At 40.0% G+C, this 46,962-nt stretch carries 44 protein-coding genes and 1 tRNA gene; 36 read left to right on the plus strand and 9 right to left on the minus strand.

Annotation, left to right across the window (positions count from 1 at the left end):
• Nucleotides 1-137 precede the first annotated feature (137 nt).
• Genes cps2T through radC form a run of 11 tightly spaced genes read left to right on the plus strand, consistent with a single transcriptional unit; the run spans nt 138 to nt 12,173 of the window.
• Entirely contained in the window at nt 138-1,286 is a 1,149-nt protein-coding gene (gene cps2T, locus HMPREF2877_RS09305; protein ID WP_045768503.1) for a beta 1-4 rhamnosyltransferase Cps2T, read from the plus strand.
• Nucleotides 1,283-2,239, plus strand: coding sequence for a glycosyltransferase family 2 protein (locus HMPREF2877_RS09310; RefSeq protein ID WP_038676534.1), 957 nt, complete (start codon nt 1,283-1,285; stop codon nt 2,237-2,239). The genes cps2T and HMPREF2877_RS09310 overlap by 4 nt, the downstream gene beginning before the upstream one ends.
• Nucleotides 2,223-3,032 (plus strand): ABC transporter permease, encoded by an 810-nt coding sequence (locus HMPREF2877_RS09315; protein ID WP_014634840.1) that lies wholly within the window; start codon nt 2,223-2,225, stop codon nt 3,030-3,032. The genes HMPREF2877_RS09310 and HMPREF2877_RS09315 overlap by 17 nt, the downstream gene beginning before the upstream one ends.
• Complete coding sequence (locus tag HMPREF2877_RS09320; RefSeq protein ID WP_045768504.1) at nt 3,032-4,237, plus strand: ABC transporter ATP-binding protein; 1,206 nt, start codon at nt 3,032-3,034, stop codon at nt 4,235-4,237. The genes HMPREF2877_RS09315 and HMPREF2877_RS09320 overlap by 1 nt, the downstream gene beginning before the upstream one ends.
• A 20-nt stretch (nt 4,238-4,257) precedes the next feature.
• A complete protein-coding gene (locus HMPREF2877_RS09325) occupies nt 4,258-5,292 on the plus strand; it encodes a glycosyltransferase family 2 protein (RefSeq protein ID WP_045768505.1) in 1,035 nt (344 codons plus the stop codon).
• Nucleotides 5,289-7,070 carry a rhamnan synthesis F family protein gene (locus HMPREF2877_RS09330; RefSeq protein WP_045768506.1) on the plus strand — a complete coding sequence of 594 codons (1,782 nt, stop codon included), beginning with the start codon at nt 5,289-5,291 and terminating at the stop codon, nt 7,068-7,070. Before HMPREF2877_RS09325 ends, HMPREF2877_RS09330 begins: the two co-directional genes overlap by 4 nt.
• Nucleotides 7,067-7,993, plus strand: coding sequence for a glycosyltransferase (locus HMPREF2877_RS09335; protein WP_045768507.1), 927 nt, complete (start codon nt 7,067-7,069; stop codon nt 7,991-7,993). Before HMPREF2877_RS09330 ends, HMPREF2877_RS09335 begins: the two co-directional genes overlap by 4 nt.
• Before the next feature lie 10 nt (nt 7,994-8,003).
• Nucleotides 8,004-8,447 carry a hypothetical protein gene (locus HMPREF2877_RS11305; protein ID WP_256262938.1) on the plus strand — a complete coding sequence of 148 codons (444 nt, stop codon included), beginning with the start codon at nt 8,004-8,006 and terminating at the stop codon, nt 8,445-8,447.
• Nucleotides 8,426-9,430, plus strand: coding sequence for a DUF2142 domain-containing protein (locus tag HMPREF2877_RS09340; protein WP_256262939.1), 1,005 nt, complete (start codon nt 8,426-8,428; stop codon nt 9,428-9,430). Before HMPREF2877_RS11305 ends, HMPREF2877_RS09340 begins: the two co-directional genes overlap by 22 nt.
• Nucleotides 9,431-9,447: 17 nt before the next feature.
• Nucleotides 9,448-11,442 carry a DUF7657 domain-containing protein gene (locus tag HMPREF2877_RS09345; protein ID WP_235289457.1) on the plus strand — a complete coding sequence of 665 codons (1,995 nt, stop codon included), beginning with the start codon at nt 9,448-9,450 and terminating at the stop codon, nt 11,440-11,442.
• A gap of 44 nt (nt 11,443-11,486) precedes the next feature.
• The gene (gene radC / locus HMPREF2877_RS09350; RefSeq protein ID WP_045768510.1) at nt 11,487-12,173 is read left to right on the plus strand and encodes a RadC family protein; all 687 of its coding nucleotides are present in this window, start codon (nt 11,487-11,489) and stop codon (nt 12,171-12,173) included.
• 57 nt (nt 12,174-12,230) lie between these two features.
• Here radC and HMPREF2877_RS09355 read toward each other — a convergent pair whose 3' ends face one another.
• The 6 genes from HMPREF2877_RS09355 to HMPREF2877_RS09380 all read right to left on the minus strand — a co-directional run bounded on the left by HMPREF2877_RS09355 (nt 12,231) and on the right by HMPREF2877_RS09380 (nt 17,016).
• Entirely contained in the window at nt 12,231-12,926 is a 696-nt protein-coding gene (locus HMPREF2877_RS09355) for a gamma-glutamyl-gamma-aminobutyrate hydrolase family protein (RefSeq protein WP_070579740.1), read from the minus strand.
• Nucleotides 12,919-13,578 (minus strand): redox-sensing transcriptional repressor Rex, encoded by a 660-nt coding sequence (locus HMPREF2877_RS09360; RefSeq protein WP_002884205.1) that lies wholly within the window; start codon nt 13,576-13,578, stop codon nt 12,919-12,921. Before HMPREF2877_RS09360 ends, HMPREF2877_RS09355 begins: the two co-directional genes overlap by 8 nt.
• Nucleotides 13,579-13,719: 141 nt before the next feature.
• Complete coding sequence (locus tag HMPREF2877_RS09365; RefSeq protein WP_002884733.1) at nt 13,720-14,067, minus strand: DUF1831 domain-containing protein; 348 nt, start codon at nt 14,065-14,067, stop codon at nt 13,720-13,722.
• Nucleotide 14,068: 1 nt separating this feature from the next.
• Nucleotides 14,069-15,181 carry a cysteine desulfurase family protein gene (locus HMPREF2877_RS09370; protein ID WP_070579743.1) on the minus strand — a complete coding sequence of 371 codons (1,113 nt, stop codon included), beginning with the start codon at nt 15,179-15,181 and terminating at the stop codon, nt 14,069-14,071.
• A gap of 3 nt (nt 15,182-15,184) precedes the next feature.
• Nucleotides 15,185-16,156, minus strand: coding sequence for a ribose-phosphate diphosphokinase (locus HMPREF2877_RS09375; protein WP_013990217.1), 972 nt, complete (start codon nt 16,154-16,156; stop codon nt 15,185-15,187).
• A gap of 284 nt (nt 16,157-16,440) precedes the next feature.
• Nucleotides 16,441-17,016: a CYTH domain-containing protein gene (locus HMPREF2877_RS09380; protein WP_022496737.1), complete on the minus strand. Its 576-nt coding sequence runs from the start codon at nt 17,014-17,016 to the stop codon at nt 16,441-16,443.
• Nucleotides 17,017-17,111: 95 nt separating this feature from the next.
• On the opposite strand from HMPREF2877_RS09380, the gene HMPREF2877_RS09385 reads away from it, so the two are divergent.
• The 10 genes from HMPREF2877_RS09385 to HMPREF2877_RS09430 all read left to right on the plus strand — a co-directional run bounded on the left by HMPREF2877_RS09385 (nt 17,112) and on the right by HMPREF2877_RS09430 (nt 29,339).
• Entirely contained in the window at nt 17,112-17,786 is a 675-nt protein-coding gene (locus tag HMPREF2877_RS09385; protein ID WP_070579749.1) for a GTP diphosphokinase, read from the plus strand.
• The gene (locus HMPREF2877_RS09390) at nt 17,758-18,594 is read left to right on the plus strand and encodes an NAD kinase (protein ID WP_002884507.1); all 837 of its coding nucleotides are present in this window, start codon (nt 17,758-17,760) and stop codon (nt 18,592-18,594) included. Before HMPREF2877_RS09385 ends, HMPREF2877_RS09390 begins: the two co-directional genes overlap by 29 nt.
• Nucleotides 18,591-19,487: an RluA family pseudouridine synthase gene (locus tag HMPREF2877_RS09395; protein ID WP_070579752.1), complete on the plus strand. Its 897-nt coding sequence runs from the start codon at nt 18,591-18,593 to the stop codon at nt 19,485-19,487. Before HMPREF2877_RS09390 ends, HMPREF2877_RS09395 begins: the two co-directional genes overlap by 4 nt.
• A gap of 13 nt (nt 19,488-19,500) precedes the next feature.
• Nucleotides 19,501-20,484 carry a phosphate acetyltransferase gene (gene pta, locus HMPREF2877_RS09400; protein WP_070579757.1) on the plus strand — a complete coding sequence of 328 codons (984 nt, stop codon included), beginning with the start codon at nt 19,501-19,503 and terminating at the stop codon, nt 20,482-20,484.
• A 236-nt stretch (nt 20,485-20,720) separates the two neighbouring features.
• Nucleotides 20,721-22,691, plus strand: a complete 1,971-nt coding sequence (locus HMPREF2877_RS09405; RefSeq protein WP_070576840.1) for a peptide ABC transporter substrate-binding protein — start codon at nt 20,721-20,723, stop codon at nt 22,689-22,691.
• Nucleotides 22,692-22,871: 180 nt separating this feature from the next.
• Complete coding sequence (locus HMPREF2877_RS09410) at nt 22,872-24,842, plus strand: peptide ABC transporter substrate-binding protein (RefSeq protein WP_070579760.1); 1,971 nt, start codon at nt 22,872-22,874, stop codon at nt 24,840-24,842.
• 60 nt (nt 24,843-24,902) lie between these two features.
• A complete protein-coding gene (locus HMPREF2877_RS09415; RefSeq protein ID WP_014634823.1) occupies nt 24,903-26,396 on the plus strand; it encodes an ABC transporter permease in 1,494 nt (497 codons plus the stop codon).
• Nucleotides 26,396-27,322 carry an oligopeptide ABC transporter permease OppC gene (gene oppC, locus HMPREF2877_RS09420; protein ID WP_002886846.1) on the plus strand — a complete coding sequence of 309 codons (927 nt, stop codon included), beginning with the start codon at nt 26,396-26,398 and terminating at the stop codon, nt 27,320-27,322. Before HMPREF2877_RS09415 ends, oppC begins: the two co-directional genes overlap by 1 nt.
• Nucleotides 27,323-27,331: 9 nt before the next feature.
• The gene (locus HMPREF2877_RS09425; protein WP_002884363.1) at nt 27,332-28,417 is read left to right on the plus strand and encodes an ABC transporter ATP-binding protein; all 1,086 of its coding nucleotides are present in this window, start codon (nt 27,332-27,334) and stop codon (nt 28,415-28,417) included.
• Entirely contained in the window at nt 28,410-29,339 is a 930-nt protein-coding gene (locus HMPREF2877_RS09430) for an ATP-binding cassette domain-containing protein (RefSeq protein ID WP_070579765.1), read from the plus strand. Before HMPREF2877_RS09425 ends, HMPREF2877_RS09430 begins: the two co-directional genes overlap by 8 nt.
• A gap of 48 nt (nt 29,340-29,387) precedes the next feature.
• Here HMPREF2877_RS09430 and HMPREF2877_RS09435 read toward each other — a convergent pair whose 3' ends face one another.
• The 3 genes from HMPREF2877_RS09435 to HMPREF2877_RS09445 are packed head-to-tail and all read right to left on the minus strand — an operon-like array spanning nt 29,388 to nt 31,265.
• Nucleotides 29,388-30,173 (minus strand): hypothetical protein, encoded by a 786-nt coding sequence (locus tag HMPREF2877_RS09435; protein ID WP_049527672.1) that lies wholly within the window; start codon nt 30,171-30,173, stop codon nt 29,388-29,390.
• Nucleotides 30,174-30,184: 11 nt separating this feature from the next.
• Nucleotides 30,185-30,883, minus strand: coding sequence for an ABC transporter ATP-binding protein (locus HMPREF2877_RS09440; protein ID WP_049527669.1), 699 nt, complete (start codon nt 30,881-30,883; stop codon nt 30,185-30,187).
• A gap of 4 nt (nt 30,884-30,887) precedes the next feature.
• On the minus strand, nt 30,888-31,265 hold the full coding sequence (locus HMPREF2877_RS09445) for a GntR family transcriptional regulator (RefSeq protein ID WP_049527665.1): 378 nt from the start codon (nt 31,263-31,265) through the stop codon (nt 30,888-30,890).
• A 181-nt stretch (nt 31,266-31,446) separates the two neighbouring features.
• On the opposite strand from HMPREF2877_RS09445, the gene HMPREF2877_RS09450 reads away from it, so the two are divergent.
• From HMPREF2877_RS09450 to HMPREF2877_RS09520, 15 genes are all read left to right on the plus strand, one after another.
• Nucleotides 31,447-32,241 (plus strand): HAD-IIB family hydrolase, encoded by a 795-nt coding sequence (locus HMPREF2877_RS09450; protein ID WP_002884689.1) that lies wholly within the window; start codon nt 31,447-31,449, stop codon nt 32,239-32,241.
• Nucleotides 32,234-33,052 (plus strand): Cof-type HAD-IIB family hydrolase, encoded by an 819-nt coding sequence (locus HMPREF2877_RS09455; protein ID WP_070579768.1) that lies wholly within the window; start codon nt 32,234-32,236, stop codon nt 33,050-33,052. Before HMPREF2877_RS09450 ends, HMPREF2877_RS09455 begins: the two co-directional genes overlap by 8 nt.
• A gap of 10 nt (nt 33,053-33,062) precedes the next feature.
• A complete protein-coding gene (gene ftsY, locus HMPREF2877_RS09460) occupies nt 33,063-34,460 on the plus strand; it encodes a signal recognition particle-docking protein FtsY (protein WP_070579770.1) in 1,398 nt (465 codons plus the stop codon).
• Between the two features lie 233 nt (nt 34,461-34,693).
• Nucleotides 34,694-35,323, plus strand: a complete 630-nt coding sequence (gmk, locus tag HMPREF2877_RS09465) for a guanylate kinase (RefSeq protein WP_002884259.1) — start codon at nt 34,694-34,696, stop codon at nt 35,321-35,323.
• Nucleotides 35,324-35,343: 20 nt separating this feature from the next.
• A complete protein-coding gene (gene rpoZ, locus HMPREF2877_RS09470) occupies nt 35,344-35,658 on the plus strand; it encodes a DNA-directed RNA polymerase subunit omega (protein WP_013990232.1) in 315 nt (104 codons plus the stop codon).
• A 143-nt stretch (nt 35,659-35,801) separates the two neighbouring features.
• Nucleotides 35,802-38,198 carry a primosomal protein N' gene (locus HMPREF2877_RS09475; protein ID WP_045772232.1) on the plus strand — a complete coding sequence of 799 codons (2,397 nt, stop codon included), beginning with the start codon at nt 35,802-35,804 and terminating at the stop codon, nt 38,196-38,198.
• Between the two features lie 17 nt (nt 38,199-38,215).
• On the plus strand, nt 38,216-39,151 hold the full coding sequence (fmt, locus tag HMPREF2877_RS09480) for a methionyl-tRNA formyltransferase (protein WP_070579772.1): 936 nt from the start codon (nt 38,216-38,218) through the stop codon (nt 39,149-39,151).
• A complete protein-coding gene (rsmB, locus tag HMPREF2877_RS09485; RefSeq protein ID WP_002886858.1) occupies nt 39,141-40,463 on the plus strand; it encodes a 16S rRNA (cytosine(967)-C(5))-methyltransferase RsmB in 1,323 nt (440 codons plus the stop codon). The genes fmt and rsmB overlap by 11 nt, the downstream gene beginning before the upstream one ends.
• 43 nt (nt 40,464-40,506) lie before the next feature.
• Nucleotides 40,507-41,244, plus strand: a complete 738-nt coding sequence (locus HMPREF2877_RS09490; RefSeq protein WP_002886859.1) for a Stp1/IreP family PP2C-type Ser/Thr phosphatase — start codon at nt 40,507-40,509, stop codon at nt 41,242-41,244.
• On the plus strand, nt 41,244-43,124 hold the full coding sequence (gene pknB / locus HMPREF2877_RS09495; protein ID WP_002886860.1) for a Stk1 family PASTA domain-containing Ser/Thr kinase: 1,881 nt from the start codon (nt 41,244-41,246) through the stop codon (nt 43,122-43,124). The genes HMPREF2877_RS09490 and pknB overlap by 1 nt, the downstream gene beginning before the upstream one ends.
• A gap of 145 nt (nt 43,125-43,269) precedes the next feature.
• A complete protein-coding gene (locus HMPREF2877_RS09500; protein ID WP_002886861.1) occupies nt 43,270-44,028 on the plus strand; it encodes a potassium channel family protein in 759 nt (252 codons plus the stop codon).
• Nucleotides 44,029-44,190: 162 nt separating this feature from the next.
• Nucleotides 44,191-44,889: a cell wall-active antibiotics response protein LiaF gene (liaF, locus tag HMPREF2877_RS09505; RefSeq protein ID WP_002886862.1), complete on the plus strand. Its 699-nt coding sequence runs from the start codon at nt 44,191-44,193 to the stop codon at nt 44,887-44,889.
• The gene (locus HMPREF2877_RS09510) at nt 44,886-45,896 is read left to right on the plus strand and encodes an envelope stress sensor histidine kinase LiaS (protein WP_013990239.1); all 1,011 of its coding nucleotides are present in this window, start codon (nt 44,886-44,888) and stop codon (nt 45,894-45,896) included. The genes liaF and HMPREF2877_RS09510 overlap by 4 nt, the downstream gene beginning before the upstream one ends.
• Nucleotides 45,886-46,530, plus strand: coding sequence for a response regulator transcription factor (locus HMPREF2877_RS09515; RefSeq protein WP_002884791.1), 645 nt, complete (start codon nt 45,886-45,888; stop codon nt 46,528-46,530). The genes HMPREF2877_RS09510 and HMPREF2877_RS09515 overlap by 11 nt, the downstream gene beginning before the upstream one ends.
• A 302-nt stretch (nt 46,531-46,832) precedes the next feature.
• A tRNA-Gln gene (locus HMPREF2877_RS09520) sits at nt 46,833-46,904 on the plus strand.
• The last annotated feature ends 58 nt before the right edge of the window (nt 46,905-46,962 follow it).

The raw sequence follows: 46,962 nt of genomic DNA on the forward strand, positions 1-46,962 counted from the left end.
TGAAGACAAACATCGTTTTTGATGTTTGTCTTCATTCTGAAGGGACCTCTAGAGGTCCCTTTTTCTGTTTGCATTAGGCAAAAGCCTTGTAAAATGGTATAATTGACTAGATTATAGACTTGTTAGAAAGGGGATTTATGCAACACGTATTCATTATCGGAAGTCGTGGACTTCCAGCAAAATACGGTGGTTTTGAGACATTTGTAGATCAATTAGTCTCCAACCAAGTTTCATCCCAAATTAAATACCATGTTGCCTGCCTTTCTGATAAAAAGGCATATAAGCATTTCGAATATAAAGGTGTAGATTGTTTCACGATTAAGGCGCCTAAATTAGGACCGGCTCGCGTTATTGCCTATGATATGATGGCTATTAATTACGCTTTGAAGATAATACATGAGGAAAATATAGAAGAACCGATTTTCTATGTTCTAGGAAATACTATAGGTGCTTTTGTGGCTCCCTTTGCTACTAAGATTCATAAAATTGGTGGTAAATTCTACATTAATCCAGATGGCTTGGAGTGGAAACGAGCTAAGTGGCCCAAGCCAGTACAAGCTTATCTAAAGTACTCTGAGAAAGTAATGACAAGACATGCTGACTTAGTTATCTCGGATAATCCAGGAATTGAAACCTATATTCAAGGAGCCTATCCGTGGTCTAAGACAACTTACATTGCTTATGGAACTGATTTATCTCTGACAACACTGACTCATCAGGATGCCAAAGTTAGAGATATTTACAAGATGTGGAATACTTACGAGAAAAACTATTATTTGATTCTTGGTCGTTTTGTTCCAGAAAATAACTATGAAACGGCTATTCGTGAGTTTATGAGTTCCTCAACAAAACGTGATTTAATTATTATTTGTAATCATGAGGGCAATGCTTATTTTGAGGAATTGCGTTCTAAAACACAGTTTGATACGGATCCACGTGTGAAGTTTGTTGGAACAGTTTATGATCAAGACCTATTAAAATATATTCGCAAAGAAGCCTTTGCTTATATTCATGGTCATGAAGTTGGAGGAACCAACCCTGGCTTACTGGAAGCTATGGCACAAACTGATTTGAATTTAGTATTAGGCGTCTCATTTAACCGGTCAGTAGCTCAAGATACAGCTTGTTATTGGAAAAAAGATGAGGGCAATCTGTCCTATTTGATTGATCAAGTAGATGGTGTTTTAGATTACTCTGAACTAGGTAAGTTAGCTAAGGAGAACATGGAACAGAACTTTACTTGGAAAAAAATTGTAGGTGAGTACGAGGAGTTATTTTTATCATGAAAGTAAATATCTTACTGTCAACCTACAATGGTGAGCAGTATTTAGCAGAACAAGTGAAGAGTATCCAAGAGCAAACCTATCAAGAGTGGAAACTTCTCATACGTGACGATGGTTCATCTGATGGGACAGTTGAAATTATTAAACAACTGGCTGCACGAGATTCACGTATTCACTTTATCAATGAGAATCATGTTGAAAACGTTGGTGTAATCAAAAGTTTCCATGCCCTACTTAAGCATGGGGAGGCAGACCTATACTGTTTCAGTGATCAGGATGATTTTTGGCTTCCTGAAAAAATCTCACTTCAAGTGGCAGAAGCCAAAAAGTATTCTCAGGATAAACCTTTACTCATTTACACAGATTTAAAGGTAGTGGATGAAAATTTATCTGTCCTGCATGAGAGTATGATTCGTACTCAGTCTGACCATGCGAATACTGAGCTGATTCAAGAGTTGACTGAAAATACAGTTACTGGTGGCGTTGCTATGATAAACCATGCTTTAGCAGAACTATGGACTGGTGAGGAAAAGCATGATTTACTGATGCATGACTGGTATCTGGGTTTGCTAGCTTCTGCCTTTGGTAACTTAGTCTATATTGATGAGCCAACCGAGCTTTATCGTCAGCATAGCAGTAATGTCCTTGGTGCCCGAACTTTGCGAAAGCGGATGAAAAATTGGGTTAGACCCCATATCCTTTTTGCCAAATATTGGAGTCTTATCAAAGCTAGTCAAGATCAGGCTAGAAATTTGTTAGAACTCCCGTTAAGTTCACAGAATAAGGAAATCATTGAAAACTTTGTGACAATTATGGATGCTCCATTTAGAGAACGTTTAGCACGTATCCGAAAATACGGTTATCGAAAAAATAGAGCTTTTCACACAACTGTGTTTACGACATTGATTCTTACAAAGTTTGCATATAGAGGAGAGAAAGATGTTAGACTTTTTTAGTCAGAAAAATCGTATTTTGTTACGAGAAATGGTTAAAACCGATTTCAAATTGCGCTATCAAGGTAGTTTAATCGGTCATTTGTGGTCTATTTTGAAACCACTTATGCTCTTTACAATTATGTACCTGGTATTTGTTCGCTTCTTACGTTTTGATGATGGAACACCACACTATGCCATTGGCCTCTTAATCGGTATGGTTACATGGAGTTTCTTTTCGGAAGCGACGAGTATGGGGATGATGTCAATTGTATCAAGGGGTGACTTGTTACGAAAACTAAATTTTTCAAAAGAAATTATTGTTATTTCGTCAGTTGTTGGAGCTTCAATTAACTATGTGATTAACCTCCTTGTTGTCTTTGTTTTTGCCTTGGTAAATGGTGTTAATTTTTCATTAGGCTGGTTGACAGTTATTCCATTGTTTGCTGAACTCTTTCTTTTCTCAGCTGGTATTGCCTTTGTCTTAGCAACGCTCTTTGTTAAGTACCGTGACATTGGTCCGATTTGGGAAGTAGTTATGCAAGCTGGTATGTATGCGACACCCATTATCTATTCATTGACATTTATTTTGCAACGTGGACAAGTTAAGATTGCAAAACTGATGATGTTGAATCCTTTAGCACAAATTATTCAGGACTTGCGACACTTTATTGTCTTCTCAGGTAGCTTACGTGGTTGGGATTTAATTGGTCATAAGGCTATTGCTATTATTCCGTATTTCCTACCACTTGTTATCTTTGCTATTGGTTACTACATTTTCCATCATCAAGCTAAAAAATTCGCGGAGATTCTCTAATGACAGAAAAGAAAATTGCAGTTAAAGTGGACCATGTAAGTAAGTTTTTCAAATTACCGGTTGAGTCTACCCAAAGTCTTAGAACTGCCTTAGTAAATAGATTTAAAGGAATCAAAGGCTATAAAGAACAACATGTCTTGAAAGACATTGACTTCGAAGTTGAGGAAGGTGATTTCTTCGGAATCGTGGGACGAAATGGTTCAGGGAAATCAACATTATTGAAGATTATTTCTCAAATTTATGTTCCTGAACAAGGGACGGTTACCGTAAATGGCAAAATGGTTTCATTTATTGAACTTGGTGTCGGTTTCAACCCTGAATTAACTGGACGTGAGAATGTTTATATGAACGGAGCCATGCTTGGCTTTACGACGGCAGAAGTTGATGCCATGTATGATGAGATTGTTGAGTTCGCAGAGCTTGAAGATTTCATGAACCAAAAACTCAAGAACTACTCGTCTGGTATGCAGGTCCGTTTGGCTTTCTCTGTGGCTATCAAGGCACAGGGTGATGTTCTTATCCTTGACGAGGTTCTTGCAGTAGGTGATGAAGCCTTCCAACGTAAGTGTAATGACTACTTTATGGAACGTAAGAAATCAGGGAAAACAACAATTCTTGTAACCCATGATATGGGGGCTGTTAAGAAGTACTGTAACAAGGCTATTTTGATTGAGGACGGGTACATTAAAGCCAAAGGCGAACCTAGAGACGTTGCCAATCAATATAGTTTTGACAATACAGAACAAGTGATCACTTCAGAACAATCTGGAATTGAAAGAAGTGGTTCGCTTGTGGAAAATCTGAAGTTATCACTATTGTCTTCTAAGAGAGCGACACCAAATGAACCAATTTCATTTGATTTGACGTATACTCTGCTAGAAGATGTGCCTACTTATATTGCTATCTCATTTACAGATATTGATCGTAATATTTGGATTTATAATGACAATACGATGGATAGCTTAACAAGTGGCAAGGGTGATGTTAAAGTAAACTATCAGTGTTCACTAGCAGGGCTAAACGATATTAAGTTAAAACTCGAAATTACTGTAAGGGATGCGAATAACCAAGTTCTAGCCTTTCTTCCGGCTGATGAGATTCCAGTTATTGTTCTAAATAGGGATGATATTGATGATGATGATGAGTCAGCTAAAGATTCTGCAACTGGTATTATTCAAAGAAATGGGAAGTGGAGTTTTTCTTAAGAGAAAAAAGGGAAGTTTGAATGAAAGTATCGATTATTTGTACCAATTATAATAAGGGGGATTGGGTACGAGAAGCTATGGATAGCTTTCTCAATCAGAAAACAAATTTTGATTTCGAGATTATTATCATTGATGATGCTTCAACAGATCATTCGTATGAGATTATTCAAGAGTATCAAAATAAGTTTCCTGAAAAAGTTAGAACTTTTCGTAATGAAGTGAATCTTGGCATTGCTAGAACTTGGAAAAAAGTTTGCCAAGAAGCTAAGGGCCAATACATCGCGAGATGTGATAGTGATGATTTTTGGACGGACCCATTAAAACTTCAAAAGCAGGTTGATTTGCTAGATGCTTCAACAGATTCACTATGGTCAAATACCGAATTTGACATGGTAGACCTAGACGGAAATATTTTCCAAAAAGATGCCTTTGCTAATAAGGCGCTTCCTTTGATTGATTCTTACGAAGAGATGCTTGTCATGAAAGGAATGACAATGGCTTCAACCTGGTTGGTTGATACCGCTCTTATGCAAGATGTATCTGCTCAAATTAGTGATACTGCCACAGATGATACATTTGAGTTACAACTTGAATTATTCAAACGCACTAAAATTTCTTTTTTGAGTGATTCCACTACTGTATATCGTATGAATTTAGGATCTGATTCAAAACCTATGACATTGGAGACTGCTGAAAGGCGGTTCACAGGTATCTTAGATTCTCAAATTAAATATCTCAACAAGTATCCAGATCAGGATATTCAAAGAATTTCACACTTGGCTCTTGTTAAGGATCGTGATTTGGATATCTTAGTTTTTAAAAAAGACCGTCAGATAGAAGATTTAGATTTAAGACTGAATCAGGTGTCACGAATTTCTCATGACCAAAATGAGTATATTGAAGTCTTGAAGAAAGAAAATCAAGATTTTCAAAGTGAGTTGAATCGTATACAGAGTTTATATGATGACTTACAAATCCAATATAACAGTGTTGTTACTTCGAGAAGATGGACAATACCAACTAAAATTATTAATTTCTTTAGGAGAAGTAAATGAAACGTCTATTGCTTTATGTTCATTTCAATAAGTATGATCATATTAGTCGACATGTATTTTATCAACTTGAACATATGAGACCCTTGTTTGATAAATTGGTTTTTATTTCAAATAGTCGTCTTAGTGAAAGTGAAGTACAAAAGCTTCGTGATAAACACTTGATTGATGATTTTATCCAACGTGAGAATAAAGGTTACGATTTTGCTGCTTGGCATGATGGTATGGAATTTGTTGGATTTGACAACTTGAAACAGTATGATTCTGTCACTGTTATGAATGATACCTGTTTTGGTCCTCTATGGGATATGGCACCAATCTATGATAAATATGAATCAAACCCAAATGTAGATTTTTGGGGTATGACTAATCATCAAGGAATCAAGGCTGGTGATATTTATATTCATGAACATTTGCAATCTTACTTTATTTCATTTAAAAAACGTTTAGTTGAATCTAGTGTTTTTCAAAAGTTCTGGAAATCAGTTGAGAGTTTCGAAGATGTTCAAAAGGTAATCGATAATTATGAAACTCTTTATACCAAGAAGTTTATGGATGCCGGATTTAAGTATGAATCGATTCTTAATACGATTCCACTAAATGATAAGTTTTTCCATAGTAATTTTACAATTCATTATCCTCATGTTTTGCTTGATACAGGGGTTCCGTTTATTAAGGTTAAGACATTTGATTTAACCCAGCACCTCGCTCCTTATTTGCTTAAGGAAATCGAGAATAGAACAGACTATCCGGTAGAATTCATTTTGTCTCACATGTCAGATATGAGTTTACCGACTCCACCTTATCTACTTGATCGCAAAGTCATTGAGGAGAGCTCACAGACCTATTCAGACACTAAAAAAATTGCTGTACATCTTCATACCTACTATGTTGACTTACTTGAAGACTTTTTGAAGCAATTTGAGAATTTTCACTTTACTTATGATCTCTTCTTAACAACGGATTCAGAAGAGAAGAAGGAAGAGATTCAGTCTATCCTTGATAAGAATGGAAAAGTAGCTCGAATCTTTATTACTGGGAATCGAGGACGTGATGTTATACCAATGCTTAAGTTGAAAGATGAACTTTCTGCTTATGATTATATTGGACATTTCCATACGAAAAAATCACCAGAATACCCTTATTGGGTTGGAGATTCATGGCGAAATGAACTTTTCTCAATGTTAATTCAACCTGCTGATAATATTATTGCAAACCTAGAACGTGATGATAGGTTAGGGCTTGTAATTGCTGATATTCCGACTTTCTTCCGTTATACTAAAATTGTGGATCCTTGGAATGAGAATCGTTTTGCCGAAGGAATGAATAATTTATGGGAGCGTATGAATCTTGGTCGAGAAATTGACTTTGATAAGATGAATACTTTTATCATGAGTTATGGAACATTCATTTGGTTCAAGTACGATGCTTTGAAACCATTGTTTGACCTTGACTTACAAGATGAAGAGATTCCAGAAGAACCAATTCCTCAACATACCATTTTGCATTCAATTGAGCGTATTCTAGTCTACCTTGCTTGGGCAAGACGTTATGATTATGCCATTGCAAAAAACGATATCTATATTACGCCTTTTGTAGATAATGTTGTGTTAAATATCCGACCTGATACTTTACCAAATACCTATATTAATTTTGATAATATCGGTGGTATAAAAGGTGCTCTCAAATATATTATTGTGGGTCCAGGAACCGCTGTGAAGTATATTTTGAGAAGAATAAAGAGAAAATTTAAATCTAACAATATGAAGGAGAAATTATGACAGAAAAAATTGCGGTGCTTTTACCAGCTTATAATGAAGAAGTGACTATCCAAAAGGTTATTGCTGATTTTCAGAAAGCACTTCCAAATGCGGATATTTATGTTTATGATAATAACTCTAAAGATAAAACTAATGAATTAGCAAGAGAAGCCGGTGCTATTGTGCGTTTTGAGCCTAGACAGGGTAAGGGAAATGTAGTTCGATCTATGTTCCGTGAAATTGATGCTGATTACTATATTATGGTTGATGCTGATGATACTTATCCTGCAGATGAGGTAGAAAAACTTTTAGAGCCGTTACGTTCAGGAATGGCTGATATGACCATTGGTGATAGGTTGTCAAATGGTACTTATGCTGAAGAGAATAAACGAGGTTTTCATGGTTTCGGTAATAATTTAGTCAGACTTCTAGTGAATAAATTATATAAGGGTAATTATCAAGATATTATGACTGGTTACCGTGGCTTTAATCGACTTTTTGTTAAGACCTTTCCAGTTCTTTCACCTGGATTTGAAATTGAGACAGAGCTTTCTATTCACTCATTAGATAAACGTTTTAAATTGGTCGAGGTTCCGATTACCTATCAAGATAGACCAGAAGGTAGTGAATCTAAGTTGAATACTTTTTCAGATGGTTTTAAAGTTTTGAAAATGATTTTTAACCTTTTTAAAGATTATAAACCTCTATTGTTCTTTAGCTTAGTTAGTCTTGTATTATTCATTTTAGGTCTATGTGTAGGGATTCCTGTAGTAACTGAATTTGCTAAAACAGGATTAATTGATAAGATGCCATCAGCTATTTTAGCAACGGGGTTGATGATTCTTGCCGCTTTATCTTTTATTGCTGGTTTTATTCTAGATACACTAGTAAGACAAAATAGAATGCAGTATGAGTTGAAAATCTATGACTTTTATAAGGACTGATAAATCTATTATGGAAACAATAAAAGATAATTTTTTGAGTAGAAAAGGTTATAGTAATGTTGTGCTCACAATCATTCTGATGGTTACTCTACTTACGGGATTAGTGTCGATTACTTTGAGAAGCCCTATGGTGGGATTAGATGAAATGGGGCATTACGCAAGGAGTGTTGAACTTTCAAATGGTAATTTACTTAGTTTACAGGATGGAAATCCTGCACTTGCTGGAGGAAAAATTTCAAATACACAATATGAATTTATAGAAAAAGCTAAGCAAGTTCAATCGGGTAATTCTACTAAGTATAAAGCGACGGATAAAGATTGGTATCATAAATTTTCTTCACTTCCTTATACTAATCAGAAAAGGTTTTATGTGAATACAAATACTGTTCCCTATACACCTTTTCTTACTTACCATATGTTTTTACAGCTTATTTGTCAAAAATTATTGGAATAAAGCCTGTTACAGAATATTTGTTAATGAGACTTATTGGTTTCTTAACCTATTTTCTTTTGTTTATATTAGCTATTAAAATTACACCAGTTGGGAAGTTTACTTTAGCATTTATTTCTACTATTCCGACTGTAATAGTTAGTTGGACGAATATTTCTGCCGATGGTTATATGGTTGCAATCTCAGCTTTATTCTTTGCTGTAATATTGAGAGTGGTTTATTCTTTAAAGCAAGGAAAAAACATTACTTTGAATGATGTACTAGCTGTCTCAATTGTAACGGTATTATTATCAATGGGGAAAATTCCAATATTCCTATATTTATTTTTGCTATTACCGCTTGCATTTTTACTGAGAAAAAGATCAAATTTTGAACATAAGGCATATTTTTATTTATTATTTCTTTTTGGTCTTAGTTTTTTGGTAACTGTATGGTGGGTATTGATTGTTAAGAACATTAATACAGGTGCCTATTTTGGTAGAAATGTAGATACGTTCAAGCAGTTGAGTTTTATCTTATCAGATATCCCAAGTTTTTTAACCTTACTTGCTCGTACATTATTGGGCTATAATTTTTTTGTATATACCATTGGGTATACGAATGATTTAGCTGTTTATGCAATTCCAAAGTTGTTTACATACTTAAGTGCTACAGCACTGGTGTTATCAGTATTTGCTAAATACAATAGTCAAAACTATCTGAAAGCACCAAGAAATATTTATTTTAAGTTGTTTGAGATTTCAAAATATTTAATTTCTTTTGCTTTTATTGTTTCGGTATTTATCATACTTTACTTACAGTTCTCAGAAATTGGTAGTCATACCATTGATGGAGTTCAAGAACGATATTTTATCCCAATTTACTTCATTTTATTAAGCATAATTCCTAAACGAAAAATATCATCTGGATTATATCTGACTATAATTTCGTTATTGGCAATTTTACCAGCGATTTCTTACTGGTTAATTCTTTTTAATCAACTCTAGAAATGGAAAATAATTTTATGAAAAAAGTTCGTAGTTTGGGGATATCTTTTATCAAGTGGCGTTACGTAATCGCTCTATTTGCTTTTTTTTGTTCAGTAAGTCTGAATCTTAATGGTAGTTCAATTGCTAATTGGAATAACTTTGGTGTTAGAGAAACCGTGTCAGGTGTTCAGTCTGAAACAAAGACAGTTGACGATTATCAAGGCTTTCAAAAATTAAAGTTATGGGTTCCATCACTGTATCGTACGGATGATACTATCATAGGTAGTCCTAGACCAATCAGATCTGATGAATGGTTAGTTCAAACACCTTTTTACTTATCTCAGGTAAAAACAGGAAATCATTTTACAAATAAATCCTATCAAGTTTCAGGTCAGAATATGATGCTTGCTTATAACGTTTCATCCTGGCATATTTCAACGATAGGGAAACCATTTAACTGGGGATTTCTTTTCTTAGGAGCTTCTAGAGGGTTATCTTGGTATTGGAGTTTTAAAATTATAGCAATGCTACTATTAGCTTATGAATTTGCTATGATTTTAACCTCTAAGCGTAAGCTATTATCAGCTGTATCAAGTTTTTGGATAACTTTCACACCAACAGTACAATGGTGGTTTATGCAACATCTTGGCGATGTGGTATTCTTTTCATTATTGATAATGGTGTCTATATATCATTATTTTAACTCTGAAAAGAAAGTGTTCAAAATATTAATGGCAATAAATTTGATAGTTGCTCTTATTGGGTTCCCGTTAATTATATATCCAGCATTCCAAGTCCCCTTTGCTTATATTATTCTATTATTTACAGTAATACAGTTTTTCAAGGCATTAAGAAATAAAAAAGTTAAACTATTTGACGTGATTGTTATTGCATTAACTTTATTTGTTTCACTTATGATAGATGCATTAACCATTTATCAAAGTTGGGATGCAATATCAGCAACTCTTCATACAGTATACCCAGGAAAAAGAATTTCCGTTGGTGGGGAATATACTTGGAAAAATTTAAGTGATTTCTTATATAATATTGTTCTGCCATTTAAGGCACCTCAAGTGAGTAACCAAGTTGAACTATCAAGTTCATTTAATTTCTTGCTTTATATACTTCTGATCTTGCCTTTTGTTATTAAGAGGAAAGATATAAATAAAAATATCTTTGGGATTGTCTTAGTAGTTTATTCACTAATGCTGATGCTTTATAGTATAGTTGGTATCCCAACGGTACTATCTAAATTGACATTGTTTAGCTATGTACCATTTTCGAGGTCGTGGCAATCGATGTCAGTAATTGCAGTTTTTGCTTCGATATGGTTTATATCCTTTATATGGGATAAATTAGAGAGAGTAAATTTAACTAAAATTTTACCATCTTTATTCACTGTCACGATACTCTACTTATACAGAGGACTAACAGATGATATCTATAAGAATTATTTAGGAAGGTTTACATCCGTTATTTTAATTGTGATTATGTTAATTGCTTTTATTTGTATTCTTTATAGAAAAAAACGAGTATTCTATCCTATTATGTTAGCCATTATAATTGTGGGTGGATTGACTATTAATCCGGTTACACATGGCATAGGTGCTATTGAAAATAAATTACTATCTCATGAAGTTGAAAGCATTGTAGGAAAAAATCCTAATGCGATTTGGATGTCTGATTCTACAAATCTCTATCACTTTGTTCAAATGTTTGGTGCTAAAAGTATAGATGGTGTTAGATTTTATCCCGATAGACAACTTATGACTAAAATTGATAAGCAAAATCAATATGAAGATGTATGGAATAGATATGCACACTTAAAATATTCATTAACGAACGAGAACACATCTATGACTACACCAGTTCCCGATAATGTAAATATTAACTTAAATATAAATGAGTTAAAAGACTTAAATGTAAAATATATTTTGACAACTAGAGACTTAAATAAAGAATTTGGTTCGTCATTTACAGAGATTTATCAGGATAATGATAATAATAGAATCTTTGAATATTTGAATTAACTTCCCCTCCCACTTACGAATAGGTAAGTAGGAGGTTTTTTCTTATGTATAGTATTGTATCTGAGGAGGCGGGGCTTTTGCCTCGTGAGCGACTCTTACAGAAGGGAGCAGAGGTTTTATCGGATCAGGAGTTGTTGGCGATAGTACTACGAACAGGGACCAAATCTGAGTCGGTCTTATCTATGGCTAATCGTATTTTGAAAGGGATGACGAGTTTGGCGGATTTGTCTCGTTTGTCTTTGAATGAGCTTCAGAAGATTCCTGGTATTGGGCGTGTGAAGTCTATTGAGCTCAAGGCTATGGTGGAGTTGGCTAAGCGGATTGAGAAGGCTGAGTTGGCTCGTTCCGAACAGATTATGTCCAGTCAGCAGGTGGCCCGTCGTATGATGTTGGATATTGGGGACAAGCCTCAGGAGCATCTAGTGGCCATCTATTTGGATACACAGAATCGTGTTATTCAGCAGAAGACGGTCTTTATTGGTGGTGTTCGTCGTTCGATTGCTGAGCCACGTGAGATTTTGCATTATGCTTGTCATCTGATGGCAACGTCCCTGATTGTGGTTCACAATCATCCATCGGGTGAGGCCTATCCGAGTCGAAATGATATTGATTTTACGCAAAAGATTAAGCGGTCTTGCGATGATTTGGGGATTTGTCTGCTTGATCATCTGATTGTTGGCAAATCGACCTATTATTCTTTTCGTGAGGAGAGGGAGGATTTTGAGCTTTAGATTGAGGCGATGTGATAAAGACAAGAGAAAAGCAACTGAGTGCAGTCTCAGTTGCTTTTAAAGTTCGTTAACAACGTATTGAAAGAGTTTGAGGTCTTCTTCACGTTTGTCTAGGAGAAGCTCTGGGTGCCACTGGACACCAAGGAAGCGAAGGTCTGGTGTATTTGACTCAACGGCTTCGACAGTGTTGTCCTCAGGATCACGCGCAATGACACGGAGGTCAGAGGCCAAGTGTTTAATACTTTGATGGTGGAAGGAGTTGATAGAGGTTTCACGTCCGTAAATTTCTGCCAACTTACTGTCCTCTTCAACAATCATCTCATGGTAGAGGTAATCAGAAGGCTTGTCCTGCCAGTGATTCTCGATGTCTTGGTGGAGACTACCACCTAGTGCGACGTTCATGAGTTGAGTTCCACGACAGATTGAAAAGATGGGTTTCTTTTGCTTAGTGGCTTCCTCGATGAGTGCCATTTCAAAGATATCACGTTCGAGGAAGAAGTCATCTTCACTAGCATGGTTCTCTTCGTTGTAGAATTTAGGGTCAACATTTTGCCCACCAATAAGGATGAGCTTGTCAATCATGGAGATATAGGTCTTGGCTTCCGATGGATCGGATACTGGTAGTAGGATTGCTAAGCCTCCGGCTCTTTGAACTCCTTCTACAAAGCCAGTTGGGGCATAGGACCAGTTGATGTCTTCATGGGCTGGATTAGGCCTTACATTGGCAGTGATTCCGATAATTGGTTTAGTCATTGTTTCTCCTTGATTTTTCTTCTTCTTTCATGAAATAGAGTAGGGTTTGTAGTTCGCTAGTCAGGTCTACGTACTGGACCACCACGTGTCGTGGAAGATTGAGATTGACCGGAGAGAAGCAGAGAATGCCTTCAATTCCGGCATCAACCAAAAGATCAGCCACCTCCTGAGCCTTAACTGATGGTACTGTCAGGATGGCTGTTTTGATATCTTCTTGAGCAATTTTGTCCTTAATCTGAGAGATTCCATAGATAGGAATCTTGTCTTCAGTCTGAGTTCCAACCAGTTCGTTATCGTCTGTATCAAAAGCCATGACTAGCTGCATGCGATTACGCTCTTGAAAACGGTAGTGGAGGAGGGCACGCCCGACATTCCCAACACCTACGAGGAGTACCTTGGTAGTCGCATTGTCATTAAGGAGTTCAGCGAAAAATGTCATCAGCTTGTTCACGTCATAACCAAAGCCACGACGACCTAGCTCACCAAAGTAGGAGAAGTCTCGACGAACAGTGGCAGGGTCAATCCCAATCGCTTCAGCAATTTGTTTAGAGCTTGCTTTGTCGATATTTTCACGATGGAATCGTTTGAAAATACGATAGTAGAGAGAGAGACGTTTGGCAGTGGCGTTTGGGATGTTTTTCTCAAATGTCATTGATCGCTTTCCTTTCTTCAATTAGTATGATTCTCTTATATTTTAAGAAAAGTTTGTGAAGATTGCAACAAAATAGTGTAGAAGAGGCGATATAAAAAACCTATCACAAGGATAGGCTCTTTCTATGTAGTAAGAAAAAATTTAGACTTCTTCTTGTTCGAAAACGTTACGGTCAACCAAACTCTGCATCAAGAAATAGAATTTCTCTTGCAAGATGTGATGGTCTTCATTTTTAAAGATATTAACGTTACGGAGGCCAGATTTGTCTGTGATTGACAATTTAAAGCCTGTTAAATCTTTGTTAATAGTAATCTTTAGTGGGAAACCTTCGCCTGAGTTAGGCACTTTTTCGAGAAGACGGTGCAACTCATAGTTTCCAATTTTATTTTGCACAAATGTCGTGTCACGTAGGGTGAATTTTTTGACATTAGGGCTGATAGTGTAACGGTATTTACAGTCAGTCAAATGAATGCTTTTTTCAAATGCCATGTTAGTCTCCTATGATTTGATTGAGTTTTTCTGCTAGAGCTTGGAGTTCTTCAGCGGTATTTTCCTCTGATAAACTAATACGGATGGCCGTTTTTAGCTTGTCAGACTCCTTGCCATAGAGAGCTTGGATGACGTGGCTAGGGTCAACAGTTCCAGCCGTACAAGCGGAACCCGTTGAAACAGCAAAGCCAGCTAGGTCTAACAAGGTTAAGAGAGGGCCATTTTCCTTACCAGGAAAACTGATGTTGATGACGTGAGGTAGACTAGATCCTCCACCATTAATTTCATAAGGAACGGTAAGGGTATCTAGAAAGGCCTGACGAATCTTTTCAACATGCTGGTAATTGGCTTGGTAATTCTCGCTAGCATTCTTATAAGCAGCGGTCATACCTGCAATACCGACCAGATTTTCAGTACTGGCACGACGTTTTTCCTCTTGCTCTCCACCATGGAGTAGGTTGTCAAAATGCAAATCGTTATGATAGAGCAAGCCGACACCTTTAGGTCCATGGAATTTATGGGCACTAATAGAGAGAAAATCGGCTCCAAGTTCCTCTGGATGAATAGGAAGTTTTCCTGCTACCTGAACGGCATCGACGTGGAAGGCAGCTGGGTGATTGGCAAGCAAGTCACCAATTTCTTTGATAGGAAGCAATTGGCCGGTCTCGTTATTGGCATACATAACAGAAACTAGAATAGTATCGTCACGTAAGGCCTCAGCGATTTGTTGGGCAGTAATGACTTGATTTTCTGGTTGAATATAGGTTACTTCAAAACCAAAACGCTCTTCCAAGTAGGCCATGGTGTGAAGGACAGAGTGGTGTTCAATAGCAGTTGTAATCAGGTGCTTACCTTTAGCTTGATTGGCTAGGGCGTAACCTTTGATAGCTGTATTGTTTCCTTCGGTCCCCCCAGAAGTGAAAATGAGCTTACGAGTAGGGACTTCAAATTGTTTGGCCATTTCTTCACGGGCTTCACGAAGTTCCTTGGAAGCTTGACGACCATAAGCATGGAGGCTGGATGGATTTCCAAAGGTTTCAGTCATGACATGTGTCATAGCTGAAATAGCAGCAGTATTTAAAGGAGTTGTTGCTGCATTGTCCAAATAAACCATAGCTTAGTCCTCGTGTGCTGTATATGCAAAGAGTGGACTAAGTGGTTGACGTTCGAAGATACGAGTAGTAGCGTTAGCGATTAGCTCACTTGCTGAAATGTATTTAACGTTTGTAGGCACTTTTTCTTTAGTCGCAACTGAATCTGTTACCAAGATTTCTTTGATTGGAGCAGCGTTGAGGACTTCGGCAGCACCTCCTGCAAAGAGACCGTGACTAGCAACTGCATAGATGTCTTTAACGCCACCACGTTCAAGGATTTTAGCTGCTTCAGCAAATGTTTTACCAGTATTAAGGATATCATCAACCAAAATTGCTGTTTTTCCTTCAACCTCACCGATGATGTAGCCTTCTTCGCGTTCTGAATCATCTTGAGCGTAGTCAATGATAGCGATTGGTGCATCAAGGTATTCCGCCAAGCTACGAGCACGTTTAACACCTGAGTTTTTAGGGCTAACAACGACAACATCACTTCCTGTGAATCCTTTTTCGTTGTAGTATTCAGCAAACAATGGCATTGTGAAGAGGTTATCTACTGGGATATCGAAGAAACCTTGAACTTGGACAGCGTGAAGGTCAAGTGTCAAGACACGATTGACACCAGCTTTAACCAGCATATTGGCAATCAATTTAGCAGTGATTGGTTCACGTGAAGCAGCGATACGGTCTTGACGTGCATAACCAAAGTAAGGCATAACCACGTTGACAGAGTTAGCACTGGCACGTTTGCAGGCATCAATCATGATGAGCAATTCCCAAAGGTGGTCGTTAACAGGGTTGCTAGTAGATTGGATGATATAAATATCGTCCCCACGAACAGACTCTTCGATGTTGATCATGATTTCACCGTCAGAAAATTGACGTGAAGATACTTTACCAAGTGGCAATCCGGTAGCCTCAGCAATCTTTTCAGCAATTTCTGGGTTTGAGCTGAGCGAGAACAATTTCAATTGTGGGTTTGCTTTTTGATGTACCATGACGATGGTGACTCCTTTAAAAAATAAGATGCTAAGCCCAGTTAGGGCTATTGTAATAAAACTACAGATAGTTCTATTTTAGCAAAAAGAAGCAGAAATTTCAGCCATCAAAGTATGATATTGGTGAAAAATACCGAACCTTTGTTAGCTAAAATCCTTTTGTATGCGTTTTTAGAGAAATCTATTCCCCTCTAGAAGTCATTTATGGGATAAAATGCTTGTAGTATTTAACGCTGCATGTGTTTAAACATAAAAAGACAAGGAGCTAACTCCTTGTCTAACTTTTAGTCTTTGTCTCGTTTGAGGGTAGCTACAAAGCGTGCAACCTTACTCTTGGCATACTTAAAGTCAATGTTATTTTCTTTAAGGAAAGCATCAAAGTCGTCTTTACCTTTCTCGGCATCCGAAACTTCTAGTTCAAGCTCGTAATCTTTCTTATCAGCATAGACATTGACATCGAGAGCCATGAGGCCGATATTGGTCTGGTACTCGCGACGGGTAGTGGTCAAATGTCCGAGGATGGTTAGGTCCTCGAGTTTAACCCCACGTTCTAAAAGAATGGATTTGATCTGACAATCAGGAAAGTCCAGCGACTTAGTCAAAGCCTTAGCGTCCGCACAATCCATGGTAAGGTTGTACTCCATGTTCCCGACTTTTTCAGGGATCTTCAAGGTCAGCTCACCATGAGTGGGAAGCGTCCTGATACGCAAGGATAGTTTTTTGTTTCTCATGTCACTCTGAGGAGTGTCGATGTAGTAGTTGGTTTGCGTAACAGGTGTCACGTGGGAGAAAAGCATCGCTAAACGATTGTACTCGTCTTTGGTGAGTAGAGTCTTGTACTCTATCTCTAAATGGTTCATGTGTGTCCTCCCTTGTGCTTTCAAATGTGGTATAATATAACAGATTGTATTTATTTTATAAAAAACTAAAGCTTTTGACAAGGAGGAGTCCTATCTTGACCATGGATTGGGAACAATTTTTAGACCCCTATATTCAGGCCGTAGGTGAGCTCAAAATCAAGCTCCGAGGCATTCGTAAACAATTTCGTAAGCAAAATCGTCACTCGCCTATTGAATTTGTGACGGGACGTGTGAAGTCAGTGGCTTCCATTGAGGAGAAAATCGCCCTTCGTGGCCTTTCGGTTGAAAATTTGGCTCAAGATATGCAGGATATAGCTGGTCTCCGAGTCATGGTCCAATTTGTCGATGATGTGGATGAGGTTTTAGCTTTGCTACGTCATCGTAGTGATATGACCATTGTTTCAGAGCGTGACTACATCAGAAACCGTAAACATTCGGGTTATCGCTCTTATCATGTTATCGTCTCTTATCCTGTTGATACCATTGATGGTCGTAAGGAGATTCTTGCGGAGATTCAGATTAGGACTTTGGCCATGAACTTTTGGGCCACCATTGAACATTCCCTTAATTACAAGTATCAGGGGAACTTTCCAGAGGAGATTAAACTTCGTTTGGAAACTACGGCTCGTATGGCTTATGAACTTGATGAAGAAATGCGTAAGATACGTGATGATATTAGAGAAGCCCAGTTGCTCTTTGATCCAATTAACAGAACTTTGAAGGATAGTGTAGGAAATAGTGATGACACAGATGAAGACCTCTTCGGATGAAATGAAGGTAGCTATTATTGCCAATGGCAAACCCCAAAGTAGGCGTGTTGCCTCGAAACTTTTTAATGCCTTTCGAGATGATCCTGATTTTTATTTGACCAAGAAAAATCCAGATGTGGTCATCTCAATTGGTGGTGATGGCATGTTGCTATCGGCCTTTCATATGTATGAAAAAGAGCTTGCTCGTGTGCGTTTTGTAGGGATTCACACAGGTCACTTAGGCTTTTATACGGATTATTTGGACAGTGAAGTGGATCAATTAATCGAGACGCTTCGAAAAGACAGTGGTGCTAAGATTTCTTACCCTCTTTTGAATGTCAAATTGACCCTGGCTGACGGGCGTTCTTTTACGTCGATTGCCCTCAATGAAGCAGCCATCAAGCGTAATGAGAAAACCATGGCAGCAGATGTTTGCCTTAATGATGTCTTGTTTGAGAGTTTTCGTGGTGATGGGTTGTCGGTGTCAACGCCCACAGGATCAACGGCCTACAATAAATCTCTTGGTGGTGCGGTCCTTCATCCTACCATTGAAGCCTTGCAACTGACTGAGATTGCCAGTCTTAATAATCGTGTGTATCGTACCTTAGGTAGTCCTCTTATTGTGCCAAAGCATGAGAAGATTACGGTTTATCCTACCCGAATGGGAAGCTACACTCTATCTGTTGATAATAAAACCTATACTAACCGTAATGTGAAAAAGGTAGAATTCTCAATTGACCAACGTAAGATTTCCTTTGTGGCTAGTGCCAGCCATACAAGTTTCTGGGAACGCGTACGTGATTCCTTTATCGGAGACATGGAAGAATGAGATATGAGTTTACAGTAGGGCGTTCTTGTCGGGTTAAGACCTTTTTGAAGGAGCACGATATTTCTAAAGGGCTACTGGCAAAGATTAAGTTTGAGGGCGGTCATATTTGGGTCAATGGCGAGGAGCAGTTTGCGACTTATCCTGTTCATGAAGGAGACGTGGTTGCCATTGAAATCCCTGATGAGGCACCGCACGAGACCTTGAAACCTATTCCTTTTGACTTGGATATTGTCTATGAGGATGACAATTTCTTGGTGATTAATAAACCGTATGGCTATGCCAGTATTCCAAGTGTTAATCATGACAATACCATGGCTAATTTCGTCAAATATCACTTCGTCAGCAACAATTATCCGAACCAGCGTGTGCATATTGTGACACGCCTGGATAGGGACACGTCTGGTCTCATGTTGTTTGCTAAGCATGGTTATGCCCACGCGCGTATGGATAAGCAGTTGCAGCAGAAGTCTATTAAGAAACATTACTATGCCTTGGTTGAAGGTGATACCAAACTTGAGGAGCAGGGTGAAATCATTGCACCGATTGCGCGTGATGTGGATTCTATTATTACACGTCGGGTTCATAAATCAGGGAAATATGCCCACACTAGCTATCGCTTGGTAGCTGATTATGGTAGGGTTAAACTGGTTGATATCAATCTTCATACCGGACGTACGCATCAGATTCGTGTGCACTTTGCCCACTTAGGGTTGCCTCTTCTGGGAGACGATCTTTATGGTGGGTCCCTAGACTACGGTATTAAGCGCCAGGCCTTGCATTGTCATCGTCTTGCCTTTATTGATCCTTTCACCAAAAAAGAGATGGTCCATGCATCTTTCTTGACAGATGATTTTGAAACCGTTATCATGAACTTACAAACTAAAAAAGATTGATTGAGGATTTTTTATGCGTAGTCTATTTGGTGAACTTCGTGAACGTATTTTAGGGAAAGGTGTTAAGATTGTTTTTCCTGAGGGGAACGACGACCGTGTGGTTCGTGCTGCTGCCCGTTTGAAATTTGAAGGATTGGTGGATCCTATTATTTTGGGAGACCCAGCTGAGGTTCACAAAATCTTGAGCGATTTTGGCTTTGCAGACTTTAACTATACGATTATTAATCCTGAAGCCTATGAAGGTTTTGAGGAAATGAAGGAAAAATTTGTTGAGATCCGTAAAGGAAAAGCAACGATCGAAGATGCAGAGAAATTGCTTCGTGATGTGAACTATTTCGGTGTTATGCTAGTTAAACTTGGTCTTGCTGATGGAATGGTTTCAGGTGCCAGTCACTCGACAGCGGATACAGTACGTCCTGCCCTTCAAATTATCAAAACAAAACCAGGCATTTCACGTACATCAGGTGTTTTCCTTATGAACCGTGAAAATACCGATCATCGTTTGGTGTTTGCAGACTGTGCCATCAACATTGAACCAAATGCTCAAGAATTGGCAGAAATTGCAATTAATACTGCTGAAACAGCTAAAGTTTTTGGTATTGATCCTAAAGTGGCCATGCTTAGCTTCTCAACAAAAGGTTCTGCTAAATCGCCAAAAGTCGATAGGGTTGTTCAAGCAACAAATATTGCAAAAGAAATGCGTCCTGACTTGGCTATTGATGGTGAGTTGCAGTTTGATGCAGCCTTTGTTCCAGCAACAGCTGCCATTAAGGCTCCAGATAGTAACGTAGCGGGACATGCTAATGTCTTTGTCTTCCCAGGTTTGCAAGCAGGGAACATTGGGTATAAGATTGCCCAACGTTTGGGAATGTTCGAAGCTATCGGACCAATCTTGCAAGGTCTTAATAAACCTGTTAACGACCTTTCTCGTGGAGCTAGTGCTGAAGATATTTACAATTTGGCGATTATCACAGCTGCTCAAGCTCTTAATAGCTAATTTTAACTTAGAAACAGAGGTTTAACCAAGGTGTTAGGCCTTTTTGTTTTATGCATGACTGGTGATTAAAAATAAATCGATTAAAGTAGCCAGAAATCCAGAAAACACAAGGGACTGCTGAGTTTTTCGTGTTTCATTAGGTGCAATAATTGTGCAAAATAGTCTGATAATGACTCCTTTTCTTGATTATTTATGCTATAATGAAAGAGTAAAATTTTATTTTTGGGAGAAATCTTATGAAAAAAAGCAAATGGTTAGCCCTTGCGGGTGTGGCACTCCTCAGTGTAGGTGCCTTAGCGGCTTGTTCATCTAAGTCAAGCACTAGTGGAACGACTTATGGTTATATTTATAACTCAGATCCTGAAACATTGGACTATATCACGTCAAATACTGGACCTACTAAGACTGCTGTAACTAATGGTGTAGATGGTCTTATGGAAGCTGATAAATATGGGAACCTTGTTCCTTCTGTAGCTGAAGATTGGTCAGTTTCTCAAGATGGTCTTACCTATACCTATAAAATCCGTAAGGGTGTTAAATGGTACACTTCAGATGGTGAAGAGTATGCTGATGTGACTGCTAAGGACTTTGTGACTGGTCTTAAGCATGCGGCTGATTCCAAAGCTGGAGCCCTCTATTTGGTACAAGATTCTATTGCAGGCTTGTCTGACTACCTCTCTGGTGCCAATAAAGATTTCTCAAATGTAGGTGTCAAAGCAATCGACGATCACACATTGCAATATACCCTTAAAAAACCAGAACCATACTGGAATTCTAAGACAACCTATGGTTTGCTCTTCCCGGTTAACGAAGACTTTCTTAAGAATAAAGGAAAAGATTTTGGTAAGTCAACAGACCCAACCTCTATCCTTTATAACGGTCCTTTCCTTCTTAAATCTTTGACAGCTAAATCATCTATCGAGTTGACTAAGAATGAGAATTATTGGGATAAGAAGAACGTGCATTTCGACGCTATCAAATTGTCATATTATGATGGTTCTGACCAGGAAGCTCAAGAGCGTAGCTTCTCAGATGGTGCTCTCAGCATTGCACGTGTATTCCCTATGAGCTCTAACTATGCGTCAGTAGAAAAGAAATATAAAGATAATATTTATTACACAGCACCAGGTGCGTCTACAGCAGCTATTGGTGTGAATATTGATCGTCAAAGCTATAAATTCTCAGCTAAGAAGACAGATGCTGAAAAGACATCAACTAAGAAGGCTCTTCTAAACAAAGACTTCCGTCAATCAATCAACTTCGCTATTGATCGTACAGCTTATCAATCTCAAGTTAATGGTAAAGATGGGGCAGCTCTTGCTCTACGTAACCTCTTTGTTCCTTCTGATTTTGTCAGTGCAGGTGATAAGACCTTCGGTGACCTTGTGACAGAGAAAATGAGCACTTACGGTGATGAATGGTCTGGTGTTAATTTTGCGGATGGTCAAGATGGTCTCTACAATGCGGAAAAAGCTAAGACTGAGTTTGCCAAAGCCAAAGAAGCTCTTCAAGGTGAAGGTGTTCAATTCCCAATTCACTTAGACCTTCCAGTTGATCAAAGTTCTAAACTTAATGTTGCTCAAGCTCAATCATTGAAACAAACGATTGAAAAATCATTGGGTAGTGAAAATGTAGTTATCGATATCAACCAGTTGTCATCTGATGACATGCAAAATGCAACCCTTAATGCGGCTAATGCGGCAGCAGAAGACTGGGATATTTCAAACGGTGTTGTTTGGGGTCCAGACTATCAAGATCCATCAACTTACCTTGATATCTTTAAGACAACTTCAAGTGAAAATACCAAGACTTTCATGGGTTATGATGATCCAAACAATGCGGCCGCAGCCCAAGTAGGTCTTAAAGATTATGACGCCTTGCTTGATTCAGCAGCTTCAGAAACAACAGACCTCAACGCTCGTTACGACCGATATGCCCAAGCTCAAGCATGGTTGGAAGATAGCTCGCTTGTCATTCCATTGACTGTTGGTAACGGTGCAGCACCAGTTATCTCACGCTTGACACCATTTACGGGTGCTAGCATGCAAGTGGGTGATAAGAACTCATCAGACTACTTCAAATATGTGAAACCACAAGAAAAAGTAGTTACTAAGAAAGAATATGAACAAAGTCGTGAAAAATGGCTTAAAGAAAAGAAAGCATCTAACGAAAAAGCTCAAAAAGATCTTGAGAAACACGTTAAATAATATTCTTGAGGAAAAGGCAGTTTGCCTTTTTCTTTTGTCCAAAAAGGGCTTAACTCTAGTGTTTTCTTGGTTTGTAAATGTGAGAAAGTCAGTATAAGACAAAATATTCTGAAAATTGTACTCATCTTATTTTTTATGGTATAATGTAGGCATATAAAAAAGATTTTTTGGAGAATGCTTATGAAAAAAAGTAAATGGTTGGCCCTTGCGGGTGTTTCCCTCCTAAGTGTTGGGGTTTTAGTGGCTTGTTCATCAAAATCAAACACTTCAAGCAATACTTATAACTATGTTTATACTGCTGATCCTGAAACATTGGATTACCTTATTTCCAATAAAGGTTCAACGACTGACGCTGTGACAAATGGTGTCGATGGCCTTTTGGAAAACGATAAATATGGTAACTTGGTACCTTCTATTGCCAAGGACTGGACTGTTTCAGCTGATGGTTTGACTTATACTTACAAACTTCGTAAAGGAGTTAAATGGTATACTTCAGACGGTGAAGAGTATGCAGAAGTAACAGCTAAAGACTTCGTAACAGGTCTTAAGCATGCTGCTGATAAAAAGACAGAGTCAATTTACTTGGCAAAAGATTCTGTAGTAGGTCTTGCTGATTATTTCAATGGTACTGATAAAGACTTCTCTAAAGTTGGCGTTAAAGCACTTGATGACTACACTCTTCAGTACACGCTTAAACAACCAGAACCTTACTGGAATTCTAAGATGACTTATTCTCTCTTCTGGCCTGTAAATGAAGAGTTCCTTAAGTCAAAAGGGGATAGCTTTGGTAAATCAACAGATCCATCATCTATCCTTTATAATGGTCCATACATCCTTAAGTCATTGACAGCTAAATCATCTATTGAGTTGGCTAAAAATGAAAACTACTGGGATAAGAAAAATGTCCACTTCGATGGCATTAAACTTTCTTTCTACGATGCTTCAGACCAAGAATCGCTTGTTCGTAATTTCACTGATGGCGCTTATAGCCAAGCACGTCTATATCCAACAAGCTCAAACTTTAATTCTGTAGAAAAACAATATAAAGATAATATCTTCTATACACAACCATCTGCAGATATTGGTGGGGTTGGTGTTAATATTGACCGTCAGTCTTACAACCATACATCTAAGAAGACTGATGCTGAAAAAGATTCAACTAAGAAAGCTCTTCTTAACAAGGACTTCCGTCAATCAGTTAACTTTGCTATTGACCGTACAGCTTATTCAGCACAACTTAATGGTGAAAAGGGTGCAGCACTTGCTGTTCGTAACCTTCTTGTGAAACCTGATTTTGTTTATGCTGGTGACAAGTCATTCGGTGATTTGGTAACTGAAAAGATGCCTTCATATGGTGACGAGTGGTCAGGTGTTAACCTTAAAGACAGTCAAGATGGTCTCTTCAACGCTGATAAGGCTAAGACTGAATTTAATAAGGCTAAGGAAGCTCTCCAAGCACAAGGTGTTCAATTCCCAGTTCACTTGGACCTTCCAGTTGACCAAGCTGCAAAACCAACTGTAGCACGTGCACAATCTTTGAAACAATCTGTTGAAAAGACACTTGGTAAAGAAAATGTTGTTGTAGACGTTCATCAAATGTCTCAAGATGATCTTCTTAACAGTACTTTGTATGCAGCTAACGCAGCAGCAGAAGACTGGGATATCAATATTTCAGTTGCTTGGGCGCCTGACTACGAAGACCCATCAACATTCCTTGATATCTTCAAGACAACAGCTAGTGAGAACACAAAAACTTACATGGGATTTGACGATCCTAACAATGCAGCAGCAGCTCAAGTAGGTCTTAAAGACTTTGATGCTTTGGTTGACAATGCAGCTAAAGAAACAAGCGACCTCAACGTACGTTATGAACGTTATGCAGAGGCACAAGCTTGGTTGGAAGATAGCTCACTCTTCATGCCACTTATGGTTAACAAGGGTGCAGCTCCAATGGTAGCTCGTTTGACACCATTCTCAGGAGCCTACTCTCAAGTAGGACCTAAAGGTTCTGACAGATACTTCAAGTACCTCGAACCTCAAAAAGATGTTGTCACTAAGAAAAACTATGATAAAGCCCGTGAAAGCTGGCTTAAAGAAAAGTCTAAGTCCAACGAAAAAGCTCAAAAAGACCTTGAGAAACACGTTAAATAAAAGGACGATGGAACTTTCTCATTAGATTGGGAAAGTTCTTTTGGAATTAAAGGAAGAGACATGAAAAAATACATTTTATTGAGAACCCTCCGTTCTCTATTGTCAATATTTGTCGTGACGGCCTTGACCTACACGATCATCTATACCATGGTGCCGAGGCGTCTGATTTTCAGACAGGACCCTAACTACAACAAGATTGCTAAAACAGCCGATTCTAAGGCTAACTATGAAAATACAATCTATGAACGTATGGGTTACATTGATTACTATGACACCAAGGAGTTGCAGGAGAAAGCTAGCTCCCTCGATAAGTCAGTAACCACTAAGCCAACAAAAGAAAATAAAGCTATTTACCAAAAATATGTGGATAGTTTAGGACATGGCTGGCGTTTGCATCAATTCAAGCAAAGTAAACAATTCTATGCAACACGTGATGTTCCAGTGCTTGAACGTGTGTTTGGCTTCTATACGCACCTCTTTGAATTTGACAATACTGGATGGGTTAAAGATAAAACAAATCCAAACTTGAAGCGTTACATCCGTATTGAAAATGATCCAGCTATCGGTTGGTCAGTTGTCGGTTCAGGAACTAAGCATAAATATTTGCTTTACTTTAACGGTCAGTTCCCATTTGTTCACCAAAACTTTGTGAAGATGAACCTTGGTACCTCTTACCCAACTTATGCTGAGCAAGGTGTTCTTGATGTTATTACGCAAGGCCAAGGGCAAACACAAAGCTCTGAGGTCAACTTTCCTACTGGTAAGAAGATATCTTCAGTAGATATCTACTCTCGTACTTATAAATCACCAAGTCAGGCTGATGCTAGAGATCGTTCTTACTATGGAAATGACCCATACACAGCTACCAAGAGTCGCTACCAATACCCATCAATGGTGACAAGTTCTGCCATTGCAGGTTTGATTGGTTTGGTCTTGTCTTATGCTTTGGCAATTCCATTGGGATCATACATGGCACGCTTTAAAAACACACTCTTTGATAGTGTATCAACAGGTGTCTTGACTTTCTTGCTTTCACTACCAACCATCGCCTTGGTTTATATCATCCGTTTGATTGGTTCTGAGATTGGTCTTCCAGATTCCTTCCCTATCTTGGGTGCAGGTGACTGGCGTTCATACGTCTTGCCATCTGTTATTCTCGGTCTCTTGTCAACACCAGGTCTTGCTATTTGGATTCGTCGTTACATGATCGACTTGCAATCACAAGACTTCGTTCGTTTTGCACGTGCCAAAGGGTTGTCAGAACAAGAAATTTCGAATAAACACATTTTCAAAAATGCTATGGTTTCCTTGGTTTCAGGAATCCCAGCATCTATCGTTAGTGTTATCACAGGGGCAACTTTGACAGAAACAATCTTCGCCTTCCCTGGTATGGGTAAAATGTTGATTGACTCTGTCCGTGCTTCAAATAACGCTATGGTTGTGGGTCTTGTATTTATTTTCACAGCCCTCACCATCTTCTCATTGCTTGTGGGTGATATCCTTATGACTATAATTGACCCACGTATCAAATTGACATCTAAAGGAGGTAAATAATGGCTTCAATTGATAAAAGTAAGTTCCAATTTGTAAAGCGCGATGATTTTGCCTCTGAAACAATTGATGCACCAGCTTATTCTTACTGGAAATCAGTGATGCGTCAATTCTTTAAAAAGAAATCAACAGTAGTAATGTTGGGTATCTTGATTGCCATCGTGTTGATGAGTTTCATCTATCCAATGTTCTCTAAATTTGACTTCAATGATGTCTCAAAAGTAAATGATTTCAGTTTGCGTTATGTACATCCAAACGCTCAATACTGGTTCGGTACAGACAGTAATGGTAAGTCCCTCTTTGATAGTGTTTGGTTTGGAGCTCGTAATTCTATCCTTATTGCTGTTATCGCTACCTTCCTTAATGTTGTCATTGGTTTGCTTGTAGGTGCTGTTTGGGGGATTTCTAAGACCTTCGATATGATTATGATGGAAATCTACAACATCATCTCAAATATTCCTGCCCTCCTTGTAGTTATCGTCTTGACTTACTCATTGGGTGCTGGTTTCTGGAATATGATCTTTGCCATGACTGTCACAGGTTGGATTGGTATTGCTTATACCATTCGTATTCAAATCATGCGTTACCGTGATTTGGAGTACAACTTGGCTTCTCGTACACTGGGAACGCCAACTGCTAAGATTGTGGTTAAAAATATCATGCCACAACTTGTGTCAGTTATCGTAACTATGGCTAGTCAGCTTTTGCCAGGATTTATCTCTTACGAAGCCTTCCTTTCATACTTTGGTTTGGGGCTTCCCGTTACGACGCCTAGTCTTGGTCGTTTGATTTCAGACTATGCACAGAACGTTACAGTCAATGCTTATCTCTTCTGGATTCCATTGACTACCTTGATTCTCGTTTCCCTTGCCCTCTTTATTGTCGGTCAAAACTTGGCGGATGCCAGCGACCCACGTACGCATAGATAGGAGTCCAATATGACAGAAAATAAAAATGTAATATTATCGGCTCGCGATATCGTCGTGGAATTTGACGTTCGTGACCGTGTTTTGACAGCTATTCGAGGAGTTTCCCTTGATTTGGTTGAAGGTGAAGTTTTAGCCTTGGTTGGTGAGTCTGGTTCAGGTAAATCAGTATTGACTAAAACTTTCACAGGGATGCTTGAAGAAAATGGTCGTGTAGCTAGCGGTTCGATTGATTATCGTGGCCAAGATTTGACCAAACTTAAGAGTCACCAAGATTGGGCACCTATTCGTGGGGCTAAGATTGCGACTATCTTCCAAGATCCTATGACCAGTCTTGACCCAATTAAGACTATCGGTAGCCAAATTGTTGAAGTCATTGTCAAGCACCAAGGAAAATCAGCCAAAGAAGCTAAAAAAATGGCCATTGACTACATGGACAAGGTTGGTATTCCTGATGCTGAAAAACGTTTCAACGAATATCCTTTCCAATACTCTGGTGGGATGCGTCAACGTATCGTTATTGCCATTGCTTTGGCTTGTCGTCCTGATGTCCTTATCTGTGACGAGCCAACAACTGCTCTTGACGTGACCATTCAAGCTCAAATTATTGACCTCTTGAAATCACTCAAAGAAGAGTATGGTTTCTCAGTGATTTTCATTACCCATGACCTTGGTGTGGTAGCAAGTATCGCTGATAAGGTTGCTGTTATGTATGCTGGTGAAATCATTGAATACGCAACTGTTGAGGAAATTTTTTATGAGCCTTGTCACCCATACACGTGGAGCTTGCTTTCAAGCTTGCCACAGTTGGCTGATGATAAGGGTGAACTCTTCTCAATTCCAGGGACACCACCGTCACTTTATACACCGGTTGTTGGTGATGCCTTTGCCTTGCGTTCAGACTATGCTATGCAGATTGACTTCGAGGAAAAAGCACCACAATTCCAAGTTTCAGATACTCACTGGGCTAAGACCTGGCTCTTACATGAGGATGCACCAAAAGTTGAAAAACCTGCGGTTATCCAAAATCTACATGAAAAAATCCGTGCTAATATGGGATTTGCACATTTAGGAGATGAGGAGGAAGGCAATGCCTGAGAAGTTAGTTGAAGTAAAAGATGTGGAGATTTCCTTCGGTGAAGGAAGCAAGAAATTCGTTGCTGTCCACAATGCTAATTTTTTCATCAACAAGGGTGAAACCTTTTCCCTCGTTGGTGAGTCTGGTAGTGGTAAAACCACTATCGGGCGTGCCATTATTGGTCTAAATGATACAAGTAATGGTGAGATTATTTTTGACGGTAAGAAAATCAATGGACACTTGTCTCACTCTGAGAAAAACGACCTTATCCGTCGTATCCAGATGATTTTCCAAGACCCTGCGGCTAGTTTGAATGAACGTGCAACAGTTGATTATATCTTGTCTGAGGGTTTGCATAACTTCCATCTCTATAAGGGTGAGGAAGATCGTAAAGCTAAAATCAAGGAAATCATCAAAGAAGTGGGACTTCTTGAGGAGCACTTGACACGTTACCCTCACGAATTTTCTGGGGGACAACGTCAACGTATTGGGATTGCACGTTCCTTGGTCATGCAGCCTGATTTGGTTATCGCTGACGAACCCATCTCAGCCCTTGATGTGTCAGTTCGTGCCCAAGTTTTGAACTTGCTTAAGAAATTCCAAAAAGAGTTGGGATTGACCTACCTCTTTATCGCTCATGACTTGTCAGTGGTCCGTTTCATTTCTGACCGTATCGCTGTTATCTATAAGGGGACAATCGTGGAAGTTGCTGAGACAGAAGAACTCTACAACAATCCTATCCACCCTTACACCAAGTCACTCTTGTCTGCTGTTCCTATTCCAGATCCGATCTTGGAACGTAAGAAAGTCTTGAAGGTTTATGATCCAAACCAACACGACTATTCTGTTGATAAACCAGAAATGGTTGAAGTACGTCCAGGACACTTCGTTTGGGGTAACAAGGCCGAGATCGAGACTTATCGTAAAGAACAAAGTAAATAAGTCTTTTCAATGCAAAAAACCGTGCTCCACAAGGAACACGGTTTTTCTTTAGTCTAAATTTAAGCGTTTGGTCATGATATAGTAGGTACCAAAGTAACTTGCTGCGATGAGAATGAGAGACTGAACTAGACTAATGATATATGACGAGTTATTAATTGCAGTATATGTTGCATCTCCAGTCAAGGCTGCACCGAGTCCAAAGAAGAAACCAATAAAGAATAGGATAGCCTGAATGGCGAAAAAGGCGACAAACCCCATAAGAACTTTGTTAGTATTGAAGAGGTTTCCGATACTAATACAGAGGTAATAGAAAAGGATACCAGCAATCATTGACAAGATTGTAGAAGGGATGAAGAGGTAGAAAGCGCCTATCTCTTTTAGGATCTGGCCAAAGTAGCTGGTAGCTAGGAGGATATCTTTCATATCAAGGCAGAAAGCAGCTATAATTCCAATCGAAAGGAGTATAACGAGTGATGAAATGATATCTAAAATAAAGGCTACCAAGAGTTTCGACAAGATTAATTGGTGAGCAGAAACTGGGAGTGTATTGGTTAGATAACCTTCTCTCCCAAAGACAGTTTTTGCAAAGCGTCTGACAATGAGGACTATTGTTGCTATATAAATGGCTCCCCATACAATAATAGTGGCAAAAGATATCAGTGCGAAGAAAGCAATAAAGAGTGGATTGGGTTCTTCGTGACTGTGTTCAAAGGCAAAAATTATTTTTTGAAGCATTAAGCCCAAGGGGATAGAGAGTAGGATAGCAATACCATAGATGCCAAGATACCACTTGTGGACCGATTGTAATTCATACTTAACTAATTTCCAAAACATGCTCATACCTCCTAGTTGTGGAACATCTCTCTAAAGAGTTTGTCGATAGATTTGCCATGGGCTTGACGAATATTATCAGCATCACCCTGAAGTTCAATCTGACCGTACTTTAAGAAGACAACTTCATCTAGGACAGATTCAATGTCTGCAATCAAATGGGTTGAAATGATAACAGAAGCATCTTCAGAGTATTGGTTGATGATGGTTTTAAGGATGTAGTCACGTGATGCAGGATCGACACCACCGATAGGTTCATCAAGGAGATAGAGTTTAGCCTCACGACTCATAACCAAAATCAACTGAACTTTTTCTTTGTTACCTTTTGAAAGGTCTTTAAGGCGCAAATCAGGCTGGAGCTTTAAATCCTGCAAGAGTTGCAAGGCAAGAGGATAGCGAAAGTCAGCATAGAAATCTTGGAAGAAGTTCAAGTAGTATTGGATAGTCTTACTTTCATCTAAATAAGTTGTGTCAGGCAAATAAGCCACTTGAGCTTTGGTGATAGGTGATGGCTGAAATCCATTAATGGTTACTAAACCAGAAGTTGGTTGGAGGAGGCCATTCAAAATCTTGATGAGAGTTGTTTTACCACTACCGTTTGGTCCTAAGAGACCAATGATTTTACCAGACGGGATGGACATGGTCACATCTCTAAGGGCTGGAATACCATTATAGGTCTTGGTGAGATTTGTTAGAGTTACAATATCAGTCATCGGTCTATAAGTCCTTTCCTGTTTGTTCGATGTAGTCAGTAATGATGGCTTTGATTTCAGCTGAGCTAAAACCAATGGCTGCCATCTCAGTGACAAAGTTTTTCATGAGACTTTGGGCAATCTCGTGTCGTTTTTGATCAATAAGTTTTTCATCTTCAGTAACAAAGCGACCAGAGGTACGGGCAGAATAGACAAGCCCCTCTTTTTCAAGTTCTTGGAAGGCTCTTTGTACGGTGTTGGGATTGACCCCGGCTTCCTGAGCAAATTCCCTTACAGGTAGGAGTTGTTGTCCCATACTCAATTCCTTGGAAGCTATCTTCAGTTTGACGCGATAGGCAATTTGAAGATAGATTGGCGATTTTTCATCAAATGTCCAAGCCATAAGAGACTCCTTTCTAAAAGTATAATAGTATTATTCTTGTACTACCGTAATGATACAACTAAAATGATGAATTTGCAAGTAAAATACCATATTTTCTCTAATTTCTTTGGCTTTTCCCAAACTTATATTCCTATTTTTGGTACAATAGGGGCAAGTATATTCGACCTGAAGGGAGATTATTTTGAAAATTTTAGCAACAGATATGGATGGTACCTTTCTAGACCATCTTGGTGCCTATGACAAAGCACGTTTGGATAACCTTTTGGATGCTTGTGAAGCTAAAGATTATGTTTTTACCGTAGCTTCTGGGCGAGCCCTCTTGGCCTTGGAGGAGCTTTTTGATGGGTTTGTGGACCGTATTGCGATTATTGCGGAAAATGGGGCCTTGGTTCAGTACAAGGGTGAGGTCTTGTTCGAGTCCAAGCTAGAACCTAAGGATTATTTGCAAATTGCAGATACAACTTTATCCCTGCCAACTTGCGAGGGGATTCTCTTGTCAGGCCGTCGAGGTGCCTATGCACCAAACGATGCAGACCCAGCCTATCTTAAGGCCATGGAACGTTACTATGAAAATGTCATGGCAACGGATCTTGAAGCGGTCACAGATGATATTTTCAAGGTAACTGCTAAGTTTCAAGGAGATACCATCATGGAACGTGGTGACTACCTCAACACGATTTTTGAGGATATGACTGCTGTGACAACTGGCTTTGATTCCATGGATATCATCCTTAAAGGTGTGGACAAGGGCTTTGGTCTCTACCATCTTTGTCAAGAGTTGGGGAGACAGGCTTCAGATGTTGTAGCCTTTGGTGATAATCTCAATGATATGGAGATGCTGACCTTCGCGGGTCGTGCGGTTGCTACGGAAAATGCGCGTGATGAGATTAAGGCAGTGGCAGATGAGGTGATTGGCCACCATAAAGATGGTGCAGTCTTTGACTACATGGAAGGATTGGTGGGCTCAGATGTCTGAGATTAAATTACTAGCCTTGGACCTAGATGGGACCCTCTTTACTAAGGATAAGCAAGTAACAGCTGAAAATAGAGCTGCTTTGAAGGCGGCAGAAGCTAAGGGAGTTCATGTGGTCATTACGACTGGTCGTCCTCTGCCAGCTATTACTCATATCTTGGAAGATTTGGGCTTGTTGGATGATAAGCACTATAGTGTGACCTTCAATGGTGGCTTAGTTCAGCGTAATAATGGGGATATCCTCATAAAGAAAGAAATGAGTCGAGAAGATTTAAAGCAGATTTATGCTGTCTTTGAACCTCTAGGGCTTCCTATGGATGTTATCAGTGATGGCATTGTCTATGGTGTGTCAAGTAAAGGCAATCATTCTCTCTATCGTCAGGCTAATCCTACCTTGACCTTCGTTGATGTGGAGAGTATTGATGACATTCCTGAAAATATCGTCTATAATAAGGTAGTTACGGTCTGTGAGGAAGCATTTTTGGATGGCCAAATTCAAAAACTACCTAAACAGCTATACCAGAATTTTGAAGTTTTTAAGTCTCGTGAAATTATCCTTGAGGTTATGCCCAAAGGGGTTCATAAAGCTGTAGGCTTGAAACTTTTGTCTGATTATCTTGCCCTTGATAAAAGTCAGGTTATGGCTATGGGAGATGAGGAAAATGACTTGACCATGTTGGAGTGGGCTGGTCTAGGTGTGGCTATGGCAAATGCTGTTCCTAAGGTTAAGGCTGTTGCCAAGGCAGTAACGACAAAAACTAATGAGGAATCTGGAGTGGCTGAGGCCATCCACAAATATATTCTAGAGAAATAAGGAGAACCAAATGGGTCTATTTGATCGATTATTTGGACAAGAGGAAAACCAGTCACAGGAGACTGTAGCAAATCAGGAAATTTCAGAAACTGAGTCTCTTGATAATCAAGACTTGTCATCAAGTGAAGGGACAAGCCAAAGTCAAACAGAACAGCTCAGTGAGTCAGAGACTCAAGTAGAAGAGATTTCGTCTACAGAATCTGCTGAAGAAAGCGAATCTACAGTGACAGAAGAAAGTGAAGTAGCGTCTGATGAGGACCTATCTGTTGATGATCAGGCCTCAAGCGAAGCAGAGGGCGTATCAGAGTCAGAAGAAAGCCAAGTCGCTGTGGATAACCACTTCGCGGATGTCATGGCTGATTACTATGCTAAAAAGGCTCAGGTAGCTGCTGCTGCAGAAAAAGGTGAAACGGTTACTTTTGAGGCTGTTCAAACCCGTAAAGTTGAGGAAAAACCTGAAGAAGTTCAGGCTTCAAAAACTGAAACAGAACAAGAGAAATACAATCGTACCCTTAAGAAGACGCGTACAGGTTTTGCTGCCCGCTTGAATGAATTCTTTGCGAATTTCCGTCGTGTTGATGAGGAGTTCTTCGAAGAATTGGAAGAAATGCTGATTCTTTCCGATGTAGGTGTTAATGTTGCCACGCAATTAACGGAAGACTTGCGCTATGAAGCCCGCCTCGAAAATGTCAAAAAGACTGAAGATTTGCAACGCTTGATTATCGAAAAACTTGTGGATATCTACGAGAAGGATGATGTCTACAAGGAGCAGATTAATTTCCAAGATGGTTTGACAGTCATGCTTTTCGTTGGTGTCAACGGGGTTGGTAAGACAACGTCTATCGGTAAGTTGGCGCATAAATACAAACAAGAAGGCAAAAAAGTTATGTTGGTAGCTGCTGATACCTTCCGTGCGGGAGCTGTCGCTCAGTTGGTTGAGTGGGGGCGTCGTGTTGATGTGCCAGTAGTGACTGGTGCTGAGAAGGCTGACCCAGCTTCAGTGGTCTTTGACGGTATGGAAAAGGCCCTTGCTGAAGGAGTTGATGTCCTTATGATTGATACTGCGGGTCGTTTGCAAAATAAAGACAATCTTATGGCAGAGCTTGAAAAGATTGGTCGTATTATCAAACGTGTGGTTCCAGAAGCACCTCATGAAACCCTCTTGGCCTTGGATGCCTCAACAGGTCAAAATGCGCTTAGTCAGGCCAAGGAATTTTCAAAAATCACACCTCTTACAGGCCTTGTCTTGACTAAGTTGGATGGTAGTGCCAAGGGTGGTGTGGTTCTGGCCATTCGTCAAGAGTTGGATATTCCAGTTAAATTAATTGGTTTTGGTGAGAAAATTGATGATATTGGTGAGTTCCATTCAGAAGAATTCATGCAAGGTCTCCTGACTGGTTTGGTTTAAAAGAGTATTTAAAAAGAGTGAGTACTGGGAAAAGGAATTCACTCTTTTTAATGGTGTCCTCACCTTGAAAAAAGTCACTTTTATTGGTAAAATAGTAAGGAAAAACGCATGCTCTGAAAAGTGAGCTGTAACTTAATCACTGAACAACCCCTAAGCCGTAAAAAGAGATGATTGCTTTCTCTTTTTTAAGGTGAGTCATAAGAAGATTTTTAATCTTAGTTTAAGGAGAAGACATGTCTGAACGTGGACTTTTGATTGTTTTTTCAGGGCCTTCTGGTGTCGGAAAAGGAACTGTTCGTCAGGAGATTTTTTCAACACCTGACCACAAATTTGAATACTCAGTATCAATGACCACGCGTGCTCAACGTCCTGGTGAAGTTGATGGGAAGGATTATTTCTTCCGTTCGCGTGAGGAATTTGAAGAGCTTATTCGTAATGGTCAAATGTTGGAATATGCTGAATATGTGGGTAACTACTACGGAACACCTTTGACTTATGTTAATGAAACCTTGGATAAAGGTATTGATGTATTCCTTGAAATCGAGGTTCAAGGGGCCCTTCAGGTTAAGAAAAAGGTCCCAGATGCTGTCTTCATCTTTTTGACACCACCAGACTTAAACGAGCTTCAAGAGCGTTTGGTTGGTCGTGGGACAGATTCTGAGGAAGTTATTGCTCAACGAATCGAGCGTGCGCGTGAAGAAATTGCTCTCATGAGCGAATACGATTATGCCATTGTTAATGACGAAGTGCCTTTGGCTGCTGAACGTGTCAAACGTGTTATTGAAGCAGAACACTTCCGTGTTGACCGTGTGATTGGCCGCTATCGTAATATGATTTCAGAAAAGAAATTATCAGATAAATAAATTAGAAATAGGTATAGATTATGATGTTGAAACCCTCTATTGACAAACTTTTGGATAAAGTGCCTTCAAAATATTCATTGGTTATTTTGCAAGCAAAACGTGCCCATGAATTGGCTGCTGGTGCTGAACCAACTCAAGAGTTTACGTCAGTAAAACCAACCCTTCAAGCCCTTGAAGAAATTGAAACTGGTAATGTGACTATTCACCCAGATCCAGAATCTAAACGTGAATTGGCACGTTTGAAAGTTATCCAAGCACGTCTTGCTGCTGAGGAAGAAGAACGTAAAATCAAAGAACAAATCGCTAAAGAAAAAGAAGAAGGCGATAAAATCTAAAATCAAAGTCATGCTTTGGTTTATGAGGAGAGGGGGAGCTGAGGCATAGTGTCTCAGCTTCCTTCTTTATGATGATAATCAAGAGCTCAGCTTTTCTTGAGCTTGAAAGATACTGGTCTTAAGGAAGTGACAGGAGGAAATTTATGGTTTTAGTAGCACAAATTATTGTAGACGTTCCTCTGATGCAGACGGACAGACCTTATAGTTACCTTATCCCTGAAGCTATGCAAGGTCAAATTGCCATTGGTATGCGAGTGCATGTACCTTTCGGTAAAGGAAATCGTCTATTGCAAGGCTTTGTTATTGGTTTAGAAGAGCAGGAGAACTTGAGAGACTTTCCTGAATTAAAACCTATCGCTGAGCTTTTAGATTATGAGCCAGTCCTTAATCAGGATCAACTGGATTTGGCTGATCAGATGCGACATACGGTCTTTTCCTATAAGATTTCCATCTTGAAGTCAATGCTACCTGGTCTCCTTAATTCCCAGTACGATAAGGTTATCATGGCGACTGATAAACTGGATGAAGAGGATAAACAGACTTTTCTTCAGGGGCAGGATCATGTTCTTTTCTCGCAGTTGTCAGAGGAGCAGCGTCAAGCCATTCCTCGTCTGGTCCAGTCTGGGCGTGTAACGGTTGATTACCTTGCTAAGGATAAGCAGAACATTAAGACTGAGAAGCACTATAGTGTTCAAAAGGGCATTCTTGAGACTTTGGCTATTTCGCAACGGGCTAAGAGGCGTTTGGAGATGCAAGACTTCTTGCTCGAGAAGAGCGAGCCAGGGAAGGTGGCAGACCTCCACAAGCTTTTTTCACGAGATGTGGTTAAGTTTTTCATTGAAGCTGGTGCCTTGGTCATCACTGAAGTTGAGGTCAATCGTGCCGACAGCTACTTTGAAAAGGTAGAAAAGACGGATTTTCTTGAGCTTAATGCTCAACAGGCACATGCTGTTGAAGAAATGACGTGCCAAATCGGACAAGGTGGCAAACCTTTCTTATTGGAAGGGGTAACGGGATCAGGTAAGACAGAGGTCTATCTGCATCTTATCGAGAGGACCTTGGCTATGGGGAAAACGGCTATTGTCTTGGTACCAGAGATTTCCCTGACGCCCCAAATGACCAATCGTTTCATTTCACGGTTTGGTGACTTGGTGGCCATCATGCATTCAGGCTTGTCAGACGGTGAGAAATTTGACGAGTGGCGTAAGGTTAGATCTGGCCAGGCCAAGGTTGTGGTAGGAGCACGTTCGGCGATCTTCGCTCCCTTGGACAATATCGGAGCTATCATTATCGATGAGGAACATGAGGCTACTTATAAACAAGAATCCAATCCTCGCTACCATGCTAGAGATGTGGCCTTGCTTAGGGCTAAGAGTCATGGAGCCGTGCTTGTTCTTGGTTCAGCAACACCTTCTATTGAGACTCGGGCGAGAGCTCAGAAAGGGGTTTACCATTTTCTTGAGTTGACTCAGAGGGCTAATCCTAATGCCAAAATTCCTCAGGTGGAAGTGGTGGACTTTAAGGATTTTGTGGGCCGTCAAGAGGCTAGTGATTTTACGCCACCTCTCTTAGAGAAAATCCGAGAACGCTTGGCACGTAAGGAACAAGTCGTGCTAATGTTGAACCGTCGTGGCTATTCCTCTTTTGTCATGTGTCGTGACTGTGGCTATGTGGATGATTGTCCCAACTGTGATATTTCATTGACCTTGCACATGGATACTAAGACCATGAATTGCCACTATTGTGATTTTCAAAAAGCAATACCACATGTCTGTCCTAACTGTCAGAGCCGTCAGATTCGCTATTATGGGACTGGGACACAGAAGGCTTATGACCAATTGACGGAACTTTTGCCAGAAGCCAAAGTGATTCGTATGGATGTTGATACGACACGTAAGAAAGGGGCTCACGAGAAACTCTTGGAGGCCTTTGGAAGTGGTAAGGCCGACATTTTGCTCGGAACCCAGATGATTGCCAAGGGCTTGGATTTTCCAAATGTTACCTTGGTAGGGGTCTTGAATGCAGATACGTCGCTAAATTTACCAGATTTTCGTTCAGCTGAACGTACCTTCCAACTGTTGACTCAGGTGGCTGGTCGTGCTGGTCGTGCTGACAAGGAAGGGGAAGTTATTATTCAAACCTATAATCCTAGTCATTATGCCATTCGATTTGCGCAGCAACAGGATTATGAAGGTTTCTATGCCTATGAGATGGGGATTCGCCGTCAGTTGGCCTATCCGCCCTATTTCTATACGGTAGGAATTACGCTTTCTCACAAGGATGAAGAGTTTGTGGTTCGCAAGAGCTATGAGGTTATGGCTTATTTAAGAGAGCACCTGTCAGACAAGGTGACCTTCCTAGGGCCTACGCCTAAGCCGATTGCCCGAACACATAATCTTTATCATTATCAGATTATTATCAAATACCGTTTTGAGGATAACTTGGAAGAAACGCTTAATAGGGTCCTTGACATGACTCAGGAGCCTGAGAACAAGGACCTGCGTTTGATTATTGATCACGAACCTCAGAATTTTACCTAATCTAGAAAAGGAAGAATATGACAAAATTAGTATTTATGGGAACGCCTGCCTTTTCAGCGACAGTGCTGGAAGGACTTTTGACCGATGAGCGTTATGATATTGTCGCTGTGGTGACGCAACCAGACCGTGCTGTCGGCCGTAAAAAAGAAATCCGCATGACACCGGTCAAGGAAGTAGCCTTGGCGCATGACTTGTCAATTTATCAACCTGAAAAGTTGTCAGGTTCTGAGGAAATGGCACAGCTTATGGCACTTGGTGCTGATGGAATTGTTACTGCGGCTTATGGACAATTTTTGCCAAGCAAGTTACTTGATAGCATGGATTTTGCAGTGAATGTCCACGCTTCACTCCTGCCAAAATACCGTGGTGGAGCACCTATCCACTATGCCATTATTAATGGTGATGCAGAAGCAGGTGTGACCATTATGGAAATGGTCAAGGAAATGGATGCTGGTGACATGGTTAGCCAAAAGGCCTTGCCAATTCTTGACGAGGATAATGTTGGTACTATGTTTGAAAAATTGGCAGTCTTGGGTCGTGACCTCTTGCTTGAAACCTTGCCTGCCTATATCGCTGGAAAAATCAAACCTGTTCCTCAAGATGCCAGTCAAGTAACGTTTTCGCCAAATATTAGCCCAGAAGAGGAGCGTCTTGATTGGAATAAGCCGGCTCGTGACATCTTCAATCAAATCCGTGGTATGTACCCATGGCCTGTGGCCCATACCTTGCTTGATGGCAAACGTTTCAAAATTTATGAGGCGGACTTGGCAGAAGGTCAAGGACAGGCTGGTCATATTATTGAAAAAACCAAGAAGAGTTTGGTAGTTGCGACTGGTCAAGGAGCCATTTCGCTTAAGACAGTTCAACCTGCAGGAAAACCTCGTATGGCTATTGCTGATTTCCTTAATGGGGTCGGACGCAATCTTGAAGTAGGTGATGCATTTGGCCAATGATTGGAAAAAAACAGCTCGTGGACAGGCACTTGAAGTCTTAGAAGAAGTCTTTCAGGAAGGGGCTTACTCAAATATTGCTCTCAATGCACATCTGAGCAAGTCACAGCTGACAGATAAGGACAAGGCCTTGGTGACGGAAATTGTCTATGGGACCGTGGCTCGTAAGATTACTTTGGAGTGGATTCTAGCCCATGTTATTGAGGACCGTGATAAGCTTGAACCTTGGGTTTATGACTTATTACTTTTGAGCCTTTATCAGTTGGTCTATTTAGATAAGATTCCAGCCCATGCGGTAGTTAATGATGCCGTTTCTATTGCTAAAAATCGTGGCAATAAAAAGGGTGCTGAGAAGCTGGTAAATGCGGTTCTTCGTAAACTATCTAGCCACCCTTTGCCAGATCCAAGCCAGATTAAACGTGTCAATAAACGCTATTCTGTTCAGTATTCTCTACCTGTATGGTTGGTTAAAAAACTTATCGACCAGTACGGGGAAGACCGTGCCCTTGCTATTTTCCAAAGCCTCTTTGTGAGAAACAAGGCTAGTGTGCGTGTAACGGATGCGTCACGTTTGAAAGAGATAGAGGAGGCTACTGGGGCTGAGCGTTCAGTCCTATCACCAGTCGGGCTTGTTAAGTCTTCAGGTTACTTTGCTGGGACAGATTATTTTAAAGAGGGATTATTGACCATTCAGGATGAGACCAGTCAACTGGTTGCACCAACTTTAGGGATTCTAGGTGAGGAAGAAATCCTGGATGCCTGTGCGGCACCTGGTGGTAAGACGGTACATATGGCCTCTTATTTGACGAGTGGACATGTGACGGCGCTTGACCTCTATGATCATAAGCTTGCCCTTATCGAAGAAAATGCCCAACGTCTTGGCCTAGCTGATAAGGTTAAGACACAGAAACTGGATGCTAGTCAGGTACATCAAGTCTTTCCGGCTGATAGTTTTGACAAGATTTTAGTGGATGCTCCTTGTTCAGGGATTGGACTCATTCGTCGGAAACCCGACATCAAATATAACAAGGACCTCCAAGACTTTGAGTCCCTTAAGGCTGTGCAGTTGGATATCCTATCCAGCGTTTGTCAAACCCTACGAAAAGGTGGTATAATAACATATAGTACTTGCACCATCATAGCAGAAGAAAATCAAGAGGTGATTCAAGCCTTTCTTGAGAGCCATCCTGATTTTGAGCAAGTTGCCTTAGACCATCCATGTAAAGACATCGTGGTCAATGGCTGTTTGGCAATTACCCCCGAACAGTATCTAACTGATGGTTTTTTCATCGCACAGTTGCGTAAAAAAGCTTAGGGTTACAGAGGAGGAAATGCTGACGCAAGTCAGAAAGAAAACTATGGAAATATCATTATTAACGGACATTGGCCAAAAACGGTCAAACAACCAAGATTTTGTTAATAAATTTGTCAACCAAGCTGGTGTTACCCTTGTCGTTGTTGCAGATGGAATGGGTGGACACCGTGCTGGAAATATTGCCAGTGAGATGTCAGTGACTGACCTTGGTCGTGACTGGATTAACACTGATTTTCGTGAGTTGAGTCAAATTCGTGATTGGATGATTGCTGCCATTGATGCAGAAAATCGTAAAATCTATGAACTTGGCCAAAACGAAGAATATAAGGGAATGGGAACAACTATTGAGGTTCTTGCCTTTGTTGATAACGCTGTGATTTTTGCTCATGTTGGGGATTCACGTATTGCCCTTATCCGTAATGGTGAGTATAAGCAATTGACGAATGACCACTCTTTGGTCAATGCTCTGATTAAGGCTGGTCAATTGACAAAAGAGGAAGCAGCTGTTCATCCACAACGTAATATTATTACACAATCTGTAGGGCAGGCCGCTCCAATTGAAGCTGATCTTGGTGTCCAACAATTGGAACCAGGAGACTATATTCTGGCTAATTCAGACGGCCTAACTAACATGATTTCAACCGAACAGATTGTTCATATTGTTAACAGTCCTGGTTTCCTTGAAGAAAAAACCAGTCGTCTAGTAGCCGCTGCTAATGAGGCAGGTGGTCTTGACAATATTACCGTTGCCCTCGTTAAAGTAGAAAGTGAGGAAGGATAATGATCCAAGTTGGCAAATTGTTTGCTGGACGTTATCGAATCCTTAAAGCTATCGGACGTGGTGGTATGGCGGATGTTTATCTGGCTAATGACCTGATCTTGGATAATGAGAAAGTGGCCATTAAGGTGCTTCGTACTAATTATCAAACCGATCAGGTAGCTGTGGCACGTTTCCAGCGTGAAGCACGTGCCATGGCAGAACTCAGTCATCCCAATATCGTTGCAATCCGAGACATTGGCGAAGAAGACGGCCAGCAGTTCTTGGTGATGGAGTACGTGGATGGTTCGGACTTGAAGAAATATATTCAAGACCATGCACCACTTTCTAACCAAGATGTTGTGCGTATTATGGGAGAGATTCTTTCTGCCATGACTCTTGCCCATCAAAAGGGTATTATCCACCGTGACCTTAAGCCACAAAACGTTCTTTTAACTAAGGACGGTAGGGCCAAAGTTACAGACTTCGGGATTGCGGTTGCCTTTGCAGAGACTAGTTTGACTCAAACCAATTCTATGTTGGGTTCTGTCCACTACCTCTCACCAGAGCAGGCGCGTGGATCTAAAGCAACTATCCAAAGTGATATCTATGCTATGGGTATCATGCTCTTTGAAATGTTGACAGGGCGTATTCCATATGATGGTGATAGTGCAGTTACCATCGCTCTTCAGCATTTCCAAAAACCATTACCATCAATCTTGGCTGAGAATCATAATGTTCCTCAGGCATTGGAAAATGTGGTTATTCGAGCGACAGCTAAAAAGCTTGAAAATCGTTATAACAGTACTTTGGAAATGAGCCGAGATTTAGTAACTAGCTTATATCCTAGCCATAGCCGTGATGCGAAGGTAGTCTTTGATGACATGACGGATACTAAGACTTTGCCTAAGGTTACTCCAGTTCCGTCAGTAAGCTCTGAGAAAAAGGCAACTGCCAAGTCATCAGAGTCAAAACAAGCTGTAAGTAAGCAACCAAGGAAAAATTCAACACTAGCTAAGAATAAAAAGAAGAAAAAAAAGAAAAGCTTTTTCTCGACATCACTCAAGGTATTCCTGGGGTTGGTCTTTATCGGGATTATCATTTTTGCCTATTTGGTATTTACCAACCCTGATAGTACTCAGGTGCCTAACGTGGTCGGTCAAGAGTTGTCCACAGCTCAGACTAAAATTGAGGGTGCTGGATTTAAGGTAGGTGAAGTTAAGGAAGTGGAAGATGACTCTGTCGATACAGGCAAGGTCGTAAAGACTGATCCTACAGCTGGAACCACACGAAAAGAAGGATCAAGCATTGATATCTATGTTTCTTCTGGTAGTAAAGGTTTCGCTTTGAAAGACTACAAAGGTAAAAATTATAAGGATGCCATTGAGGATTTAACTTCGAATTATGGCGTTTCTGAGGACCAAATTGATATTCAGCATGTCGAAGACGACAGTGCTGAAGAGGGAGAAATCCTATCTCAAAGTCCAGGTAAAAACAAGTCTTTCAATCCTAAGGATAGTAAGGCCAAGATTAAGTTCCGTGTGGCAACTCCTAAGACAGTTACCATGCCTGATGTGACTGGTTTGACGGTTTCAACAGCGGTTCAAACCTTGAATCGTAAGAGTATCTCAAGTAGTAGCATCGAGTATCATGACTATAATACTGGTGCTAAGTTAGACAAGGATAAGGTTCCTAGCAGTACAGAGGTCCTTTATCAAGATCCACAAGCTGGTACAAGTGTTGATGGTACAGTGATTCTCTATGTTTCGGTTGCAACAGCAAGTTCAAGCCTACAGTCAAGCTCAAGCAGTACGACACATTCGTCATCGACGAGCTCAAGTACTGAAAGCACAAGCTCTAGTACTGAAACACCGACAGAGGCTACTCACACAGACCAACAATAGTTTTTAATAATTGAGACATAATAAAGAGAGGTTCTTCAATCTCTCTTTTTTCTTATCTAGAGTTCTTGTCAATAGCTTAAAAGGCCTGCTTGCCAGGGGTCAGAGATTCTTTTATAATGAAGACATCACATATAGGAGAGACGCTATGAGAAACCGTAGAAAACTGAGAAGGTATATCATTACCTACGATATCGTCATGACGGTCCTGGCCCTGATTTCCATAGGTTTGGTTATCTTTGATTTAGTTGGCTTAATTTCAATTGGAAGGCGACCTTTCAGAGTGATAGATCAGTCTATAACGCTCATCTTTGCCATTGATTATGCGATTCGTTTCTCCCTGGCACCTCGTAAGCGAATTTTTGTTAAAACGCATGTATTAGACTTGTTGGCTATTATTCCCTACAATGAAGTCTTTACTTTCCTCCGTTTTTCAAGGGTGGGACGCTTTGCCAGATTGGCCAAACTCTCACGCTTAATTGGTTTGAGTAGCAAGCTCAAGCACATTTCCAATCGCATTAATCGCAGAAATGGCTTTTATTTTCTACTTTCGGTTAATAGTATTATCATCCTTATCAGTAGTGCCGTTATTGCCCGAGTAGAGCACCATAATTTTATTGATGCTATTTGGTGGTCTGTAGCAACGGTTACTACGGTAGGTTATGGCGATATCGTTCCTCGAACATTGGTAGGTAAGGCCGTTGCGGTCGTCCTTATGTTTAGTGGGATTGCCACTCTGGGGTTGTTAACAAGCTCTCTCAATAATATTTTTGTGCGGTCAGGTCGTCAGACTGAAAGAAAATTGGCTGAGATTGAGAAGGAGTTGGCAGAGCAGCGTGTCATACTGGAGGAAATCAGAAGTACGGTGCAACTCATAAATAGCAAAATGGACGAAACTGACGATTAAGATTTTTGAATGAAAGACAGTGTTTCCTATAATGGAGGCACTTTTTTTCATTCTGCTGCCCCTTTTCTATCTTGTCTAGTCTGTGCTCAAACTGGGTCTTTTTGTCAATTGCCTTAAAATTTGATAGAATGAAGCCTGTATACTTTTATTTGAGAGGTCCTTATGACCAAATTTAATTTTTTCTTAGTGGTGGAAGCCCTGCTTTTGACTCTGGGTCTGATCACCATCTTTAATAATGATATTACCAGTTTTATTTTCATTCTGGTCTTGACCTTGTTGGCCGTTCGCTTTTTTAACAAGGAGTCCAAGAGTGACTTTGTCTTGACCATCAGTTTGATCTCACTTTTTCTGGTTTCCATGTGGAATATCTATGTGGTACTTGCTATCCTAGTGGGTGTGGCCTATGTCATGATAAACCATTTCTCACAGGTTAAGAAAAAGAATCGCTATGCCCTCATTCAATTCAAAGAAGATAATTTGAATCCTCGGGCTGTCCGAAATCAGTGGATTGGGACTCGTATGGAACCTGTCAGTGATCGTTATGACTTTGATGATATCAATATCATCCGTTTCTTTGGGACAGATGTGATTGATTTGACTCAGGTTATTGTTTCGGGGCGAGATAATGTCGTGATTTTGCAGAAACTCTATGGACCGACGACTATCTTGGTACCAATTGATGTTTCCGTTAAACTCAACATATCGGCAATCTATAGCTCTGTCACCTTCTTTAATGAAGATGAATACGACCTCCGTTATGAAAGCTTGACCTTGCAGGGGGCGGAGTATGAGCATGCTCATCGGACGGTTAAATTGATTCTCAATGTGGGAGCTGGACCAGTGGAGGTACGTCGCAAATGAAGAAACAGTACCTATTTTTAATCCTGATTTATTCGGTTGTAGTTTTGGTTGGCGTTACCCTTGTAGTGATGGATAGCTTTAACCTCAACTTTTCACTGGTTTTCGGCAATCTGTCTCAGGCCTTCCACTTCCTTTTTAACATGGTTTTTGTGGTTCTGAGTTTGCTCATTTTGCTTTATATTCTCTGGGCCATTGCCAATGATAACAGTATGCGTTCAGTCAATCAGGATTTGCGACGTATTATCAATAATCAACCAGTCAAACGTCAGGGAGATATTGAGTTAGACAAGAATATGATGCGCTTATCTCATAAGATGCGTAAATTGACTAAGGACTTGCAGAAAACTGAGAATGCCCAAGCTCTACAAAGCCGTGATATTATCAAGAAGGAGCGCGGACGTATTGCTCGTGACCTTCACGATACCGTTAGTCAGGAGCTTTTTGCGGCTAGTATGATCCTATCTGGAGTCTCTCAGATGGCGGACCAACTAAGTAAAGAAGATTTGCATAATCAGATCCAGGCGGTTGAGGCTATGCTTACAGACGCTCAAAATGATATGCGTGTCTTGCTTTTGCATCTTCGTCCGACAGAGCTTGAGAACAAGACCTTGCAAGAAGGCTTGCAGATGATTCTTAAGGAATTAACCGATAAATCCAATATCCATGTCGTCTACAAGGATATGGTTAAGAAAGTGCCCAAGCGTATTGAAAATAATCTCTTTAGGATTGCCCAAGAGTTTATCTCTAATACCCTTAAGCATGCCAAGGCTAGCCAGATAGAGGTTTATCTCTATCAAAATAGTCAGGAAATTCAATTGAAAATGTTGGATAATGGTGTTGGTTATGACTTAAATGCGTCGACTGACGAGATGAGTTATGGCTTGAAAAATATCCAAGAGCGTGTCGATGAAATGGCAGGAACTGTGCAGTTCCTATCAGCTAAAGGTAAGGGGACGTCTATTGATGTCCGTGTGCCGATATTAAGAGGAGAAGACAATGTCGAATAAGATTAATGTGATTTTGGTCGATGACCATGAGATGGTCCGTTTGGGACTTAAGAGTTTCTTGAATCTCCAAGGAGATGTAGAAGTCGTTGGAGAGGCAGGGAATGGTCGAGAGGGTGTTGATCTTGCCTTGGAACTGCGACCAGATGTCGTCGTTATGGACCTTGTTATGCCTGAATTAGATGGTGTTCAAGCGACTTTGGAATTGCTCAAAGAATGGCCTGAAGCCAAGATTTTGGTTTTGACTAGCTATTTGGACAATGAAAAAATTTATCCAGTCATTGAAGCTGGAGCCAAAGGCTATATGCTTAAAACCAGCAGTGCGGCAGAGATTCTCAATAGTATCCGTAAGGTTTACCGTGGTGAAGAAGCTATCGAAACTGAGGTGGATAATAAGATTAAATACCATGATAGCCATCCGGACCTACACGATGACTTGACGGCACGTGAACGTGATATCTTGGCCCTTTTGGCTAAAGGGTATGACAATCAAACCATTGCTAACGAGCTATTTATTTCATTGAAGACCGTTAAAACTCACGTGTCTAATATCCTTGGAAAACTCAATGTTGATGACCGTACTCAGGCTGTCGTTTATGCCTTTAGACATCATTTGGTTTCGCAGGATGATGAATAAAGCTATTAACTAAGCTTGTTATCTAGGGGCTAGAGAGGGTTATCATAACTCTTAACCCTAACTCGGATTTTGCGAGTCAAATTCTTTGACTTTATTTCTAGCAAAACATATAATTAAACCATCCTAAAACTTTTCTTTTTTCATATGAGGTTGAAGCGACCTCATATCATCTATCTAAGTTCGCTTAGATGATGAAATCTCCTAACTCCTAGCAATCGGTATTTCCGGTTGCTTTTTTTGAAAAAAAGTTAAAAAAAGTGTTGACAGCCTACTAGTTTTTCTGTAGAATAATAAGAGTCTTTTGGGGTATAGCCAAGCGGTAAGGCAAGGGACTTTGACTCCCTCATGCGTTGGTTCGAATCCAGCTACCCCAGTTCTACCTGAGGGTAGAGACACAGATTATGGTCCGTTGGTCAAGGGGTTAAGACACCG

Source organism: Streptococcus sp. HMSC072D03 (genome assembly GCF_001812855.1).
Taxonomy (GTDB): domain Bacteria; phylum Bacillota; class Bacilli; order Lactobacillales; family Streptococcaceae; genus Streptococcus; species Streptococcus salivarius_D.

Excerpts from the sequence above, each read along its gene's own strand:
- cps2T (WP_045768503.1), top strand. The coding sequence starts at position 138 with ATGCAACACGTATTCATTATCGGAAGTCGTGGACTTCCAGCAAAATAC.
- HMPREF2877_RS09310 (WP_038676534.1), top strand. The coding sequence starts at position 1,283 with ATGAAAGTAAATATCTTACTGTCAACCTACAATGGTGAGCAGTATTTA.
- HMPREF2877_RS09315 (WP_014634840.1), top strand. The coding sequence starts at position 2,223 with ATGTTAGACTTTTTTAGTCAGAAAAATCGTATTTTGTTACGAGAAATG.
- HMPREF2877_RS09320 (WP_045768504.1), top strand. The coding sequence starts at position 3,032 with ATGACAGAAAAGAAAATTGCAGTTAAAGTGGACCATGTAAGTAAGTTT.
- HMPREF2877_RS09325 (WP_045768505.1), top strand. The coding sequence starts at position 4,258 with ATGAAAGTATCGATTATTTGTACCAATTATAATAAGGGGGATTGGGTA.
- HMPREF2877_RS09330 (WP_045768506.1), top strand. The coding sequence starts at position 5,289 with ATGAAACGTCTATTGCTTTATGTTCATTTCAATAAGTATGATCATATT.
- HMPREF2877_RS09335 (WP_045768507.1), top strand. The coding sequence starts at position 7,067 with ATGACAGAAAAAATTGCGGTGCTTTTACCAGCTTATAATGAAGAAGTG.
- HMPREF2877_RS11305 (WP_256262938.1), top strand. The coding sequence starts at position 8,004 with ATGGAAACAATAAAAGATAATTTTTTGAGTAGAAAAGGTTATAGTAAT.
- HMPREF2877_RS09345 (WP_235289457.1), top strand. The coding sequence starts at position 9,448 with ATGAAAAAAGTTCGTAGTTTGGGGATATCTTTTATCAAGTGGCGTTAC.
- radC (WP_045768510.1), top strand. The coding sequence starts at position 11,487 with ATGTATAGTATTGTATCTGAGGAGGCGGGGCTTTTGCCTCGTGAGCGA.
- HMPREF2877_RS09355 (WP_070579740.1), bottom strand. The coding sequence starts at position 12,926 with ATGACTAAACCAATTATCGGAATCACTGCCAATGTAAGGCCTAATCCA.
- HMPREF2877_RS09360 (WP_002884205.1), bottom strand. The coding sequence starts at position 13,578 with ATGACATTTGAGAAAAACATCCCAAACGCCACTGCCAAACGTCTCTCT.
- HMPREF2877_RS09365 (WP_002884733.1), bottom strand. The coding sequence starts at position 14,067 with ATGGCATTTGAAAAAAGCATTCATTTGACTGACTGTAAATACCGTTAC.
- HMPREF2877_RS09370 (WP_070579743.1), bottom strand. The coding sequence starts at position 15,181 with ATGGTTTATTTGGACAATGCAGCAACAACTCCTTTAAATACTGCTGCT.
- HMPREF2877_RS09375 (WP_013990217.1), bottom strand. The coding sequence starts at position 16,156 with ATGGTACATCAAAAAGCAAACCCACAATTGAAATTGTTCTCGCTCAGC.
- HMPREF2877_RS09380 (WP_022496737.1), bottom strand. The coding sequence starts at position 17,016 with ATGAACCATTTAGAGATAGAGTACAAGACTCTACTCACCAAAGACGAG.
- HMPREF2877_RS09390 (WP_002884507.1), top strand. The coding sequence starts at position 17,758 with ATGACACAGATGAAGACCTCTTCGGATGAAATGAAGGTAGCTATTATT.
- HMPREF2877_RS09395 (WP_070579752.1), top strand. The coding sequence starts at position 18,591 with ATGAGATATGAGTTTACAGTAGGGCGTTCTTGTCGGGTTAAGACCTTT.
- pta (WP_070579757.1), top strand. The coding sequence starts at position 19,501 with ATGCGTAGTCTATTTGGTGAACTTCGTGAACGTATTTTAGGGAAAGGT.
- HMPREF2877_RS09405 (WP_070576840.1), top strand. The coding sequence starts at position 20,721 with ATGAAAAAAAGCAAATGGTTAGCCCTTGCGGGTGTGGCACTCCTCAGT.
- HMPREF2877_RS09410 (WP_070579760.1), top strand. The coding sequence starts at position 22,872 with ATGAAAAAAAGTAAATGGTTGGCCCTTGCGGGTGTTTCCCTCCTAAGT.
- HMPREF2877_RS09415 (WP_014634823.1), top strand. The coding sequence starts at position 24,903 with ATGAAAAAATACATTTTATTGAGAACCCTCCGTTCTCTATTGTCAATA.
- oppC (WP_002886846.1), top strand. The coding sequence starts at position 26,396 with ATGGCTTCAATTGATAAAAGTAAGTTCCAATTTGTAAAGCGCGATGAT.
- HMPREF2877_RS09425 (WP_002884363.1), top strand. The coding sequence starts at position 27,332 with ATGACAGAAAATAAAAATGTAATATTATCGGCTCGCGATATCGTCGTG.
- HMPREF2877_RS09430 (WP_070579765.1), top strand. The coding sequence starts at position 28,410 with ATGCCTGAGAAGTTAGTTGAAGTAAAAGATGTGGAGATTTCCTTCGGT.
- HMPREF2877_RS09435 (WP_049527672.1), bottom strand. The coding sequence starts at position 30,173 with ATGTTTTGGAAATTAGTTAAGTATGAATTACAATCGGTCCACAAGTGG.
- HMPREF2877_RS09440 (WP_049527669.1), bottom strand. The coding sequence starts at position 30,883 with ATGACTGATATTGTAACTCTAACAAATCTCACCAAGACCTATAATGGT.
- HMPREF2877_RS09445 (WP_049527665.1), bottom strand. The coding sequence starts at position 31,265 with ATGGCTTGGACATTTGATGAAAAATCGCCAATCTATCTTCAAATTGCC.
- HMPREF2877_RS09455 (WP_070579768.1), top strand. The coding sequence starts at position 32,234 with ATGTCTGAGATTAAATTACTAGCCTTGGACCTAGATGGGACCCTCTTT.
- ftsY (WP_070579770.1), top strand. The coding sequence starts at position 33,063 with ATGGGTCTATTTGATCGATTATTTGGACAAGAGGAAAACCAGTCACAG.
- gmk (WP_002884259.1), top strand. The coding sequence starts at position 34,694 with ATGTCTGAACGTGGACTTTTGATTGTTTTTTCAGGGCCTTCTGGTGTC.
- rpoZ (WP_013990232.1), top strand. The coding sequence starts at position 35,344 with ATGATGTTGAAACCCTCTATTGACAAACTTTTGGATAAAGTGCCTTCA.
- HMPREF2877_RS09475 (WP_045772232.1), top strand. The coding sequence starts at position 35,802 with ATGGTTTTAGTAGCACAAATTATTGTAGACGTTCCTCTGATGCAGACG.
- fmt (WP_070579772.1), top strand. The coding sequence starts at position 38,216 with ATGACAAAATTAGTATTTATGGGAACGCCTGCCTTTTCAGCGACAGTG.
- HMPREF2877_RS09490 (WP_002886859.1), top strand. The coding sequence starts at position 40,507 with ATGGAAATATCATTATTAACGGACATTGGCCAAAAACGGTCAAACAAC.
- pknB (WP_002886860.1), top strand. The coding sequence starts at position 41,244 with ATGATCCAAGTTGGCAAATTGTTTGCTGGACGTTATCGAATCCTTAAA.
- HMPREF2877_RS09500 (WP_002886861.1), top strand. The coding sequence starts at position 43,270 with ATGAGAAACCGTAGAAAACTGAGAAGGTATATCATTACCTACGATATC.
- liaF (WP_002886862.1), top strand. The coding sequence starts at position 44,191 with ATGACCAAATTTAATTTTTTCTTAGTGGTGGAAGCCCTGCTTTTGACT.
- HMPREF2877_RS09510 (WP_013990239.1), top strand. The coding sequence starts at position 44,886 with ATGAAGAAACAGTACCTATTTTTAATCCTGATTTATTCGGTTGTAGTT.
- HMPREF2877_RS09515 (WP_002884791.1), top strand. The coding sequence starts at position 45,886 with ATGTCGAATAAGATTAATGTGATTTTGGTCGATGACCATGAGATGGTC.